Source organism: Brucella intermedia LMG 3301, from assembly GCF_000182645.1.
GTDB classification, from domain to species: Bacteria; Pseudomonadota; Alphaproteobacteria; order Rhizobiales; family Rhizobiaceae; genus Brucella; species Brucella intermedia.
In genome coordinates, this window is the sequence record NZ_ACQA01000001.1 from 1,089,935 (window position 1) to 1,146,864 (window position 56,930).

The following is a 56,930-nucleotide window of genomic DNA, read 5'->3' on the forward strand; positions in this document are numbered from 1 at the left end:
AACGTTAATACCGTTGCTGTGTGGGAGGACATTTATGAGTGTACAGCGCGTGAAAATGGCAGGGATGGTCGCAGCTTTCCTCGGAAGCGCGGTCGCTGCCAATGCGGGCGGCTTCGAGCGCGGCTCGCAGGATTTCGATATTCTTTTTGAACAAGGCAATGCCGTTGAGGCGACCGGCACCTTTGTGGCTCCTCAGCGCAAGTTGAAGAATATTGGCGGCTCTTTGGTCGGCGCCTCGACAGGCGGTATCAATCCGATTACCCGTCGCCCCTACGAGACGGAAGTCGATGAAGCGAAGAGCTATTGGGTTCCAAAAGTTTCGGCCAAGTTCGATCTTACCAATGATCTCGCTTGTGCGGCTCAATATCGCCAGCCTTGGGGTATCGAGACGGATGTCGGCGTCGATACCGTGCGAATGTTCACCGCGATTGAACAGAAAATCTCCTCCAACGATTATGGTGTAAACTGCTCCTATCGGTTTGCAGCTGGAGAGAAGAGCTATTTCCGTATTCTGGGTGGCGTGAGCTATCAGGAGCTCAAGGGCGAACAGACCCGAATGATACCTCCGGGTTCAGCCTTTGGCGGCTCGTTCCGCGTAGCGTCTCTGGATGTTGAAGATCAGTCGGTGGGTTGGCGTCTTGGTGCCGCTTACGAAATCCCAGAATATGCGATGCGCGCAACGCTCGTTTATCAGTCGAAAGTCAAATATAACCTCGAAGGCACCATCGACAATCTGGCGCTCGATCGGTTGACAGGTCGCGGCATACCGATCAACGTTGAAAGCGACGTTTCTACACCTCAGTCGGTGGAATTCAGGTTCCAGACCGGTATCGCTCCAGACTGGCTTGCTTTCGGTTCGGTCAAGTGGACCGACTGGTCGAGCATTACTTCTGTGGACTTTAATTCCGCGGATAGCAGGGTCGTTCGTCAGGGAACCAAAATCACTAGCCTGAACCTTTACTATCAGGATGGTTGGACGGTTAGCGGTGGCGTCGGTCACAAGTTCAACGACCAATGGTCGGCTGCTGCGACCGTTACCTGGGATCGTGGCACCAGCACGGGCCTGACTTCACAGACAGACATCTGGCTCTTCGGTCTCGGCACGAACTACAAGCCAAACGATCAGTTTGAGGTTCGTCTGGCTGGTGCTGCTGGCTGGCTTTCCTCGGGTGAACTGGACGATACCGTTATTGCTGGTACGCGCAATGCCACAGGCTCCAAGGGCGAATTCGGAAATGATTTCGTTGGTGCCCTGTCACTCACTGCGAAGGCCAAGTTCTAAGCTCGACATATAAGACACGAAAAAAGCCCGGCGTTGCCGGGCTTTTTGTTGGAAACCGCTTGGGCTCAGGACCGTTCAAGCCGTGCAAGCAGCGATGACGTATCCCAGCGGTTGCCTCCGATCTTCTGCACTTCCTTGTAAAACTGGTCCACGAGAGCCGTAACCGGCAAAAGCGCGCCATTGCGGTCCGCTTCCTCTAGGCAGATGCCAAGATCCTTGCGCATCCAGTCGACCGCAAAGCCGAAATCGTATTTGCCTTGGTTCATGGTGCCGGAACGGTTCTCCATCTGCCAGGAGCCCGCTGCCCCCTTGGATATTACCGAGATCAGCTTTTCGATATCGAGACCAGCCTTCTTGCCGAAATGGATGCCTTCCGCCAGCCCTTGAACGAGACCGGCAATACAGATCTGGTTGACCATCTTTGCAAGCTGGCCCGAGCCGACCGGACCCATGAGGCCGACCATGCGCGCATAAGCATCTATTACGGGCCTGGCGCGCTCAAAAACAGCTTCCGGCGCTCCAACCATGACCGTCAGTACACCGTTTTCGGCACCTGCCTGCCCGCCGGAGACAGGCGCATCGATGAAGTGAAAGCCGCGCTTTTGCGCTTCGGCGTCCAGTTCGCGGGCAACCTCCGCGGAGGCCGTGGTATTGTCGATGAAGATCGCATCCTTCCTCATGGTCGAGAATGCGCCATCCGGGCCGGTAGTGACGGAGCGAAGATCATCGTCATTGCCGACACAGGCGAAAACAAAATCCGCATCGCGAACGGCTTCGGCGGGCGTGGCAGCAAAGCTGCCGCCGAATTCCCTTGCCCATTTTTCGGCCTTGGCTGTCGTGCGGTTATAAACCGTGACGTCGTGACCGCCCTTGTTCTTGAGATGTCCGGCCATGGGATAGCCCATGACGCCCAAACCCAGAAAGGCGACTTTAGCGGGTGTCGTCATTCGTTCATTCCTCTGGATAGATGTAAGCAATCAGGTGAGAGGCGTCATAACGGCCGCGTGATAGGCCGGACGCTGTTTCAAACGGTCATACCAGTCTTCGAGCCGCGGAAGGGAGGGACGCTCGATGGGAAACTCGAACCACGCATAGGCATAGCAACCGATGGGAATGTCACCAATGCCGAAATTGTCGCCCGAAAACCAGGCGGCATCCTTGAGGCCGTCATTGGCAATCTGCATCGAATGAGCCAGCCCCAGAAGACCGCGTTCCAGAATAGCCGGATCGCGTTCCGCTTCCGGCAACCGGATCAGATGCTTGATGACATCGCTGAAATTGGAGGCCAGGGAGGTGGAGGCCCAATCCATCCACTTTTCAGCCTGCGCGCGCCTGGCGGGGTCCTCGATCCAGAACGTTCCCTTGCCATAGACCGCCGCAAGATAACGGGTGATGGTATTGGATTCCCACAACACAGTGTCGCCGTCTTCCAGCAACGGAATCAGCCCGTTCGGATTACGCGCAAGATAAGTGGGATCTTTCAGGCCACCAAACTGGCCGCCCACGTCGATCTGCTCATAGTCGAGATTAAGTTCCCGCGCTATCCAGAGCGCCTTCTTCACATTTGTGGAATTGATACGACCCCAGATTTTCAGCATGACTCAGCCTGTTGCATTACTGTGGAAAAATGCATTCTAAACAGATCGTCCCCGAAAGTCGCAAGACTTCCGGGGACGATATTTTGCCTTATGCCTATTTAGTGATCTCTAGCGAACAAGATGACGTGTCAGTCGTCGTTCGAGAAAATCCCAAACGTGCCGCAGACATTCGACGATCACCAGATAGATGACCGCTGCCCAGAGATAGGTTTGGAAATCGAAGGTCCGCGAATAGGCGCGGCGCGTTTCGCCCATCAGGTCGAGCACGGTGATGATGGCGACAATGGCCGATCCCTTGATCATCAGGATGATTTCGTTGCCGTAAGGGCGCAGCGCCACGATAAGCGCCTGCGGAAGAATGACCTTCCAGAAGGTCACACGCTTTGAAATGCCAAGAGCCGCGGCGCCTTCCCATTGGCCGAGGGCCACGCTCTGAATGGCGCCGCGCAGGATTTCAGCCTGATAAGCCGCCGTATTGAGCGAAAACGCCAGAATCGCGCAATTCCATGCATCGCGGAAAAACACCCAAAGCCCGATGCTTTCGAGAAACGGACGGAAGGTGCCAAAACCGTAATAGATAAGGAATGTCTGCGCGAGCAGTGGAGTGCCCCGGAAGAAATAGACATAGCCGAAGGCAAGTCCGCGAAGCCATCGATTGTTGGACATGCGCGCGGCCGTGATTGGCAGCGAAATCAGGGCGCCTATGATGATAGAGACAGCGACCAGCTTCAGCGTGATCAGAAGACCGGACCAGTAGCGCGGCCCGTAGGTTTCAAACAGATCGACGCGCCATGCGTTATAGAGATAGATCGCAAGGCCGGCGAAGAGAAGGAACCATAGAGCGACGATGACGTGGCCTGCGACGCGCATTCGCGTCCATTGCTTTACCACTGGCGGCGGGGCCATCACCGGGACTGTCGTGTTGGAAACCGTCTGGCTCATGTCATGCACCTCGCGAACGGTTGGCGCCTGCATCGGCCCAGCGGGCAATGCGGTCGATGAAGTAGGACGAGATGATTGCGAGAACCAGATAGAGCAGACAGGCTATGCCGAAGAACAGAAACGGTTCCTTGGTCACCCGCGCCGCGATGGAGGTCTGCCGCAGGATATCCGACAAGGTGATGACGGAAACCAGCGATGTATCCTTGAGAAGCACCAGCCACAGATTGGCCAGACCGGGCAGGGCGATGCGGATCAGCTGCGGCAGGATGACCTTGCGCATGGTCTGCCAGTGCGACAGGCCGACGGCATAACCGCCTTCATATTGGCCGCGCGGGATGGCGCGGAATGCCGAGAGGAAGACTTCGCTCGAATAGGATGAGAAGACGAAGCCCAGCGCGACCATACCCGCGCCGAACGCATTGATTTCGACATTGGCTTCGACGCCGAACAGGCTCAAGAGCCGCTGCAGTCCCAGCGATGCGCCGAAATAAACGAGAAAGAGGGTCAGAAGCTCAGGCAAACCACGAAAGATCGTCGTGTAGATGTTTGCTGCCAGCCGTATCGAGGGTTCGCTGGATTGTTTGCCGACGGCAACCAGAAATCCAAGTGCGAGACCGACGGGAAGTGTTGCGAGGGCCAGCGAGACGGTAACCAGAAGGCCCCAGGCAATGCTTGCCCCCCAACCGTCCGGGCCGAAACTCAACAAAGTGGCGTAATGTTCCATGCGCCTATTCTTTTTCCTGAAGGCAACTGCCTGTGCTTTTTATCGCCTGCGGGCATCAACCCGGCGAGGCTTGTGCGGCATGCCCGTACAAATGTTTTGCGCCGGTTTGCCAAAACGCAAACCGGCGCATGTCTATCAATTTGGATTAGTTTTCAGCGCCATAAGCATCGAAGTCGAAGTACTTGTCGTTGACTTCCTTGTATTTGCCGTTCGCGCGGATGGCCTTGATGGCTGCGTTGAACTTTTCAACCAGTTCGGGGCGGCCCTTCTTGAAGGCGACGCCAGCGCCCGGACCATGGATTTCGATGACTGGCGGGAACGTACCGACCATCTTGCAGCAAGCCCCATCCGGAGACTTCAGCCACTGGGCAAGCGTCACGCTGTCGTCGTTGACGGCATCGAGACGGCCATTGGCGAGATCGAGGCGATATTCTTCTGCCGTCGGATAGGCCTTGATCGTGCTGTCGGTGAAGGTCTTTTCAGAATAGTTGGAGTGCGTGGTGGAAACCTGCACGCCGATGGTCTTGCCTGCGAGGTCTTCCTTGGTCACACCCTTGATGTCGGTGTCTTTGGGAGCCGCAATGCCGGGAGGCGTGTTGTAATATTTATTGGAGAAGTCGACCTGCTTCTTGCGCTCGTCCGTGATGGACATGGATGCGATGAAGGCGTCGAATTTGCCTGCCTGAAGCGCAGGAATAGCGCCGTCCCATTCCTGGGTAACGAATTCGCACTCGGCTTTCATCTCCTCGCAGAGCGCCTTGGCGATATCGACGTCGAAGCCCGAGAGGGTGCCGTCCGGATTGATGAAGTTGAAGGGCGGATAGGCGCCTTCGGTGCCGATCTTGAGCTTGAGTGGTTCTTCTGCATTGGCAACGCCAGCAGCCATGCTGCCGATTGTGATTGCCAGTGCTGCTACCGATGCTGCAGTGGCGATACGCTTCAATACGCGCATTTTCAGTCCTCTCGTTTGTTTTGGCTGGTTCCCTGATTATTTCTTCTGGTTCAGCCGCTTAAGGGGCACTCACGACCGTGTAACTTTAAATTGCACGTTTGGCAGCGGATTCCCCCTGTCCCTACCAATAGATGGTTGAGCCGATCATGCGCAATATTTTTTCGCGCTTCCATCTCCACCATCAGGTCTGTCGGCGATATTCCCACCATTTTTAGACGATTGGCAAGATGGTCCGTGTAATTAAATTGTGTCTCTTGAGAGTGAATTCGTCTGCATTTTCTGCATGTTTTTGTCTTGTTATAATGGAAATCGCTATTTTGACCATAAAATTTAGGGAGTTGCTCAAAGCGCCATCTCGCCTTCGATAAAATCGGCTATTTTCTCGATATCATTGATGTCGAACACGGGCACTGCTTCGTCGGGTTGGGGCTGGTCGCTGGCGATGGCGAGGATAGTCGGATCGTCGCGGGAAAGCGCGGGCCCGTCATGGCTTCCCTGCCGACGCAGCTCGATTTTCTTGTGTGTTTCGCGCTTATAGCCTTCGACCAGAACAAGATCGCAGGGTGCAAGTTTGGCGGCAATCTCACGCAGGGAAGGCTCTTCTTCGCCCAGGTTCTCATGCATGATCGCGTAGCGCTGCGACGAGACTATGGCAACTTCCGCCGCTCCCGCCTTTCGATGCCGCCAGGAATCAGTTCCTTCATGGTCGATGTCGAAATTGTGATGGGCATGCTTGATCGTGGCGATACGGTACCCGCGGGCGGTAAGGCATGTCACCAGGCGTTCGGTCATTGTTGTCTTGCCGGAGTTTTTCCAGCCGGTAATGCCGAAAAGCTTCTGGTTCATTCCATCGACTCAGCCAGTTTTCGGGCCGCGACAAGATCGTCGGGCCGATTGATGTTGAAGAACGGATCATATGTTTCCGGACTATCGCCGGCGAAGGCAAGCGGAAAATCGACGGTCTCAAAACCTATATGCTCAGCGAACGCAAGGACGCTCGCCCTGTTCGTTTCGGAGAGCCAAGCGGACAGTTCATCCGCCAGCCCCGTTTCCCACAGGCCGAAAATGGGATGCACCCGGTCAAGGGAACTGGCGAGAACGATACGCGCTCCGCTTTCATTTCGACGCGAAAGAAGGCGTCCGGCGAGATCGTGAGGCAGGAACGGCGTATCGGCTGCCGTTGTCAGTAAAAGGGAAGCCCCGCGCGCCTGGATCAACGCCGACAGGATGCCGACAAGTGGACCGCCATGTGTTGAAGGCAGGTCTTTCAGGATCGGTACGCCGAGATTGGTCAGACGGGGATCATCGCTGTTCGCATTGACAACGAGAGTTTCGACCTGCGGGCTGATGCGCGTGATGACATGGGCAATGATAGAGCGGTCGCCGTCGAGTGGCTGAAGGAACTTGTCGCCCGCAACGCCACCTTCCTGCATGCGGCTGGAAAGCCCCCCGGCGATGATGGCCCCTGCAATCATGACGGTTCCACGCCGGTCGGGATCGTCGCGAGCGTGCTCTTGTTGCGTTCGCGCTTCTTCAATACGTTTTCGCGATAGACCATGTAGACGCCGCTTCCGACCACCAGAATAGATCCGATGATCGTATATATGTCAGGCGCTTCGCCGAAGATCAAAGTGCTGAGGCCGATCGCCCAGAGCAGGCTCGAATAGCGGAACGGTGAAACGAACGAAACTTCGCCTTCGCGCATCGCCAGAATGATGAAGTGATAACCAACGAGAAGCAAAACGGCCGCAATGGCCATGGCGCCGACGGCGGTCATCCCGAGTGGCTGCCATCCGCCCATGGGAACTGTCAGCGCGCCGCCCGTCAATGTTATCGCGCCTGCGGTCAAGGTCGACAGAAAGAGGGTTGGCACATGCGCCGGCACCCGGCGTGTCGCAATATCTCGTGTGGCGGCAAAGCACACGCTGGCGAGAAGCACGGCGACAGCGGCCAGGCTCGCCGCGCCATCCGTTCCAGGCCGGATGATGATGAGGACGCCTACCAACCCGACAAGGATACAGCACCAGCGACGCCAGCCCACTTTTTCCTTCAGGAAGAGCGCCGCTCCGAGCGTCACGACAAGCGGCGTTGCCTGAAAGACGGCGGAACAGAATGCCTGCGAGAGATGACCGAGGGAGTAAATATAGGTGATCGTGGCGACGACTTCGCCCACAACACGCAGGATCGTCATCCTCTCCAGCGAAAGATTGCGCAACGCGCCGTGGCGCCAAGCCAGCAAACCGATCAGCGCCGTCGCGAATATGCCGCGGACCAGCATATACTGCCCGCTGTTCATCTCGGTCAGGAGATATTTTGTGATCGTATCGCCGATGGTGAAGGTCCCCATGGCGAGAAGCATGAAAATACTTGCACGAAAATTTGCTGATTGCGGCACGATACAGAATCCGGTTTAGGCCTGAGCCTTGGATTGCATACCGTTTTAAAGTCGATCTCGCGACAACTATTTCAGGTGATTTGTGCTTTTCAAGTATAGGCGGCTCAACCGCCGGTAAGGCTCATGTGGCGCGCAACCGCCGGGCGATTATGATCGCGGTCGATGATAAAATCGTGCCCTTTCGGCTTGCGCGAAATTGCTTCGTCAATCGCCTGGCCGAGCAGCAGGTCGCTTTCGCTTTCCCGCAGCGCCTTGCGCAGATCGGCATCGTCGTTCTGGCCGAGGCACATATAGAGCATCCCCGTGCAGGTCAGCCGGACACGATTGCAGCTTTCGCAGAAATTATGGGTCATCGGCGTGATGAAACCAAGCCGCCCGCCTGTCTCGGCAATCGTCACGTAGCGGGCAGGGCCGCCCGTGCGGTACGGAATGTCCGATAGCGTGAACTGACGCGACAGGTCTTCCCTTACCTGCGACAGCGGCAGATACTGGTCGGTGCGGTCGAACTCGATCTCGCCCATCGGCATTGTTTCGATCAGGGTCATGTCCATGCCTCGGCCATGCGCCCAGCGGATCAGTTCAGGAATTTCATGTTCGTTGAAATCCTTCAGTGCGACCGCGTTTATCTTGACGCGGATACCCGCACGCTGTGCAGCCTCAATCCCCTCAAGAACGCGGGGCAGATCGCCCCAACGGGTGATCTGATGGAATTTTTCAGGGTCGAGCGTATCCAGCGAGACATTGATACGGCGTATCCCGCACTCCGCCAGTTCGTCGGCAAAGCGTGAAAGCTGCGATCCGTTCGTGGTGAGGGTCAGTTCATCCAGCGCACCTGATTTCAGATGGCGCGAAAGCTGCCGGATCAGGTGCATGATGTTCTTGCGCACCAGAGGCTCGCCGCCGGTCAGTCGCAGTTTCCGCACACCCTTGTCGATAAAGGCGGTGCAAAGCCGGTCCAGTTCCTCGAGCGTCAGCAAATCCTTCTTGGGCAGGAACGTCATATGTTCCGCCATGCAGTAGGTGCAGCGGAAATCGCAGCGATCCGTAACCGAAACGCGAAGATAGGTAACGGCGCGCCCGAAAGGATCGATCATGGGTCCAGTCGGGGAAACAAGTGGCTGGGCTTGGTTTGTGTGTATCATAAGCCGTTGTTTCCGCTTGCTGCGGAAGAATGTCCGCATCGTTTCCCTAGAGATAGGACCTGCGGACTTCATTGTCCAGTTTCGCGCGCACGAAGCTCTTTCAATAATGATCGCGCCTATTGCGATATTTTAACGCGGGGCCTATCAAAGCTGGCGAATATCCAAGCTGGAGAATGGTTATGAGCGAAGTCTGGCCGACCGAATTGCGCGTTTCGCACGACCGCAGGCTGCTGACGGTGGCATTCGATGATGGCCAGAAATTCGAGCTGACCGCCGAATTGCTGCGTGTGCTGTCACCTTCGGCAGAAGTGCAGGGCCATTCGCCGGAACAGCGCGTGACGGTTGGCGGCAAGCGCAATGTTGAAATCATGAAGGTCGAGCCGGTCGGCAATTACGCCGTTCGAATAACTTTCGACGACATGCACGACACCGGCCTGTTTTCGTGGACCTATCTCCACAAGCTCGGCTCCGAGAAGGAGACGTTGTGGCAAACCTATCTCGATGAGCTTGCCGGGAAGGGGCTCAAGCGGGACCGCTGACCTATTCTTTCTCCAGCATTTCGCAGATGCGGCGCATCACGTCGCCCATCGCGTTGCATTGCGCGGCTGTCGACTGCGCCATGACGCGGTCGATCAGTTCCGTATAGACCGTCAGCGCGTGTCCCAGCAGCTTTTCGCCCTTGGCGGTCAGGGTCAGGCGCATCACACGCTTGTCAGCAGGATCGCCTTCGCGCACCAGCAAGCCACGCTTTTCCAGCTTTGGCAGCAGCATGGTGATGTTTGAACGCCCGACAAGAATGCGGCGCGCAAGATCGTGCTGGGATTCGCCGGGATGGCGATAGATATTCATCAGTACATCGAGGTCCGCGATCTTCAGATCGAAGGTCGACAGCCCTTGGGCGAGGGCGCGTTCCACCGCCTTGCCGGCGCGCGCGACGGCAATCCAGTTCTTGAAGCGGGGATTATCCCACGGCAGTTTTTGAGTCTCGTCTTGCATTTTGTTCATTCTTGTACAATTATTTGTTCAGGATTGAACATAATTGAGGCCCTGTCATGACATCGTTCTCTTTGCAGGTTACGCGATTCGGCCTGGGTGTGCTCGGACGCATTGATGCCGAGAAGGCGGGCCGCGCGGCATTCAGGATTTTCTGTCGGACGCCAAGCCGCAAGCCGAAGACGAAGGCCTATGCGGCGCGCCTTCAACAAGCGAACACGGAACTCGGCCAGGCAAAGCGGCTCGATCTGATTATCGATCGCGGGTTGATCGCGACTTATCTGTTCGAGCCGAAGGTTCCGGCGGGGAGGACCTCGCTCGTCGTCCATGGATGGGGATCGCGCACTGCCGACATGATGACGATCATTCGCGAGCTTGTCGCACGCGGCGAACGGGTCGTTTCCCTCGACCTGCCGGGACATGGTGCATCCGCGGGCCACACGCTCAACATGATACAGGCAATCGCCGCCGTCGATGTTGCGTGGCGGCAGTACGGCCCGTTCGACGCGATGATAGGCCATTCGTTCGGCGGCGCGGTCATCATCAATGCGGCGGCGGGTTCCGTCGGTTGCTACGGGTCACACCGCCCGGCAAAGCTGGTGACGATTGCCTCTCCGCACTCGATGGCGGGCGTTTTCGACGGTTTCGGCAAAGTGCTCGGGCTTGGCCGCGATGCGCGTAACGCCATGAAGGAGCAGGTCCGCTACATCGCGGCGCGTCCGATCATGGATTTCGATACCGATGTGCTCCTGCGCCGCATGACGATACCGACGCTGGTCGTTCATGCGCATGACGACAAGGAAGTTCCCGCCATTTGCGCGGAAATGGTTGGCAAAGCTGGCTCCCATGTCACGGTGCGCTGGGCCGACGGCCTTGGCCATCGCCGCATCATCGCAAGTGCGGAAGTAGCGTCCATCGTGGCGGATTATCTTGATGATGCTCCGGGGTTAAGGCTCGTCGCCTGATCGTGCTTCGCCGGGAACAAGTTTGTCCCACGCTGCCATGGCGCCCTGCGCCGCTGCTGTAAGGTCTGCTCGCGTTCCACCGTCGCGCGCAAGAATGGACATGCCGTTCTGTACCGTTGCATAAAAGGTTGCCACCGCTTCGCAGTTGACCGACATGGCTATGTCGCCGTCGCGAATGCCGCGTTCGAGCCGCTTTTTCAAGATTTCGATATTGGCGTGGCGACAGTTGCGCAGCACGGTGCAGACCTTGTCGCTTGACTGCGTGCGGTGCAGCGCATCCAGTGCGATCATGCATCCGCGAGGCACCGATTCCTGACAGTAAGCGTCGATAGTGGCGTGGAGAAACTGCTCGAATGCCCGGCGGACCTCCGGCGTCTTATCCAGCGTCGACCATATTTCCACCCCGACTTCGCCGGAATAAAGGGTGAGGGCTTCAAGATAGAGCCCTTCCTTGCTGCCGAAAGCTGCATAAAGGCTGGGAGCATTGATGCCCATGGCGGCTGTCAGGTCGGCCAGCGACGCGCCATCAAAACCTTTTTCCCAGAATTTGAGCATTGCAGCACGCAGCGCTGTCTCGCGGTCGAAGCTGCGGGGGCGTCCTTTGTCTGCCACGCTCCCTCCTTTCTGTATCGATCAATAAATAAATCGCTTGACCGCTCAGCGCAAGCCTGTCAGCAATTATTTATCAATCGATACAGAAAGGAAATGACATGCCTGCAGAAGCTCTGAACGGGAAGGTTGCTTTCGTCACTGGCGGAAGCCGTGGCATCGGAGCCGCCATTGCGCGGCGGCTCGCGAAAGATGGTGCGGCAGTCGTAATCACTTATGTGAATGGTAAGGAAAAGGCCGACACCGTGGTCTCCGGGATATTGGCCGATGGCGGCAAGGCACTGGCGCTGAAGGCCGATAATCGCGATGCCGGCGAGATTGCAGCGGCCATCGAAAATACCGTCAAGGAATTCGGCCGTCTGGATATTTTGGTCAACAGCGCCGGGCATATGGCACGCAGCCCCGCTGGAACAGGTCACGCTTGCCGATTTCGATGACGTAATGGCGGTAAACTTCCGCGCTGTCTTTGCCGCCGTTTCCGCGGCCGCTCCGCATCTCGGTAATGGCGGACGCGTGATCACCATCGGCTCCAATCTCGCCGAAAGCGTGCCTTGGCCGGGCATCAGCCTTTATGCGGCAAGCAAGGCGGCGCTGATCGGTCTGACGAAAGGTTTAGCGCGCGATCTCGGCCCCCAAGGCGTCACGGTCAATGTCGTTCACCCCGGCTCGACCGATACCGACATGAATCCGGCAGCAGGCGACCATGCGGAACAGCAGCGCGAACGCATCGCTACCGGCAGCTTTGGTTCGCCCGACGATATTGCAAGTCTGGTCGCCTGGCTTGCCAGCCCGGAAGGACGCTTCGTGTCGGGAGCCTTGCTCACTGTCGACGGTGGGGCCAACGCCTGAAACGAAAAGGGCGGCTCGCGCCGCCCTTGTTTTCTGTCTCTTGCTTGAACTGCCTAGCCCAGATTGAGCTCCTTGAAGAAATCGTTGCCCTTGTCATCGATGACGATGAAGGCCGGGAAATCTTCCACTTCGATGCGCCAGATCGCTTCCATGCCGAGTTCCGGATATTCGACGACCTCGACCTTCTTGATGCAATCCTGCGCCAGACGGGCAGCCGGGCCACCAATGGAGCCCAGATAGAAGCCGCCGTGCTGGCCGCAGGCTTCACGCACCTGGCGCGAACGGTTGCCTTTGGCGAGCATCACCATCGAACCGCCGAAGGACTGGAACTGGTCCACATAGGAATCCATGCGGCCAGCCGTGGTCGGGCCGAACGAGCCGGAGGCATACCCGGCAGGCGTCTTGGCCGGGCCTGCATAATAGATCGGGTGGTTCTTGAAATAATCCGGCATGGCTTCGCCGTTTTCAAGCCGCTCGCGAATCTTGGCATGCGCCAGATCGCGCGCCACGATGATTGGACCGGAGAGCGACAGGCGCGTCTTGACCGGGTGCTTCGACAATTCCTTGAGAATGTCCTGCATCGGCTGATTGAGGTCGATCTTGACCACATGCGACGACAGTTTTTCCTCGTCAATATCCGGCATGTACTTGGCCGGGTTGGTTTCCAGCTTTTCCAGAAAGATGCCGTCTTTGGTGATCTTGCCCTTGGCCTGACGATCCGCAGAGCAGGAAACGCCAATGCCGATCGGCAGCGAAGCGCCGTGGCGAGGCAGGCGAATGACGCGCACGTCATGGCAGAAATATTTGCCGCCGAACTGTGCGCCGACACCGAGCGACTGCGTGAGCTTGTGGATTTCAGCTTCCATTTCGAGATCACGGAAGGCGTGCCCGGTTTCCGAACCCTTGGTCGGCAGGCTGTCCAGATAGCGCGTCGAGGCGAGCTTGACTGTCTTCAGGTTCATCTCGGCGGAAGTGCCGCCGATGACGATCGCCAGATGGTAAGGCGGGCAGGCGGCTGTGCCGAGGCTCAGGATCTTGTCCTTGAGGAAATCGATCATGCGGTCATGGGTGAGGAGCGATGGCGTTCCCTGATAGAGAAACGTCTTGTTCGCCGAACCGCCGCCCTTGGCGACGAAAAGGAACTTGTAGGCGTCTTCGCCTTCTTCATAGATATCGATCTGCGCGGGCAGGTTGTTCTTGGTGTTCTTTTCCTCGAACATCGACAGGGGTGCCAGCTGCGAATAACGCAGGTTCTTCTTGTTGTAGGCGTCGAGAACGCCTGCGCCCAGCGCATCGGCGTCGCCGCCTTCAGTCCAGACGCGGCGGCCCTTCTTGCCCATGATGATGGCCGTGCCGGTGTCCTGACACATGGGTAGCACGCCGCCAGCGGCGATGTTGGCGTTTTTCAGGAGGTCGTAGGCAACGAACCGGTCGTTATCGGTCGCTTCCGGGTCTTCGAGAATCCTGGCAAGCTGCTGAAGATGGCCGGGGCGCAGCAGATGGTTGATATCGGCAAAAGCCGCTTCCGAAAGCAGGCGAAGCCCTTCCGGGTCAACCGTCAGGATTTCCTGTCCCTTGAACGTATCGACAGAAACATGATCCGAAGTCAGCTTGCGGTAAGGGGTGTCGTCTTCGCCAAGAGGGAAAAGATCGGCGGCGCTTGCTTCTGCCATCGCGGTACCTCGCTTGCTTGCCAGCTGCGCCAGCCGGAAATGGTCACCGTTCCGGCTCGCGCGATAGGTTGATCGAAGCCCCGAAGACAGCTTCGGAACCAAAGTCTGAGGGGCTTTTAGCGCGATGCGGGATGGATGCCACTGCGTCACTTTGTTCATCAGGGCAATCCGGGTCGGTCTCCCAAGATGGTGCCTCAAACAATTGTGATAGGTGTGGAACGCGAAATTGCTTCCCGAAGCATTAGCGTTAAAAGTTTCTATACGAGATTGGTAAATTCTACGTGCGAGATTCGGACGGATTCGCTTGTTCAGCGAACGCATCAATTTGGGCGGTTTGAAATGCAGTTTCCCAGACACTCGCAGACAGATGAGAAGAGCAGCGCTGGGCGCGGACTAACTATCCGTCGCGCAGCGGCGCTGGCTCTGGCAGCTTCGGTGTTTCTCCCCACGGCGCAGGCTGAAGCCGCGAATTCGTTATTGGAGCTTTTTCAGCAGCGCCGCCAGCAGCAGGCGCCACAGATTGCACCCCAGCCGGAGCTTCCAAAAGCTGCGACGCCAAAAGCAGTCGCTGCTCCGCGTCCTTCCACGCCGAACACGGCCGCGCGCAGCCTTCCGCCAGCCCAGCGCGTGACGGTGAAGGGCCCGCAGATTTACGATTACAAGCCCGATGCTCTGGTCAATGTCGATTTCAGCGCGCTCGACATGGGCGTCACGGCGGCCACCGAACCTGCCACGGTCGATCCATTGACATCGGGCATGTCGCCGATCCGCCCGAAGATGCATGAGGAGGCCCCGGGCCAGCGTGCATTCGATGCGGCTGTCGACTATCTGAAGTCCGTCAACGTCAAGGCGGAGAAAGAGATAGCGCAGGCTATCGTCGATTATTATTCCAACAAGCGCAGCTTCATGTGGTCGGCGGATGACAAGGTGCTGGACCGCGCCAAGGACGTCGCTGCTTTCTTTGCCCGTGCCGATGAAGACGGGCTCAATCCCGACGAATATGCGGTCACGATTCCGGCTGATACTTTCGATGCTTCCGCCCAAGCCGAGCGCCAGCAGAAACTTGCAGAATTTGAAATCCGCATGTCTGCACGCGCTCTGCGCTATGCCATCGACGCAGGCGAGGGGCGGGTCATCGCCGACCGCCTCAGCGGTTTCCACGACCTGCCGCGCAATCGCGTCGATCCGAAAGCCGTTCTCGAAAAACTGGCGTCGGAAAGCGATCCGGCTGCCTACCTGCATGGCTTCCAGCCGGACAACGAGCAATATGCGGCCTTGAAGAGCGAACTGGCGAATACCGAGCCGCCCTCTGCCGAACCGATCCGCATCTCGCTGAATGGCGTCATCAAGCCGGGCGATGCCAACCCGCAGCTTGGCAAGGTGGTCGCCCTCATTTCGAGACATGCGCCCGCCAGCTATCTGGCAGAGCACAGGCAGGTGCTGGACGCACATGCCAACGGCGACGTTTACGATCCGGAACTGGTTGCGGCCATCAAGGACTACCAGAAGCTTTCCGGCAGCACGCCGGATGGCGTCATTGGCCGCAATACGCTTTCTGCCCTTCAGGGCGAGCAGTCCTCCATCAAGCGCGACCGTATCCTTTATTCCATGGAGCGCCTGCGCTGGCTGCCGCATGATTTCGGCACGCGCTACGTGATGGTCAATCAGCCGGCTTACCGTGCGGAATATTTCGAGGATGGAAAAGAAAAGCTGGCCATGAATGTGGTCATCGGCTCTCCGAGCCACCAGACCTATTTCTTCTACAACAAGGTGCAGACGGTCGTTTTCAACCCGTCATGGGGCGTTCCGCGCTCCATCATCCTGAACGAGATGCTGCCGAAGGTCATGCGGGACACGAGCTATCTCGACCGCAACGGCTATGAGGTTTATGCCGACGGCAAGAAGGTTTCGGCCAGCGCCGTCAACTGGAGCGCGGTTGCCGCAGGCAAGGCCCATGTCGGCATTCGGCAGAAGCCGAGCCTCGACAATGCGCTGGGCGAACTGAAGATTCTGTTTCCCAATTCGCATGACATCTACATGCACGACACTCCGGCCAAGTCCTATTTCAGCCGCGACATGCGGGCGCTCAGCCACGGCTGCATCCGTCTGGAACGTCCGCGCGACATGGCCGCTGCCGTCATGGGAACAACCGTGCAGGATCTGGACAAGTATTTCGGCAAGAACGAACGCGGCATCAAGGTGAAGGAGCCGGTTCCCGTCTATATCTCCTACTTCACGGCATGGCCGGATGCGAGTGGCCAGATTCGCTATTATGGCGATGTCTATGACCGTGATTCCGGCTTGCAGAAGGCATTCGACAAGACGGCGGATTCGCGTCTGGCAGCGCTCTGAAATCCTTTGCCATTCAAAACAGAACGGCAACCATTGCTGAATGGTTGCCGTTTTCGTTTGTCGCTCGGAACAGACGGGAGAAGATAAAATCTCTTTGGGAAGTGGCATGCGAGACGCTTGACTTATGCAGGCGCAGGCCAGTATATCCGCACCACCTTGATTGAGCACTGCTCATCGGGCGTGTAGCTCAGCGGGAGAGCACTCCCTTCACACGGGAGGGGTCACAGGTTCAATCCCTGTCACGCCCACCATTTCCTTACTCCCACACCGAGTGATCCGGCTCGCCGCGCTTGCCGGGAGCGCGCACGAAAAAAGCCGGAAAGTCCGGCTTGATCGATTGCGAGTTTATCGGAAACCGGCGCGGATGGTCTATCGCGACAGGATGACATCCCATTTGCCGAACTCAACGAGGCCGCAGGTTTTGGCGAGCGCAACTGACGGCAAATTATCCAGCTGGCATCGATACTGCGGTTCAAAGCCCCGCTCGATCGCAAAATGGCTGATCCCACGGAACAATCTGGATGCATATCCTTTGCCTCTTGCATGAGGCAAGGTCAGCACGCCCGTATCCGCGAGTTTCGCGTCATCCCATGGATACATGCTTGCAGCGCTGACAAGCTCGCCGTTCTCGAATGCGCCAGCGACAAGCCAGTGATCAAGTTCCACAGACGCGGCGTCGAGATCATCCTCGGTAGCCTTATCGCAGAATGCGTTGAAGAGCGCGGCGTCTTCTTCCGTAAGCAGACGTATATCGGGAGAAACATCCATTTCGGCGATGTTTTTCAGCTCCGCCTCGGGAAAATAGAACAGGTGGTCGGCCCCGTGGCATCTAATGCCAGCCCTATCAAGGCGGTGGTGAAATTCCGGTGCGCTTGACGGGGTGTCCGAAAGCAACTGCCTGGCCAGCGCTTCGCGCAGAACGACCAGCGTTCTATCCGCCATCTCAAGAATGGCGCCATCGGCTTCGATCTCGAGCGCCGGCGTGGTGGCGATCGAAAAGTGTTTGTCTTCAAACACGACGCCTTCACCACGAAAGGTGTCACGCCAATAATTGTTCACGGTATCAGAAAACACGACAGCACCAATTCTTGCTCAGTTTTCCCGAGCATGATCCTGCGTTTGTGAAGATCGTGTGAATTTTCTGTCGGGCTTACGTCAGTTTTCTGTCGAAAGGCGGCGGCAGCGCGTCAAACTTCATCGGTCTCAGGGACGTTCATATCTCCAAAGCATAATGCACGCTGCAATCACCACCGCAGACGTGAGAACGCCTATGACAATAGAGAATAAGACCATTGCATTATCCCTGTTCCGTTTGTTTTCTTTATCGGAGGGGAGAATGACCGAGGAAAATCACTTCGTCAGGTCCGCAATGACGAATCAACATTTTTGACAGTTGAATTGACGAGTCGCGGTTTTCGCGCATGGGCGCGACAACGGCCATTTTCGGCGTTACGACGTATATTTCTTCATGCTGTTATAAAACCTTCACCGTCGCCGGTTAGGCGAGGGCGGCCGCTTGTTGAGCGGATCGGACGGGCATTAAGGGGCAGACTAACAAAATCGCTGGAATGGTGGATTCGTTGCGTGTTGCGGCGATGAAGAGCATTATTTTGTCTATTTCTGAATAGATGAAGTATATATAATATTATATGAAGTAGTTTTTATATCACATATAAATAATTCACAAAACTTACATCGAATAAACATTGATCAAATTATGGTGAATAAATATAGCGGTGGCGTCTAACTCTTCCACTGGAGACGCATTTTATGACTATCAGAAAAATTCTTCTTGGTTCGGCTGCATCGCTCGTAGCGATTTCCGGCGCGCAGGCAGCCGATGCAATCGTGGCGCCTGAACCCGAAGCAGTCGAATATGTCCGCGTATGCGATGCATACGGCGCTGGCTATTTCTACATTCCGGGAACGGAAACCTGTCTGCGCATTCATGGCTATGTTCGCTATGATGCAAGCGGCGGCGACAACAACTATGCTCGCACCCCGGCACAGCTGGAGCGCGACACCTGGAACAAGCTGGCCCGCGTCAGCCTGCGTTTCTCCACCGCTTCGGAAACGGAACTCGGCACGCTCAAGACCTATAGCGAACTGCGCTATGACTGGAACGGCGACGGAAACGGCAAGGCCGACAACTACAATGGCGGCTCCACCAGCACCTCGCTGCGTTATGCCTATATCCAGCTTGGCGGCCTGCGTGTCGGTCTGGATGAATCGGCATTCGTTACCTTCACCGGCTATCTGGGCAACGTCATCAGCGACGACGTGATCCTCGCCGGCGGTTATCGCACCAACCTCATCAGCTACACCTTCAAGGGCGGAAACGGCTTCTCGGCCATCGTCTCGCTCGAAGAAGGCGGCAATTCCGACTCCAACGTGGACGTCACCATCAAGGACTACATGCCCCATGTGGTTGGCGGTCTCAAATACGAGCAGAGCTGGGGCAAGATCGCAGGCGTCGTAGCCTATGACGCCCGCAATGAGGAATGGGCCGGAAAGGTCCGCGGCGATGTCAACATCACCGATCAGTTCTCGGTCTGGCTGCAGGGCGCCTATAAGTCCAACGACGATCATTACGGCACGTCGGGTGGTTATCGCGTGCGTATCGTCGACTCGTTCTACGGCACGTGGGGCGGTGACTGGGCAGTCTGGGGTGGTGCAGCGTTCAAGGCGACGAGCAAGGCGACCTTCAACGTACAGGCCGCTTACGACGACAGCGAAACCTTCGCCGCAACCGCCAACGTCGCCTACCAGCTGGTTCCTGGCTTCACCATTACGCCTGAAGTTTCCTACACCAAGTGGCAGGACAAGAACACCAGCATGGACGGCAAGGACGCCTGGCAGGGCAAAATCCGTTTCCAGCGCTCGTTCTGACAGGCTGGCTGATAGTGCCGCCAACGGCACAAGCATTGTCGTAGAACTATGATGACCTCCAGTCCATGTTTCTAGCGACAGGGGCGGCGACCTGAGCGGTCGCCGCCTTTTTGTGTTTCAGCCGATGAATTTGCAGAAGAATATAAGAAAACAACAAGTTAGAAGTATATTCGAGATTCTGCTTTAACTAAAAAAAGCCCGGACTGTTCGTTCCGGGCTTTTGGATGCTCATGGCTGGGTTCTTAGTCGAGAATGTAGCAGGCCTTGGCCTTGCCGCGTGCCGGATCGCCGAAGGCGCGATTGTCGCAGCGAACGCCATTCCGGAAGACGCCTTCCGTGAACCGGCCCTCAGCGCCGTAGCGGACGCGCTTGCGCCCGTAAAAATCACAGAAACCGCCTTCCTTCGCGCAACGGCTCCAGTCACGGTCACGGTCGCGATCTTCGTAGCGGTCATACGGGTCATACCGGCCCGGACGATCGCGGCGATCAGGACGGCCCGGACGATCTGGCCTGTCCCAGCGATCCTGAACGACGAAGGAGCAGCTCTTCTTCTGGCCCGGCGCGGGATCGCCGAAAACCCGGTTGGAGCAGTTGACCTGCGGGCGGTCGATGAAGCGCGAGGTATTCCGTCCGCCAGTGCCGTAAACCACTTCGGCCGGGTAGGGCAGCTGGCAAATTCCGTTCTCGCTTGCGCAACGCTGCAGTTGTGCTGCCGATGCCGGCGCAACGAGCGGGGCGAGGACGGTTACCAGGCCGCCAAGGCATATTGAAGCAATGGTCGTCTTGAGTGCAGGTATCATGATGTGTCCCTCTGATATCGGTGAAATATGCTTTAGTTCCGGTATCTTGAACAGAGGATGAATGTGCTGTGTCCAATGGGAATTTTGCCGGGTGGTTAAGAATTCCATGAGGCGGGGTCGACAAACATTTTCCGCTCTGGTTTGCTGCGGCAAGAATGAGGTTCTGAAATGCACCGACTGCCTTTTCGTTTCACATCTATCATCGTCGTTCTGGCGGGCATGATCGCCGTCGGGTTTTATGTCGGCCACAAAACGAAAGAGGCGCACCAGACATCGCTTGTTCAACGTTCCGCGCCATCTGAAGCTGGAATATAGTCCTGCTCTTTTGCTCCGAACGAGCTTCCTTTCCCGCAGGTTTCATGAAATGAGAGTGAAACCTCACCTTCACTCTTCGGAGGCTGCCCGCATGCATGGCGAATATAAAGTCCACGGTGGAAAACTTGTCGTTGTCGATCTGGATGTCCGCGACGGACGCCTGAGCGATGTGCAGGTTGCGGGAGATTTCTTCCTTGAGCCGGACGAGGCACTGCAGGAAATCTGCAATGCCCTCGAGGGCCTTTCAGTCGATGCATCGTCGGAGCAGATCGCAGACGCGGTGAGGGCGGGCCTCCGCCCGGATGCCATGATGCTGGGTTTCAGCCCCGAAGCGGTGGCGATTGCCGTCAGGCGAGCACTGGGCGTTGCGCGCACATGGCGGGATTTCGAGTGGCAGATCGTTGAAATGCCTGCGGTTTCGCCCGCCATGCATCTCGCATTGGATGAAGTCCTGGCACAGGAAGTCGCCGCGGGGCGTCGCGCGCCTACACTCCGCTTCTGGGAATGGGAGCGCCCCGCCATCATCATCGGCGCGTTCCAGTCGCTGCGCAACGAAGTCGATATGGAGGCAACACGCGAATTCGGCGTCGAGACCGTCCGCCGCGTGACCGGCGGCGGGGCCATGTTCGTGGAACCTGGCAGCACCATCACCTATTCGCTTTATGCGCCGGGCGAACTCGTTCGCGATATGAGCTTTGCTGATTCCTATGCATTTCTGGACGATTGGGTGCTGAAAGCGCTCAATTCGCTTGGCATCGACGCTTTCTACAAGCCACTCAACGATATTTCGAGTTCCAAAGGCAAGATCGGCGGCGCGGCGCAGAAGCGCTTTTCCAAGGGAACGGTCCTTCACCATGTAACCATGGCCTACGACATGGACGCCGAGAAAATGGTGAAGGTGCTGCGCATCGGGCGTGAGAAGCTGAGCGACAAGGGCACCGCAAGTGCCGTCAAGCGCGTCGATCCGGTTCGCAGCCAGACGGGCCTGCCGCGCGAGGAAGTCATCAAGCGCATGAAGGAAACCTTCGTGTCGCTCAATGGCGGCGTCAGCAGCACGATAACGCCGGAGGAATACGCGGCTGCGGAAAAGCTCGCGGTCGAGAAATTCTCGACCGAGCAGTGGCTGCACAACATTCCCTGAACATTCTGTCACGCTCACAATCGCGAAGCGGGGTGACTTGCCCGTGCCGTCATGGCATAGGGAGGCCGCAACGCGACCGCCTTACGTTCCACACCCTCTCACAAAGTTCTTCCGTTTCATGATCCGCATCGACAATATCAGCAAGTCCAACAGCCATCGAATTCTCTATATCGAGGCATCCGCCGCTTTGAACCGCGGCGAAAAGATCGGCCTTGTCGGTCCCAACGGGGCGGGAAAGACGACATTGTTCCGGATGATTACGGGTGACGAACAGCCCGACGAAGGACAGGTTTCCGTCGAAAAAGGCGTGACAGTTGGCTATTTCGACCAGAATGTCGGTGAAATGGGCGGACGGTCTGCCGTGGCGGAAGTCATGGAAGGTGCTGGCCCGGTCAGCGTGGTTGCAGCGGAACTCCGCGAGCTTGAAGCTGCGATGGTTGATCCGGACCGCATGGACGAGATGGATGCGATCATCGAGCGCTACGGTGAAGTGCAGGCGCGTTATGAGGAACTGGACGGCTATGGTCTGGACGGCCGCGCGCGCGAGGTTCTGGCGGGCCTGAGCTTCACGCAGGAAATGATGGATGGCGATGTCGGCAAGCTTTCCGGCGGCTGGAAAATGCGCGTTGCGCTGGCGCGCATCCTGCTGATGCGCCCGGACGTGATGCTGCTCGACGAACCGAGCAACCATCTCGATCTCGAAAGCCTCATCTGGCTGGAAGCGTTCCTGAAGAATTACGACGGCGCGCTGCTGATGACCTCGCACGACCGCGAATTCATGAACCGCATCGTCACCAAGATCATTGAAATCGACGGCGGCTCGCTGACCACCTATTCCGGCGACTATGCTTTCTATGAGGGGCAGAGGGCGCTGAACGAAAAGCAGCAGCAAGCCCAGTTCGAGCGTCAGCAGGCGATGCTTGCCAAGGAAATCAAGTTCATCGAGCGCTTCAAGGCGCGTGCTTCCCATGCATCGCAGGTCCAGAGTCGCGTGAAGAAACTGGAGAAGATCGATCGCGTGGAGCCGCCACGCCGTCGCCAGACCGTCGCCTTCGATTTCGCTCCGGCGCCGCGTTCGGGTGAGGACGTGGTGAGCCTCAAGGGTGTGCACAAGACCTATGGAAGCCGCACGATCTATGACGGCTTCGACTTCATGGTTCGCCGCCGCGAACGCTGGTGCATCATGGGCGTCAACGGTGCGGGAAAATCGACGCTGCTGAAACTGGTCGCGGGCGCTGCCGAGCCGGACAAAGGCAATGTCAATATCGGTGCCAGCGTCAAGCTTGGTTATTTCGCGCAGCATGCGATGGACGTGCTCGACGGGGACGCGACCATACTGGAATGGCTGGAAGAGCGCTTTCCGAAGGCTGGGCAGGCTCCGCTTCGTGCACTCGCCGGTTGTTTTGGATTTTCCGGCGACGATATCGAAAAGAAATGCCGCGTGCTTTCAGGTGGTGAAAAGGCCCGCCTGGTCATGGCGGCAATGCTGTTTGATCCGCCGAACTTCCTTGTTCTGGACGAGCCGACCAACCACCTTGATCTCGATACCAAGGAAATGCTCATCAAGGCGCTTGCCGCCTATGAGGGTACGATGCTGTTCGTATCGCACGACCGGCATTTTCTCGGTGCCTTGTCGAACCGCGTTCTGGAACTGACGCCGGACGGCATTCATCAATATGGCGGCGGTTATACGGAATATGTCGAGCGGACGGGGCAGGAGGCCCCGGGCTTGCGTTCGTGATGCATGATTTACGACAAGATTTGCGCCGTTTAATCAAAATAAGCCATTGATGCACATGCGCGGTTCGGTTAGAAACGCGCATGCAAAGGCTTCGAGCCTTTCGGCTATGCACCCGTAGCTCAGCTGGATAGAGTGCTGCCCTCCGAAGGCAGAGGTCACAGGTTCGAATCCTGTCGGGTGCGCCATAAAAATCAATAGTTTACAGGTAGAATTGGCAGCGACTACGGGTCATTTGAATCGGGAAGTTCGGTGCCGATGCTGCTTTGAGCAGATAATCCGGTGAGAATCGGGCGCAAGCCTTGACTGTGTTTGCCGGCAAGCGCGCGCCAGATATTCGGACTCTCATCATTCGTCCGCGCGTACCTGCGCGTGTGAAATTAACCCGAATATGAATGTTCCGCCCACGACGTTCCCCAACAAGGTGGGGAGGCCGAACTTGAAGAGGCTGTCAAATGGGGAAACTTCTCCAATTATCAGCAGAAACAACACCTCGATCGAGCCAACGATGATGTGTGTCAGATCGCCGATCGCAATGAGGTAGGTGACGAGAAATATCAACGCTATGTGACCCTGTTTGGTGCTGTGGAGCATCCAGACCAGCGTCGCGATAAGCCACCCCGACATAATGCCCTTGCTGAACAACTCATTGCTGGTGTTGGCTATGAGGTGCCTTCCCATGCCGATGAAGGTCTTGGTCACCTCGTCTGAAAAAATAGGCATCGAGGCCATAACGTAGGCCGCAATGGCGCCTCCGATCAGGTTGCCGAAAAGGACTATTCCCCAGAGCCTGATCATCTTCAGAAAGTGGGACAAAGTAGGTTCAACCATGAACGGCAGAACCGGAGTGATCGTATTTTCGGTGAATAGTTGCTGATTGGCGATGATGACGATTATGAAACCGACGGTATAACCTGCGGAACTTATCAGGAAGAACAGGTCCCCATCGGGGAGATAGGTCTCCAGAATGCCGCGAGCGATCATCGAAGTGCTCATGGATATACCGCCCGCAATGGCAGACCAGAGCAGCGCCATCGCTTCGCGATTTATCTCCTTTTCTCCGTCGCGCCGGATCAGCTCGTGTATTGCCGCCGATTTCGACGGGAGAACTTCTTTTAGTCCATCCGCAGTCGGTTCTGTCTCTTCCGGATTGGACATGGCGATCCCCTCACTGTTTCGATTTCGGCAGATAGAGCGTCACAGTTGTTTGTCGAGAGACGGAACTTGATCGCCGGAGGCTCGTTTCGTCTCTCGTGAACAGGAGAATTGAATGCGAAAGTCCTTATTGTTTTTTATTCTGGCCGTTGCCGTGATCCTGGGCTTCATTTTCGCAACGCCCTATTACTATGGCGTAAGCCCGCAAAACAGCGGCGAACAAGGCTCGTCTGCCGAGCAGTAGTCCCCAAGCCCCAAAAGGCCGCAACAGGTCGGCATCTCCTTGCTTCCGCGTTGCTCATAGTACCCACCGAAGGCTCAAGCCCTATCAACGGTGAAATTCAATCGTTTCTGTTTGGTGAACAGGCGATTGTGTTCGCGACCTTTGGCAGTCACCGCTGTGCAACGAACCGGCAATCGGCAGCAAACCGGCATTGATAAATCCCAGGGATAGAAAGCGTTCGACCGTTATAGGGCCGGTGCGCCGCAAGCGAAAAGACAGTGTGCAAGCCGCGCCGAACCATCTAATGATAGCGACGGGGGAGAAATTATGACGAGTCGGCAATTTGCATTGCCGGCGTGAATCTTCCCCCTTTGCAAGTGGCCGGACCGGAAGAACAATTCCGGAGCGAGCCGGTACGAAATGGGAGGAACTGGAATGCGCGTTTTAAAGCGTATCACTGTGGCAGCTTCGATGGTGGGGATCGTGGCCACGACAGGTGGTTTTGCAATTGGCGCAGCAAGCGCCGAAGAACCGCTGAAACTGATTATCGGAACGGAAGGCGCGTATCCGCCGTTCAACTTCATCAATCCGGATGGCTCTCTTTCCGGCTTCGATGTCGATATCGCACGGGCGCTTTGCGAGGAGATGAAGGCCGAGTGCACATTCATCACACAGGAATGGGATGGCACTATTCCCGCGCTTCAGGCCGGGAAGTTCGACGCTTATGTTTCCTCCATGTCGATCACGGAAGAGCGCAAGAAACAGGTCGATTTTTCCGATAAATACTACAACACGCCACCCGGCATTGCCGCGCCGAAGGACACCGACATCAAGGGCGTGACCAAGGAAGATCTGGCAGGCAAGACGATCGGCGTTCAGGTGTCCACGACGCATGCGAATTATGCCGAACACGCCTTCACCGAGAGCACCATCAAGGCCTATCCGACAGCGGAAGAATATCGCCTCGACATGGCCAATGGCCGTCTGGATGCCGTCAACGATGACAGCGTAACGCTGAGCGAGTGGCTGAAGACGCCGGATGGCGCCTGCTGCAAGATGGTCGGCACCTATCCGCCCGATGACAACATCCATGGTGTTGGCGTCGGCGTTGCCTTGAAGAAGGGACGCCCGGAACTGGTCGAAAAGTTCAACAAGGCGATCAAGGCCATCCGTGCCAACGGCAAGTACAAGGAAGTCAACGACAAATACTTTGATTTCGACGCCTACGGCCCTGAAAAATAAGTACAAAAGGACGTTGGTCCACCGATAATGGCAATGCCGTCACCGGCGGCATTGCCATTGACAGGCCATGATGGCGGCAAGACTGTGCCTCCATATAATCATGAGGCAGTTGTTGGAGTTGAGAATTCTCGTGCCGGCAAGGACAATGCCTGATCTTGCCGTGCACGGGAGTTCCAGATGTATCGAATACTGTGCCTGATGGTTTCCGGTTTCGCGCTTGCGCATATGTCTTCATACTATCGGCAGGATATGCCGACCGTATCATATGCTGCAACAAAGGGCTGTATCTGTGACAAGAACCGCCAGCCGGTCTCTGCGTGTCTGGATGTTTGCCAGTGGACCAACTGAATTTAATGAGGAATTGAGAACATCCCGGAGAAACAATGCGACCTGAAAATCTCGTCATTCGCGCAGTGGAAGCTGCGGATGCGGAAGGACTCACCCATTTGCAGAACATGCCGGGATTTCGTTTCGGCACCTTGCGCACTCCGTTTCAACGCCTCGAGACGACACGCAAGTGGCTGGAAGCGCTCGGGCCGGAAGCCACGATTCTGGTTGCGACGATCAATGAAGAGATTGTCGGAAACGCTGGCTTGCTCCGGCACGCAGGACGGCGTGGTCATAGCGCGGCAATCATCATGGGCATACATGACGACCATGTCGGGAAGGGCATCGGCACGGCATTCATGGCCGAACTGATCGACATTGCCGACAACTGGCTCGACCTGAAACGGCTTGAACTCACCGTTTACGTCGACAATGCCCCTGCAATCCGCCTCTATGAAAAGTTCGGTTTTGTTTCGGAAGGCATACGCCGGAAAGATGCTTTCCGGGCCGGTGAGTTTGTCGACTCGCTCGCAATGGCCAGGCTCAACTTCTGACGCCGTTCTTTCGCGATTATCGCACCGCTATAACTGCGGCCCAGTCAGTGGAACGTTTATCGTAGGCGCTGCCGGTCCAGCATTCAATTTCGATGCCGGACCATTGACCGTTATCGCTCCAATATTCCCGCAATTCTTCCGGCGATAGATAGTTGTAATAGCGGCCAAGCGCGTCGTGGCCTTCAGCCGTGCCGGTCTTGAAGCTGGCCCACACGATCCCGCCTTTCACCAAGGCACTGTGAACGCGTCTTATGATAGGACCAAGTTCGGTTCTCGGCACATGGGTGAGCGACGCGCAGGCGTAAATCCCGTCATATTCCTCGACTGCGGAAAGCTCATCGAACATCATCGTGCGGACGGGCTGTCCCAGCCGTTTTGCAGCGATTGCCGCCAGTTCGGAGGAGCCATCCGTCGCATCGAGTTGAAATCCGGCGTTGAGAATGGCACTCGCATCGGTGCCCGAACCTGTTCCCAGTTCCAGGATTCGTCCCGCTGGCTTGCAGCGCTTCAGAAAGCTAAACAGTTTCGGGTTGGGCGTTTCGCCGTCGGCTGCATAGTCGATCGCATTGGAATTGTAGAAACCCAGCGTGTTGTCCTGCATGTCGGAGAATCCCTCATCCCGGTTTCGAAGAGCCCGGAAATCCCGGAATAGGCGCGCGCTCTTATGCAGCGAAATCGCACCATATTGAAGTCCTGAAAGTGTCGATGGGCCGACTTTCCGGGTTCGCTTCGGACATGTCAAAGTCCGATCCAGCAGAGCGCACAGAATAACGTTGCATTTTCGCCACAATGCGTTGCATAGATGCAACGCTATTGGGTAACATGGTTAATATGAACACGGCGAATCTGACGGCGAACATGAACGGCGAGGAACAATCATCGCAAAGCGGCGAGGGGCGCAGGCTTCTGGCCCTGCCGGGCATTATCACGGTCATTTCGGCGCTTGTCACCGCCTCGATTTCCTTTGCCATTTTGATCGGCATTACACCGATCACGCCTGATAGGACCGTCACGCTGGCATTGGTCATCATCAATGTCGCGCTGATTCTGTTCCTCATCCTGCTGATCTGCCGCGAAGTTTACCGCATCGTGATGGCCCGGCGGCTCGGGAAGGCGGCTTCGCGCCTGCATGTCCGTATTGTGGCGCTGTTTTCGCTTATCGCGGCGGTGCCCGCCATCGTGGTTGCCATCGTTGCGTCCGTCACGCTCAACCTCGGTCTCGACCGCTGGTTCGATACCAACACCCGCGACATTGTCAGTTCATCGCAGAGCCTGACCACCGCCTATATCCGCGAAACCGCGCTCAACCTGCAAAGCACCTCCTATTCGATGCTGCAGGATCTCGATGCGCAGCGCACCATTTATAGTCTTGACCGTGGCGGCTTCATCCAGCTGATGACATTACAGACGCGTGGCCGCGCTCTGCTCGGTGCGTTTCTTGTGCGTGAGAATGGCGATGTCGTCGTCAAAAGCGATACTGGAGTTGAAGATCGTCTGCCGCCGCCAACCGAAGATGCGTTGAAAACGGCACCGGATGGCAAGCCGGTTATCATCCCGCCGGGCAACAGTAATTTCGTCGGCGCAATCATCAAGATGCGCGAGATACCTGATGTCTATCTCTACACGGTTCGCGCAGTCGATCCTCAGATTCTCGACGCCATGCGCCTGATGGAAGCCAATACCCAGCGCTACCAGGAAATGGACGCGAACCGCATTCCAACGCAGATTGCATTTGCGCTGCTCTATTTCGGCCTGACGCTGATTGTGCTGCTTTCGGCTATCTGGACCGGTATTGCCGTCGCCGACCGGCTGGTGCGTCCGATCCGGCTTTTGATCGGCGCGTCCGACGATGTGGCGGCGGGCAATCTCGACGTGTCGGTTCCGGTGCGCACATCGGATGGCGACGTGGGCGCGTTATCCGGCACTTTCAACAACATGGTGGCGGAGCTGAAAAGCCAGCGCAACGAGCTGCTTTCCGCCAAGGACCAGATCGATGAGCGCCGCCGCTTCTCCGAAGCCGTGCTTTCCGGCGTGACGGCCGGCGTCATCGGGATCGAGACCGATGGCTGCATCTCCATCCTGAACCGTTCGGCGGAACATATGTTCGGCGTCACCTCGGAAGATGCTGTCGGCAAGAACCTCACAAGCATCGCGCCGGAGATCGGGCAGGCTTTTGAGGTCGCCCGCTCGACGGGGCGCGCGGTGCATCGCGAGCAGGTCAGCATGACCCGAGGCGGTGTGGCGCGCACGTTCAACGTGCAGGTAACCGTCGAGGACACGGAATCGGAAGATCATTCCTATGTGGTGACTGTGGATGACATCACTGATCTGGTGCAGGCGCAGCGTTCGTCCGCCTGGGCGGATGTCGCGCGCCGCATCGCGCATGAAATCAAGAACCCGCTCACCCCGATCCAGCTTTCCGCAGAACGCATCCGCCGCCGTTACGGCAAGGTCATCACCGAGGATCGCGAGGTTTTCGATCAGTGCACGGATACGATCATCCGTCAGGTCGGCGACATTGGGCGCATGGTCGATGAATTCTCCGCCTTTGCCCGCATGCCGAAGCCGGAAATGCGGCTTATGGATATGCGCGAGGCATTGCGCGAAGCCTCCTTCCTGGTCGAAGTCAGCCGCAGCGATATTCGTTTCCAGAACGATTTTGGCTCGGAAAAGCTGGTCGGTTCCTTCGATAGCCGCCTGATCGGGCAGGCATTCGGCAATGTGATCAAGAATGCCAGCGAAGCCATTGACGGACTTCCGAAGGAAGATCGCGCCAGGGAAGGCGAGGGCGGGCATATCCTCATCCGTTCCTATCAGGCGGATGGACAATTGTTTGTCGATGTCATCGACAACGGCAAGGGCCTGCCGGGCGACGACCGCCAGAAGCTGCTCGAACCTTATATGACGACGCGCGAGAAGGGCACCGGCCTTGGTCTCGCGATTGTCCGCAAGATCGTCGAGGATCATGGCGGGCATCTGGAATTGCATGATGCGCCTTCGGATTTCCACGGAGGACGGGGCGCAATGATACGTATGGTCTTCCCGCAGGCGCCCACCAATGAAGCTGGCGTAAATGCCGGTTCTGCCGGTGAGATCGAAGCAGATGCGGGAAATGACGAAAAGAACATAGCTGGACAGGTGATTTGATATGGCTGCCGATATTCTTGTGGTTGATGACGAAGCGGATATCCGGGAACTTGTTGCAGGCATTCTGAGCGATGAAGGCCACGAAACCCGCACGGCCTTCGATGCGGACAGCGCGCTCGCAGCAATCAACGATCGCGTTCCCCGGCTGGTCTTTCTGGATATATGGCTGCAGGGCAGCCGTCTGGACGGCCTCGCGCTGCTCGATGAAATCAAGAAGCAGCATCCCGAACTGCCGGTGGTGATGATCTCCGGTCATGGCAATATCGAAACGGCGGTGTCTGCGATCCGTCGCGGCGCCTACGACTTCATCGAAAAGCCTTTCAAGGCGGACCGCCTCATCCTCATCGCGGAACGGGCGCTTGAAACCTCGAAGCTGAAGCGCGAAGTCTCGAACCTGCGCAAGCGCAGCGGCGACCATCTGGAATTGATCGGTGCATCGCTGGCCATGAACCAGTTGCGCCAGACCATCGAGCGCGTCGCGCCGACCAACAGCCGCATCATGATTACCGGACCGTCGGGCGCGGGCAAGGAACTTGCCGCCCGCGCCATCCACGCGCAGTCGGGCCGCGCCAATGGGCCGTTCGTGACCGTCAACGCCGCGACCATCACGCCGGAGCGCATGGAGATCGAGCTTTTCGGCACCGAAATGGACGGCGGCGAACGCAAGGTCGGGGCTCTGGAAGAGGCCCATGGCGGCATTCTCTATCTCGATGAAGTCGCCGACATGCCGCGCGAGACGCAGAACAAGATTTTGCGTGTGCTTGTCGACCAGCAGTTTGAACGCGTGGGCGGCACCAAGCGCGTGAAGGTGGATGTGCGCATCATCTCCTCCACGGCGCAGAACCTCGAAGGCATGATTGCGGAAGGCACGTTCCGCGAAGACCTGTTTCACCGCCTCTCGGTGGTTCCGGTGCAGGTGCCGCCGCTTGCCGCCCGGCGCGAGGACATTCCGTCACTGGTCGAATACTTCATGAAGCAGATCGCCGAACAGGCAGGCATCAAGCCGCGCAAGATCGGCTCCGATGCGATGGCGGTTTTGCAGGCGCATAGCTGGCCGGGCAATCTTCGCCAGCTTCGCAACAATGTCGAGCGCCTGATGATTCTGGCGCGGGGCGATGATCCGGAGGCGCCAGTGACGGCCGACCTCCTGCCGGCTGAAATCGGCGACACGCTGCCGCGTGCACCGACGGAATCCGACCAGCACATCATGGCGCTTCCGTTGCGCGAGGCGCGCGAGCGTTTCGAGAAGGAATATCTGATCGCCCAGATCAACCGGTTCGGCGGCAATATTTCGCGCACGGCGGAGTTTGTCGGCATGGAGCGCTCGGCTCTGCATCGCAAGCTGAAATCTCTCGGCGTATAAATAGTCAAGTGTCTCGGGCGGATGTGTCATGCGGGTAATCGTTTGCGGAGCAGGGCAGGTCGGATACGGCATCGCTGAGCGGCTTGCCGCCGAGGAGAACGATGTTTCCGTCATCGACACCTCGGCCCGTCATATCGAGATCGTGCGCGACACGCTCGATGTCCGTGGTTTTGTCGGGCACGGTTCGCAACCGGACGTGCTTGCCGCCGCTGGCGCCGATGAAGCGGATATGATCATTGCCGTCACCTTGTCCGACGAGGTCAACATGGTGGCCTGTCAGGTGGCGCATTCGGTCTTCAACGTGCCGACCAAGATCGCCCGCATTCGCGCGCAGTCCTATCTCAAGGCTGAATATCAGGATCTTTTCCTGCGCGAAAACCTGCCGATCGACGTGATTATCTCGCCGGAGCTTGAAGTGGGTGAGGTTGTTCTGCGGCGCATCGCCTTGCAGGGCGCAACGGACGTGCTGCGTTTTGCCGACGACAAGATCATCGGCCTCGCCATCGAATGCCTGGAGGAATGCCCGGTCATCAATACGCCGCTGAAGCAGCTGACCGATCTGTTTCCCGATCTTGCGGCCACCGTCGTCGGCGTGGTGCGCAATGACAGCCTTTTCATCCCGCGATCTTCGGACGAGCTGAATGCCGGCGACCTCGCTTATGTCGTGACGACACGCGAGCAGGTGCGCCGTACGCTCTCCTTGTTCGGCCACGAGAAACCGGAAGCCAGCCGCATCGTTATCGCGGGCGGCGGCAATATCGGCTTGTACGTGGCCAAGGCCATCGAGGACCGCAAATGGCATACGCGCGTCAAGATGATCGAAAGCGAGCACGAGCGTGCCTTCGCCATCGCCGACCAGCTCAAACGCACCATGGTGCTGCACGGCAGCGCGCTCGACCAGAACTTGCTTCAGGAAGCTGACATTCAGGACGCGGACCTGATGGTCGCGCTCACCAATCAGGATCAGGTCAATATCCTGTCGAGCATCATGGCAAAGCGGCTGGGCTGCAAGTCCAACATGGCGCTGCTCAATACGGTTGCCTATCAGGACTTCACCCACATGGTTGGGATCGACGCCTATATTAACCCGAAGGCCGTGACGATTTCGAAAATTCTCCAGCATGTCCGGCGAGGCCGCATCCGGGCGGTCTATAGCGTTTATCGCGACATGGCCGAACTGATCGAAGCCGAAGCTCTGGAAACATCCTCGCTGGTTGGCGCGCCGTTGCGCGATCTCGACTTGCCGGAAGGTCTGCGAATCGGTGCGATCTACCGTGACGGACAGGTGATCCGTCCGAACGGCGATGTCCGTATCAAGCCGAAGGACCGCGTCGTCATCTTCGCAACCTCTGACGCCGTAAAGCATGTGGAGCAGATGTTCCGCGTCAGTCTGGAATTTTTCTGATACGCAGGCTCACGCACGGTGCGCGACACCTCTACCGCTTCAAATTCCCGTGAGGCGAAGAGCTTGGTGGCGCATTCGCCGTCGCTGTATTATCGGCCCTGCTGGAATTTGCCACCACGCTAATGAAATTGACGGTTGCACAAAGATTCCCATCCTGTTAACCGAAGCTGAATAGCGAAGCAGTTGTCTTTCCACAGCAATTGCAGTCAGGTACCGGTTTTGCACGCTCCGGTCCTTGATTTATGTGCATGCGCGTGTTCGTTTAACACATCGCGAGCTGGCTGCTGATCGATTAAAGGAATAAAAACAATGGCTGAACGATCGCAAAATCTACAAGACCTTTTTCTGAATTCTGTACGCAAGCAGAAAATTTCGCTGACGATTTTCCTTATCAATGGCGTGAAACTGACCGGCATTGTGACGTCCTTCGATAATTTCTGCGTGCTTCTGCGTCGTGATGGTCATTCGCAGCTTGTCTACAAGCATGCGATTTCGACGATCATGCCGAGCCAGCCTGTGCAGATGTTCGAAGGCGAAGAAGCCTGACGCTTTCCCAATACCATTGGAGCGCACTGGCTTTGGTTGTCGCTCCAAATTTTGTTTCTGCTGATGATAACCGGACACGCATTGCCTGTCCGGTTCGTCATGTTTGAACGATCCGGGGCGTCTTTCATTTGAAACAGCTTTAGCGGTGACTTATCTGCAGCCGTAGATAACACGTTTCCGTGTCCCCGGAGTGAACATTGTCCAAATTCAAGGATAAGAAGCCGTCATCTGCCGATGCAGACAAGGGCTTCGGACTTTCAGAGCCAGAGCCCACACGGGCAGCTGTCATCGTTCCCGTCCTGCCCGAGCGGTATAGTGCAGGCACGACCGCCGAGGAAGGCGCGCGGCCCCAGTTCCAGCGTTCGAACGAAGCGCGGCTTGAGGAAGCAATGGGGCTTGCCCGGGCGATTGCGCTCGATATCGAACATGCCGAAATCGCGATTGTCGCCAATCCGCGTCCGGCGACCCTGCTGGGCGCGGGCAAGGTGGAATCCATTGCCGAAACCGTCCAGGAAAAGGCCATCGGGCTGGTCATCGTCGATCACGCCCTGACGCCGGTGCAGCAGCGCAACCTCGAAAAGGAATGGAACGTCAAGGTCATCGACCGCACGGGACTTATCCTCGAAATTTTCGGCGAGCGCGCGCGCACCAAGGAAGGTGCATTGCAGGTCGAGCTGGCGCATTTGAACTATCAGAAGGGCCGTCTGGTCAGAAGCTGGACTCACCTGGAGCGCCAGCGCGGTGGTGGCGGCTTCCTCGGCGGTCCAGGTGAAACCCAGATCGAAGCCGACCGCCGTTTGCTGCAGGACAAGATCCTGAAGATCAAGCGCGAACTTGAGACCGTGGTACGCACCCGCACGCTGCATCGCCAGAAACGGCGCAAGGTGCCGCATCCGATTGTAGCGCTCGTCGGCTATACCAATGCCGGAAAGTCCACGCTTTTCAATCGCATGACGGGCGCGGAAGTACTGGCCGAAGACATGCTCTTCGCCACGCTCGATCCGACATTGCGCCGCATCCGGCTTCCGCATGGTGAGACAGTCATCCTGTCGGATACGGTGGGTTTCATCTCGAACCTGCCGCACCATCTGGTCGCTGCCTTCCGCGCCACGCTTGAAGAAGTGGTCGAGGCCGACCTGATCCTGCATGTCCGCGACATTTCCGATCCGGACAATGCCGCGCAGGCCGAAGACGTGGAAAGCATCCTTGCCGGGCTGGGCATAGAGCCGCAGGACCGCAAGCGCGTCGTCGAAATCTGGAACAAGATCGACAATCTTGACGAAAGCGGACGTGAGGCCGCCCTGCGTCTTGCCGCTGCTGGCAGCGAGGAGGGGCGTCCCATTCCGCTTTCGGCCATTACCGGTGAAGGCGTTGACAGGTTGCTTTCGCTTATCGAAACGCGGATAGCGGGTTCGCTCGGCGCGGTCGATGTTGTGCTGTCTCCTTTCGAGCTTCATCTGCTCGACTGGATCTACCAGCATGGCAGCAATGTGGAGCGTGAGAACCTGGAAGACGGCTCCGTTCGCATCAAGGCCCGGCTGACCGAAGTGGCCCGCAAAACTTTGGACGAGAAGCGCGGCATCCGTCCTGAAAAGCCGGAGTCCGATTGGGACTGAGGCGGGACGTGCCGCGCCACTTGCGAAACAGGGGCGCAACGCCCTATGTATGAAACACCGACGATTCAAAACTATTCACTTCGCCATAAATATATCCAGAGGCCCATAATGAGAGATCCGATCGAAACCGTCATGAACCTCGTCCCGATGGTGGTTGAGCAGACCAACCGTGGCGAACGGGCCTATGATATTTTCTCGCGCCTTCTGAAGGAGCGCATCATCTTCGTGAACGGACCGGTTGAAGACGGAATGTCGATGCTGGTATGCGCGCAGCTTCTCTTTCTCGAAGCGGAAAATCCGAAGAAAGAGATCAACATGTACATCAATTCGCCCGGCGGCGTGGTGACGTCCGGCATGGCGATCTATGATACGATGCAGTTCATCCGTCCGCCGGTTTCCACGCTTTGCATGGGCCAGGCCGCCTCGATGGGCTCGCTGCTTCTGACGGCAGGCGCCACCGGCCAGCGTTATGCGCTGCCGAACGCGCGCATCATGGTCCACCAGCCATCGGGCGGTTTCCAGGGGCAGGCCTCGGACATCGAGCGCCATGCGCAGGACATCATCAAGATGAAGCGCCGCCTGAACGAAATCTACGTCAAGCATACGGGCCGCGATTACGAGACGATCGAACGCACGCTCGACCGCGACCATTTCATGACCGCGCAGGAAGCGCTCGAATTCGGCCTCATCGACAAGGTGGTCGAAGCGCGCGACGTGAGCGCGGACGAATCGAAGTAAGAGCCGGATTCTCCGGCTCGCACCTGTTTTTAGCGCCCTTTGCCACAAAAGGGGCCCAATTCTTGCACCTACGTGATGGTTAACGCGCCGCGTTAAGCATCTGTTGGGGTTCGGGGCGCTAAACTTGGTCAGATTATGCCGAATCTTTGCCGGGAACATATTTTTCATTTGTTCGGCGGTGCAGCTTCTGCAAAAGTCGCCAGATGGTTCCTTCGGTCGGGGAGCCATACGGTGACGAATCCTGAGACTACTGGCCCTTGATTACAGGTCCAGGACTATAGGCAGCGCGTATCTGCTGCTGTTGTGACCGGCGGGAGGCGCGTTTCTCCTCCAGCACTGGGTCCGAACCGGAAGAAACGATCGATCTGAAGCGCCCAAGGCTCATTTCGATCAACTGAAAGGAAACTGCAATGAGCAAAGTCAGCAACGGCGGCGGCGATTCCAAGAATACGCTCTATTGCTCGTTCTGCGGCAAAAGCCAGCATGAAGTGCGCAAGCTGATTGCAGGCCCGACCGTTTTCATCTGCGACGAGTGCGTCGAACTCTGCATGGACATCATCCGCGAGGAAAACAAATCCTCCATGGTGAAGTCGCGCGAGGGCGTGCCCACGCCGCAGGAAATCATGGCCGTCCTTGACGATTACGTCATCGGCCAGAAGGATGCCAAGCGCGTTCTGTCGGTTGCGGTACACAATCACTACAAGCGTCTCGCCCATCAGTCGAAGAACAGCGACATCGAGCTTGCGAAGTCGAACATTCTGCTCGTGGGCCCCACGGGCTGCGGCAAGACCTATCTTGCCCAGACGCTCGCCCGCATCATCGATGTGCCGTTCACCATGGCCGATGCGACGACGCTGACGGAAGCCGGCTATGTCGGTGAAGATGTCGAGAACATCATCCTGAAACTGCTTCAGGCTGCCGATTACAACGTGGAACGCGCGCAGCGCGGCATCGTCTATATCGACGAAGTCGACAAGATCAGCCGCAAGTCGGATAACCCGTCCATCACGCGCGACGTGTCGGGCGAGGGCGTCCAGCAGGCGCTTCTGAAGATCATGGAAGGCACCGTCGCTTCCGTGCCGCCGCAGGGTGGCCGCAAGCATCCGCAGCAGGAATTCCTGCAGGTGGACACGACGAACATCCTCTTCATCTGCGGCGGCGCATTTGCCGGTCTGGACAAGATCATCTCCGCACGCGGCGAAAAGACCTCCATCGGCTTCGGCGCCACCGTCAAGTCGGTCGATGAACGCCGCATCGGTGACGTCTTCAGGGAACTGGAGCCGGAAGACCTTCTGAAATTCGGCCTCATTCCGGAATTCGTCGGTCGTCTGCCCGTGATCGCGACACTCGAAGACCTCGATGTCGATGCCCTGGTGCAGATCCTGACCGAGCCGAAGAACGCGCTCGTAAAGCAGTATCAGCGCCTGTTCGACATGGAAAATGTCGAGCTGAGCTTCCACGACGACGCCCTGCGGGCGATTGCCAACAAGGCGGTCGAGCGCAAGACGGGTGCACGCGGCCTGCGTTCGATCATGGAAAAGATCCTGCTCGACACGATGTTCGAACTTCCGACGCTGGAAGGCGTGCAGGAAGTGGTTATTTCCGGCGATGTGGTGGATGGCAGCGCCCGTCCGCTCTATATCTATGCCGAGCGGCAGGACGAAAAGGGTAATGTTTCCGCCTGAAGCATTTCCGGCAAAAGTGCGTAGCGGTTTTGCGTCGGATAATGCGCAATATTCGCGGCAGCAATCATTCAAAAGAAGGCCGCGCAAGCGGCCTTTTTCATGTGCTGGGCCACATCCAGCCATGTCACGAAAAAGTGCAGGCCGGTGAGATGACCTGCTTCAGGCTTGCGTGGGGCTTAACCTGTCACTATTGCAGGGCAGCAATCAGGGTACAGGCCAAGCTGGATATTGTACTAATGCGCGGCACAGCGCAGGATAGATGACGATTCTATGAAAGCCGGCCCGATAAAGCCTATTGAATTGCCGGGGTCGGCTCTCCAAGTATGGACCGAAGCACATTCGTGACCTGCCTCATGACGAAAGGGGGCGCGGATGTGGCAGTCAGGTTGAAAGACCTGAGAAAGGACTTGAACTATGACGAGTACTGAACAGAAGACACCGCTGGGTGGCTCTGAAGCGGGCGGTGCAGACGGGCTCTATGCCGTTTTGCCGTTGCGTGACATCGTCGTTTTCCCCCATATGATCGTTCCGCTTTTTGTCGGCCGCGAAAAGTCCATTCGCGCGCTGGAGGAAGTGATGGGCGTGGACAAGCAGATCCTGCTTGCCACCCAGAAGAACGCCGCCGATGACGATCCGGCACCGGATGCGATTTATGAAATCGGCACGATTGCCAATGTGCTGCAGCTTCTCAAGCTGCCGGACGGCACCGTCAAGGTGCTGGTCGAAGGCACGGCGCGCGCCAGGGTTTCCAAGTTTACGGACCGCGAAGACTATCACGAGGCCTATGCTGCGGCTCTGCCGGAGCCTGATGAAGATGCCGTCGAGATCGAGGCGCTCGCCCGCTCGGTGGTTTCCGACTTCGAAAACTACGTCAAGCTGAACAAGAAGATTTCGCCGGAAGTGGTTGGCGCCGCCAGCCAGATCGACGACTATTCGAAGCTTGCCGACACGGTTGCCTCGCATCTCGCGATCAAGATTCCTGAGAAGCAGGAAATGCTTTCGATCCTCTCGGTGCGCGAGCGCCTTGAGAAGGCGCTTTCCTTCATGGAAGCCGAAATTTCGGTTCTCCAGGTTGAGAAGCGTATCCGCAGCCGCGTCAAGCGCCAGATGGAGAAGACGCAGCGCGAATACTATCTCAACGAGCAGATGAAGGCGATCCAGAAGGAGCTTGGCGATGGCGAGGACGGTCGCGATGAAGCGGCAGAACTCGAAGAACGCATCAACAAGACCAAGCTTTCCAAGGAAGCCCGCGAAAAGGCCCAGGCCGAGCTGAAGAAGCTGCGCAGCATGAGCCCGATGTCGGCCGAGGCGACGGTCGTCCGCAACTATCTCGACTGGCTGCTGTCCATTCCGTGGGGCAAGAAGTCGAAGATCAAGCAGGACCTGAACTTCGCCGAAGAAGTGCTCGATGACGAGCATTTCGGCCTCGACAAGGTCAAGGAACGCATCGTCGAATATCTCGCGGTGCAGGCCCGCTCGACCAAGATCAAGGGCCCGATCCTCTGCCTCGTCGGACCTCCCGGCGTCGGCAAGACCTCGCTCGCCCGCTCGATCGCCAAGGCTACCGGCCGTGAATATGTCCGCATGTCGCTCGGCGGCGTGCGTGACGAGGCCGAAATCCGCGGTCACCGCCGCACCTATATCGGCTCGATGCCCGGCAAGGTCATCCAGTCGATGAAGAAGGCGAAGAAGTCCAACCCGCTCTTCCTGCTCGATGAGATCGACAAGATGGGCCAGGATTTCCGCGGCGATCCGTCATCGGCAATGCTCGAGGTGCTGGATCCTGAACAGAACTCGACCTTCATGGATCACTACCTTGAAGTCGAATACGATCTGTCGAACGTCATGTTCGTGACGACGGCCAATACGCTGAACATTCCCGGCCCGCTTCTGGACCGTATGGAAGTCATCCGTATTGCCGGCTACACCGAAGATGAAAAGCTCGAGATCGCCAAACGGCACCTGCTGCCGAAGGCGATCAAGGATCACGCCCTGCAGCCGAAGGAGTTTTCGGTCACGGACGATGCGCTGCGCAATGTTATCCGCCTCTACACGCGGGAAGCAGGTGTGCGTAGCCTCGAACGCGAACTGATGACGCTGGCGCGCAAGGCCGTGACCGACATTCTGAAGTCGAAGAAGAAGTCGGTGAAAGTCACCGAAAAGAACCTCTCCGACTATCTGGGTGTCGAGCGGTACCGCTTCGGCCAGATTGATGGCGAGGATCAGGTTGGCGTCGTGACAGGCCTTGCCTGGACGGAAGTCGGCGGCGAATTGCTGACCATCGAAGGCGTCATGATGCCCGGCAAGGGCCGCATGACCGTCACGGGTAACCTCCGCGACGTGATGAAGGAATCGATCTCGGCGGCGGCATCTTATGTCCGCAGCAGGGCAATCGATTTCGGCATCGAGCCTCCGCTGTTCGACAAGCGCGACATCCACGTGCACGTGCCGGAAGGTGCGACGCCGAAGGACGGTCCGTCCGCAGGCATCGCCATGGTCACGGCGATTGTCTCCGTGCTGACCGGCATTCCGGTTCGCAAGGACATCGCAATGACGGGCGAAGTCACGCTGCGCGGGCGGGTCCTGCCCATCGGTGGCCTCAAGGAAAAGCTCCTCGCGGCACTGCGCGGCGGCATCAAGAAGGTTCTGATCCCGGAAGAAAACGCCAAGGATCTGGCGGATATTCCGGACAATGTGAAGAACAGTCTTGAGATCGTTCCGGTGTCCCGCGTGGGTGAGGTGCTCAAGCACGCTCTGGTTCGCGAGCCCGAGCCGATTGAATGGACGGAGCCCGCAAATGCGACACCGGTCCCTTCAGTCGAGGAAGAAGCTGGCGCTTCGATGGCCCATTAAGGCGTTTCCGGCAAACGTTCGAAAGAGTTTGCTTATTGGCGATGCGCTGAAATGAACTTCCGGCAGGCGATTCTGATTCAGTCGGATAGTCCTGCCGGAAGCTGTCTATCAGGACCAACAATCGAAATGCCGGGCAATTTGCCCGGCATTTCTGTGTTTAACCCCGGTTTTCCGGGGTTTTTTCACGTTGACAGGCTTGGTTTGTGAAACGATTTGAATAAACTCCGACCAATCCGGTCACGTTATCCGTTCCGGTAGATAAAGAAAGGAAATGCCAATGAACAAGAACGAATTGGTTGCCGCAGTTGCGGAAAAGGGCGGTTTGACGAAGGCTGACGCCGGTACTGCTGTTGACGCCGTACTCGCTGCTGTTACCGGCGCCCTGAAGGCTGGTGAAGAAGTCCGTCTGCCTGGCTTCGGCGTTTTCTCCGTTTCGCATCGCGCTGCCTCGACCGGCCGTAACCCGTCGACCGGCAAGGAAGTTGCTATCCCGGCTCGCAACGTGCCGAAGTTCTCGGCTGGCAAGGGCCTGAAGGACGCCGTAAACGGCTAATCATGATCTGGAGAGTGAAAGCTCTTCGAACGGATCGTGACATTAAATTTCCAGCCATCGCGGCATGATCGCGATTGGCTGTCGAGAAGGCCCGGTTTATCCGGGCTTTTTTCGTTTGTGTGGTGAGGGGGTGCTTCAACAAACCCTCGCGATATGGCACCTTGAGAACGGTTATCTCGGGCTGATTTGGAGACGGATATGCTCGCCGTTGGTTTAGTTGGTTTTGCATTAAGCGTGCTGCTGGCGGTGGCCGCCAACAGCAGGTTTGCGGACCTTGAGCGGCTTCCCATGCAGTGGGGGCTGTCAGGCCAGGTTAACTGGACGGCACCGCGCGTTCTGGGTCTGGCCTTTGTCCCTGTGCTTTACGCCGTGCTGGCCGGTATCTTCATTTGGGCCGCGGAGCATGATCCCGAAAAATACACTGCAAAATCGGTGGGCATAGTGCTGATCGCACTGATTGCGGTACAGATTCTCCACTTGTGGATGATCGATCGATATCGGTTAAAGCTGCTCAAATAACGGAAGCCCGAAGCATTTCGCAGCCAAAAGGATAGGGCTCTCTCACCGAGCGTCCTGCTGCGGACATCGCGCCATAATCAAAACCGTGTCTGGAGAGCGAATGAGCAGCATATCGTCATAGGGGCGCGTAATGGTCACAACACCATTACTCCTCTGCAATATCGCGGATATCATTCTCTTCTCCGCCGGAGAAACAGCGTCCCCATCAGCAATTCCCAGCCTGCGCACAAGCGGCTGAACGTCAGTATATGAACCGAACTGGTTTTCAGAGCGGGCCGTATAAATGGTGGATGACGGGTTTTTGCTGGCAGGCGCCGTGGTCGCTTCGAATGAATACGGGTTCAGAACCCGCACAGCTATTCTTCCAAGACTCGAAGGTTTGCAAAACAGATCAAGTTTTGCTGGATCGATTTCGGCTGGCTGCAATGTGCTGATCGCAAACCAGTCTCCATCAAGACCGTCGAAAATCTTCTTGCGATTTGCTTCTGGATTGGTGACGTCGCCCACCAGAGTTTCCATGGTCGCTTTGTAACGATCAAGAATGTCGGCCGCGTCAGCAAAAACCGGCGTAGCAGTGAGCGCCAGTGCTGAACAGACGACCAGTCCAAGAATGCTGTGCCGCATGTCTATCCCCATCGGTCAGATTGTTTGCACCTTATCTCACAAGTGGCGATAAGAAGGCCAGCCAAGCTGGCAAGTGCAAAAAACCGTGGGGATAGGCATCAACAGGGGGAGGCTCTACATAGGCGAAGCCGTTCCTACTCCGCCGCCTCTGAACTGCGCTTGGGGCGGCGTTCCAGCAGTTCCTTGAGGAAGTGGCCGGTATAGGAGCGCTTCTCCTTCACAATGTCTTCCGGACGGCCCACGGCGACAATCTCGCCGCCGCCATCGCCGCCTTCCGGTCCAAGATCGATCACCCAGTCAGCCGTCTTGATGACTTCCAGATTGTGCTCGATCACAACGACCGTATTGCCCTGTTCCACCAGCTCGTGCAGCACTTCCAAAAGTTTTGCCACATCGTGGAAGTGCAGGCCGGTTGTCGGTTCGTCCAGAATATAGAGCGTGCGGCCCGTCGCGCGGCGCGACAGTTCCTTGGCAAGCTTCACGCGCTGTGCCTCACCACCCGAAAGCGTCGTCGCCTGCTGGCCGACCTTGATATAGCCGAGACCGACCTTGACGAGCGTTTCCAGCTTGTCGCGCACTGCGGGCACGGCGGAGAAGAACTCCGCACCTTCCTCGACAGTCATATCCAGCACATCGGCGATGGACTTACCCTTGAACAGGACTTCCAGCGTTTCGCGGTTATAGCGCTTGCCGTGGCAGACATCGCAAGTCACATACACATCCGGCAGGAAGTGCATCTCGATCTTGATGACGCCATCGCCCTGGCAGGCCTCGCAGCGCCCGCCCTTCACGTTGAACGAGAAGCGGCCCGGCTGATAGCCGCGTGCCTTGGCTTCCGGCAGGCCCGCGAACCAGTCGCGGATCGGCGTGAAGGCACCGGTATAGGTTGCCGGGTTAGAGCGCGGCGTGCGGCCAATCGGCGACTGGTCGATATCAATCACCTTGTCTAGGAACTCCAGCCCCTCGATACGGTCATGCTCCGCCGGATGCTCGCGCGAACCCATGATGCGGCGCGAAGCGGCCTTGAACAGCGTTTCGATCAGGAAGGTGGACTTGCCGCCGCCAGAAACGCCGGTAACAGCAGTGAAGGTGCCGAGCGGAATATCCGCCGAGACATTTTTCAGGTTGTTGCCGCGCGCGCCCACTACGCGAATGCGCTTGGACTTGGAAATCTTGCGCCGCTCCGCCGGGACGGCAACTTCCATCGCACCCGACAGATATTTGCCGGTCAGCGAGTTCGCATTGGACATCACGTCCTGCGGCGATCCTTGCGCGATGATCTTGCCGCCATGGACACCAGCCGCCGGGCCGATATCGACCACGTAATCGGCAGTCAGGATCGCATCTTCATCGTGTTCGACCACGATGACCGTATTGCCGAGATCGCGCAGATGGCGCAGCGTGTCGAGAAGGCGGGCATTGTCGCGCTGATGCAGGCCGATGGACGGCTCATCCAGCACGTAGAGCACGCCGGTCAGCCCGGAGCCGATTTGCGAGGCAAGACGGATGCGCTGGCTTTCACCGCCCGACAGCGTGCCGGAATTGCGCGCCAGCGTCAGGTAATCAAGACCCACATCATTGAGGAATTGCAGGCGCTCGCGGATTTCCTTGAGGATGCGGGCGGCAATTTCGCGCTGCTTGTCGTTGAAGCTGCTGTCGATATCACGGAACCAGGCATCGGCCTTGCGGATCGACATTTCGGTGATTTCACCGATGTGCTTCATGCCGACCTTGACCGCCAGCGCCTCCGGCTTCAGGCGGAAACCGTTACAGGCCGGGCAGGGCGTCGAGGCCATGAAGCGCTCGATATCTTCACGCGACCAGGCGGAATCGGTCTCCTTCCAGCGGCGTTCCAGATTGGGGATAACGCCTTCAAAAGCTTTCGTCGTCTGGTAGGAACGCAAGCCATCATCATACTGAAAGGTGATTTCCTTGCCCTTGGTGCCGTAAAGAATGGCCTGTCGGGCTTCTTCCGGAATATCAGCCCATTTTGCGCCGATCTTGAAGCCATAGGCTTTGCCAAGCGCTTCCAGCGTCTGATTGTAGTAGGGCGACGAGGATCGCGCCCACGGGGCAATCGCGCCGTCCTTCAGCACTGCCGTTTCGTCGGGAACGATCAGGTTGGGATCGATGGCCTGCTGCGTGCCGAGGCCGTCGCAGGTCGGGCAGGCGCCGAAGGGATTGTTGAACGAGAACAGGCGCGGCTCGATTTCCGGGATGGTGAAGCCGGAGACCGGGCAGGCGAACTTTTCCGAAAACAGAATGCGTTCATGCGTCTCGTTGGCCGATTTGTTGGCAGCACCGCCTTCCGCCGTTTCTTCAGGCGGCAGCGGCTTGTCGGCAAATTCCGCAACGGCCAGCCCTTCGGCAAGCTTGAGGCAGGTTTCAAGGCTGTCGGCGAGGCGGGTCGAAAGGTCAGGCCGAACCACCACGCGGTCAACCACCACATCGATATCGTGCTTGTATTTCTTGTCGAGTGCCGGAACATCGGCGATTTCATAGAAGGTGCCGTCGACCTTGACGCGCTGGAAGCCCTTCTTCTGAAGCTCCGCCAGTTCCTTCTTGTACTCGCCCTTGCGGCCGCGAACGATGGGCGCGAGGATATAGAGGCGGGTGCCTTCCTCAACCGCCATGACGCGATCGACCATCTGGCTGACCGTCTGGCTTTCGATGGGAAGGCCGGTCGCCGGCGAATAGGGTACACCCACGCGCGCAAAGAGCAGGCGCATATAGTCGTAGATTTCGGTGACGGTGCCGACCGTCGAACGCGGATTGCGGCTCGTCGTCTTCTGCTCGATGGAAATGGCTGGCGACAGGCCGTCGATCTGGTCGACGTCCGGCTTCTGCATCATTTCCAGGAACTGGCGCGCATAGGCCGAAAGGCTTTCGACATAGCGGCGCTGGCCTTCCGCATAGATCGTATCGAAGGCAAGCGAGGATTTGCCCGAACCGGACAAGCCTGTCATCACGATCAGCTTGTCGCGAGGCAGATCGAGATCGACATTTTTCAAGTTGTGTTCGCGCGCGCCACGTATGGAAATGAATTTCTGATCGCTCATTCCGCGTCCTGCCTGCTCATGATGCCATGGATAAACGGGCGCCGAATGGTGAAACCCGTCGCGCCGGTTTCTAATATGGGGTGGAACCCTCCGATAAGAAGGGGTCTCGGGTCATTCATCGGTGCACTCTTATCACTGGAACAAATATCGAACAACCAGCCTTCTGATAGGCGATACGAAATGTGAACGCAAGAGCGTTGACTGTCACTCCTGACAGGAGCAGACTGGTCTTGCTCGCTGATGGCGGAGAGGTGTCGTGGTGGGATGACGCGGCATCGGCAAGAGGTCCGCAGGAGGCGGGAAACCCAGTAGGGAGGTAAGGAGCATGAGTCCACCTGACTACGTTGCCTAGCTTTCACAACGATGAAAGCACAATCCATTTCGGTCGCGGCAGCATCTTTTCGCAAGGAATGATGCCTCGTTGATTGAAACTGCGATTGCCGAAAATCTGAATTTGCGCGGAAGGCAAATGACCGCGCGTCATCGCCGTCCGAAAATATCTGCTGGCGAATTATTGTCTGCACAAGAGCATTGCTCAAAACCCAAGCCCTGCGCGCCAAAGATACAGTGAGCGGCAGGGCTTTTTCTTGGAGCCCGATCCGGTTCACATAGCGCCTGTGGCTATCGCTTCAGGAAGGGTGGAGGGAAGGCCGATTTCAAATTAAGGCAGATGCAGTTTTTGCGCCTGAAATACGCAAAACTGTATTTTCTGCACGGGAAACGGTGCAAAAACCCATGAAAATTTGTGGCGAACGCATGTCTTTTTCGTGTCGAAGGTTGCATTTTGAACAAAACAAGAACATAAACTCTGTGGACATTGACAAATTCACCGCGCCGGACTGAGCGCTCATGGAGCCAGTCCTGTAAGGTGAGCATATGAGTTTCTGGTGATGGCGCATCGCTGCGCCTGAGCTTTCAATTGGAAAGTGCCTCTTGTCCGTGCGAAGCTGTGCGGAAAGGGTGTGCATGCGAGACCCGGAGTAATTTTTCGATGGCTGGTAGCGTCAACAAAGTCATTCTGGTCGGCAACCTTGGTGCCGATCCGGAAATTCGTCGTCTGAACTCGGGCGACGTGGTTGCCAATCTGCGCATTGCAACGTCTGAAAGCTGGCGTGACCGCCAGACCGGCGAACGCAAGGACCGCACCGAATGGCACAGCGTCGTCATTTTCAACGAGAACCTTGCCAAGGTCGCGGAGCAATATCTGAAGAAGGGCGCCAAGGTCTATATCGAGGGTGCGCTCCAGACCCGCAAATGGCAGGACCAGAACGGCAATGACCGTTACTCGACGGAAGTCGTGCTGCAGAAGTTCCGCGGCGAGTTGCAGATGCTCGACAGCCGTGGTGAAGGCGGCGGTGAGGGCCGTTCGTTCGGCGGTGGCGGCAATCGCAACCAGATGTCGGATTATTCCGGTGGCGGCGGCGACTTCGGTTCGTCCGGCCCGTCTTCGGGTGGCGGCAGCGGCGGCGGTTTCTCCCGCGACCTGGATGACGAAATTCCGTTCTGAGAACGCGTATAATCCGATTTATTAGTGAAATTCGATAAGGCGCTGTTTTACAGCGCCTTTCTGTTTTTTGAAATGATGTTCTGGCGTCCAAAACGGCAGAAATACCTGCGCCCGAAATTGGAGCATGATTCCGAAAAGGGGAACGGCCTACGCAGGGAAATCAGTCTATCGGACTGAATTCTGATCCTGTTTCGATCGGATGAAATCACGCCCAAACAATAGCTTGCGGCGGGATGACTAACTACTTGAAGGCATCCCGCTGCCTGTGCGCCAGACTGCCGGAATGTCAGATCGATTGCAGCGAGACCCGCTTTTCAAGCAGGGCAGCAGCTTCCTTCCGTTCGCTGTAACGGTTCGTCAGATGGTCTGAAATACCGCGCGTCAGCAAGGTGAACTTCATCAGTTCTTCCATGACGTCGACGACGCGATCATAGAATGACGAGGGTTTCATGCGGCCGGCATCATCGAATTCCTGCCAGGCCTTGGCGACCGATGACTGGTTGGGAATGGTAATCATCCGCATCCAGCGGCCGAGAATACGCATCTGGTTGACGGCATTGAAGCTTTGCGAACCGCCGGAGACCTGCATTAGGGCCAGTGTTCGCCCTTGCGTTGGGCGGATCGCGCCACCGGGCAGGGGAATCCAGTCGATCTGCGCTTTCATTACGGCACTCATCGCGCCATGGCGTTCAGGACTTGTCCAGACCTGCCCCTCCGACCAGAGCATCGCCTCGCGCAGTTCCTGCACCTTGGGGTGATCCGGCGTCCCATGGTCCGGCAAAGGCAGGCCATCGGCATGGAAAACGCGGGTTTCGGCGCCCATTGCATCAAGCAGTTGCTGCGCTTCCAGCGTCAGGAAACGGCTATAGGAACGTTCGCGCAACGATCCGTAGAGCAGCAGGATACGAGGCTTATGGTCCGGGAAAGGTGCGCGAAGAGCATTCTCATCCGGCAGGAGAAAGGATTTCCGGTCGAGGTTGGGCAAGTCCGCGGCAGTCATTTCCTTTCTCCATAGGTGACCTGCTCGCCATCTTCCTTGGTGAAGGATGCAACCGGGTTTTCCAGAATATCCAGAACCAGCTCGGAAGGACGGCAAAGCCGGGTGCCGCGCGGAGTTTCAACAATCGGCCGGTTGATCAGAATCGGATGGGCCATCATGAAGTCGATCAGTTCCTCATCAGTCCATTTCGGATCGGACAGGCCGAGTTCGGCATAGGGCGTACCTTTCTCGCGCAGCAGTTCGCGCGGCGTCAGATTCATCGCCGCAAGCAGGCCGACCAGACGTTCCCGCGTGGGCGGGTTCTGCACATATTCGACAATCACAGGCTCTTCGCCGCTCGCCCGGATCATAGCCAGCGTATTGCGCGAGGTGCCGCATTTCGGGTTGTGAAAAATAGTGACGGTCATCGGGTGTTTCCTGTTTGTGTTGCAGGCTTCTGATCGGCGCCGCGTTCATACCAGTCTTTGGAGCGGTTCACGATCCAGACGACCGACAGCATGACCGGCACCTCGACGAGAACGCCCACCACTGTTGCGAGCGCCGCGCCGGATGAAAAACCGAAAAGGCTGATTGCAGCGGCTACGGCAAGTTCAAAGAAATTCGACGCGCCGATGAGGGCCGACGGTCCGGCAACGCTGTGCTTTTCGCCGGACAGGCGGTTGAGAAGATAGGCCAGCCCCGAATTGAAATAGACCTGAATGAGGATCGGCACCGCCAGCATGGCGATGATGAGCGGCTGCGCGATGATCTGTTCGCCCTGAAAACCGAAGAGCAGGACGAGAGTGGCGAGCAGCGCCACAAGCGAGAGCGGTTGCAGTGTCTTCAGCAGCCTGTCGAGCGCGCTTTGTCCGCCACCCGCCAGCAGGCTTCGCCGGATGATCTGCGCAAGGATCACCGGAATGACGATATAGAGGACAACGGAAAGAACAAGCGTATCCCATGGAACCGTAATGGCCGAAAGCCCAAGCAGAAGCCCGACGATCGGAGCAAAGGCTATGACCATGATGGCGTCATTCAATGCGACCTGGGACAGGGTGAAGTGCGGCTCTCCTTTGGTCAGGCTGGACCATATGAAGACCATGGCCGTGCAGGGTGCTGCGGCAAGGATGATAAGGCCTGCAATGTAAGAGTCGATCTGGTCGGCAGGCAGATGCGGGCGGAAAAACCAGCCGATGAACAGCCATGCAAGAAGCGCCATCGAGAACGGCTTGACGGCCCAGTTGATGAACAGCGTGACGCCGATGCCCCGCCAGTGCCGACCGACTTGCCGAAGCGCGGCGAAGTCGATTTTCAAAAGCATGGGAATAATCATCAGCCAGATGAGAACGGCGACGGGAATATTGACCTTGGCAATCTCGGCGGAGCCGATAGCGTGGAACAGTGCCGGGAAAAGATGCCCCAGAGCGACGCCCGCAACAATGCAAAGGGCAACCCAGACGGTCAGATACCGTTCAAAGACAGACATCAGCGTTGCTCCACATGCCTACATTTCGGCGTCAGGGTGTTTCTCATGGGCGACTGCCTGCCCGTGCGCGCGCCGGGCGCCAGTTGAAACCGATTTGTCATTTTAACGTCCGTTGAGGTGAACTGGCGTCGCCAGAACGTGGTTATTGAGCGGCGTCAGCCGTCCTGGGTTCGCAGCAAGGTGTCAGGCTTTGGAGCAGAGGCGCGCAGAGTTCGGCGCTGCCGCCGCAACAATCCTTGATCATGAAAAGCGTCAGATCGCGAAACTGATCCAGATCCGCGCGATAGATGATCGAGCGGCTTTGCCGCTCGCTCCTAACGAGACCAGCCCGTGACAGGGTAGCCAGATGGGCGGACATCGTATTTTGCGGAATGTCCAGCATACGGGCCAACTCGCCCGCCCTGATCCCGGCGGGTTCGTGTCGGACCAGCAATCGAAAGGTATCGAGCCTTGTCGATTGGGCGAGAGCGGCAAAAGCCAGGATTGCAGATTCGTTTTCCATATATCCAGAATAATGGATATAATATCCACGTCAAGCTGCGATCTGGAGTGGCCATCCAGCAGTTAAGCCTTATGCCAGTGGGGTGAAGCGAACGCAGCCCGGATAATGCCTAATCGGCCCAGAGGCTTAACCAAAACTGCATGGCGGACACCTCAGCTGTTCTCGTCATTCTCGATGGAGAACTCCATGCGATCCGCCGAAAATCGCGACAGGGAATATTGGATCGGTTTTCCCTCAGTATCGACGTTTACTGCACGCGCTGTCACGACGATGGCACCCGGAGACAGTTTCAAGATTCTCAAGTCTTCCGGACCGGCATGACGGGCCGATATGACAGTCGATTTTCGCAGGTAATCGGCGATCCCCGCAGCCTTGAACGCAGCCGTTATCGAGCCGCTTTCCGCATAATCCTCTGCAAAGGAAGGAAAGCGCGCGGCATCGATCCAGTGAGTCGCAATCGAAATCGGATAACCATCGGCGTTGTGCATCGTTTCAAGCCGGATCACCTCATCGCCCGCATGCAGTTCAAGCGCGTCCGCGATTTCCCGGGTCGCGATTTCCCTGCCTGAGGCCAGCAGAATCCCCTGCATTTCACGCACCTGCGAAGCGAGCGACTGGGAAATGCGGGTGCGGCGTCCGATCTGGTAGGTGAGGCGCCTTGCGTTGGCGACAAAGGTGCCGCGTCCTTGCTCGGCGCGCAGCACGCCTTCCTGCGTCAACGCTGCAATGGCGCTGCGCACCGTATGGCGATTGACCCCGAACCTGTCGGCCAGCTCCATCTCGGCAGGCATGCGCGCGCCGGATTGAAGCTTACCCGCCATGATGTCGCCGCGTATCTCATCGGCAATCTGCCGCCAGATCGCAACGCCGCTGTTTCTCTCAATGTGTCTGGTCTTTGCCATCAACTGTCATCGTCCTGTCATTGGCAGGGTGTATTCATTCTGGTATTGTATAGTTGTCTATATAACTAGACAATTTGAAAGATCGCGTCAACAGGATTTGAAGGCAGGGAAGCTCATGTACGGTACGGAGCATGGTGCGAAGGGAGGCGGAGCCGGTTCCGCCACTGAAAGCAAAAAGGCACCGGATGCAGTGCAGCTCGCACGGCAGGTAAGCATGGCGGTTCTTGCGCGCGCCAGCAGCGAAGAATTGCAGGCCTTCTGGCAGGCATGGTCCGACAAGCCGGAATTTGAGGTTTTGCGCGGGCCGGAAACCGGCCTTGTGATGCTGCGCGGACGCATCGGCGGCGGCGGCGCTCCCTTCAATGTGGGCGAGGCGACCGTGACGCGCGCCACTGTGCGGCTTTCCGATGGTTCGGTCGGTCACTCTTATGCGCTTGGCCGCGATCAGGAAAAGGCGCGCCTTGCCGCTCTCTTCGATGCGCTTTGGCTGGATGAAAGCCGCCGCGACGCGGTGGAAACGCAGGTGCTGGGCGTCCTGCGCAAACGGCATGACGATGCCGACGCCACGCTGCGCGGCGAAGCGGCTGCTACCAAGGTCGATTTCTTCACTATGGTTCGGGGAGACAATTGATGCTTCCTTCTTCTCCAGCATTTGAAGGCGGTCTGGCTAATCCGGTGACGGATGCGCAGTCGGTCTTTCATGCCGTCATGCACGCCATGGCCAATCCCGGCCGCATCTATCCGCTGGCCGCAGCTGCCACGCCGCCGCAGCCGCTGACGCCGGAACTGGGTGTAATCGCTGCAACCCTGCTCGATCATGATGCGACGGTGTGGTGCGATGCGGCGATAGCCGCCAATGAATATGCAACCGCCTGGGTTACTTTCCACACCGGTGCGCCCCGTGTCGAAAATGCCGATGCCGCGCAATTTTTCTCTCGTAAGCGATGTGTCGCTGCTGCCGTCCCTAGCCGATTTTTCGCAAGGCAATGCCGAGTTTCCCGATCGTTCCACAACCATCGTGCTGGCTGTCGCGTCGCTGAAAGGCGGGCAGGGCTTTGTGTTGAAAGGCCCCGGCATTGATGGCGAGCGTTCGCTCCGCGTCGATGGTCTGCCGCAGGATTTCATCCAGCAATGGCGTGAAAACGGTGCGCAATATCCGCTTGGCGTTGACCTTGTTCTGGTCTGCGACGGCGCTGTTGCAGCACTTCCCCGCACAACCAGAATTTCTGCTCTGGAGGGCTGAAAATGTATGTTGCCGTAAAGGGTGGCGAAACGGCCATCCGCAATGCCCACCGTCTTCTCGATGATCGTCGTCGCGGTGACCGTTCGGTTCCAGCGCTTCGCCTCGACCAGATTGCCGAACAGCTGGCGCTGGCGGTTGATCGCGTCATGGCGGAAGGTTCGCTCTATGACCGTGAACTGGCAGCCCTTGCCGTGCGTCAGTCGCGTGGCGATCTGATCGAAGCAATCTTTCTGGTGCGCGCCTATCGCACCACCTTGCCGCGCTTCGGCTATTCCCGTCCGATGGAAACGGCACAAATGCTGATTGAGCGCCGCATTTCGGCGACCTATAAGGATCTGCCGGGTGGCCAGCTTCTGGGGCCGACCTTCGATTATACCCATCGGCTGCTTGATCCCGATTTGGCTGGCGATGTGGCTGTGCCGGAACCGGAACTGCGCCCCGCAGAACCCGAAGAAACGCCGCGTGTAACCGATATTCTCGGCGTCAACGGCATGATCGAGGAAGACGGCTCGCTGCCGGACGGTCACGAACCGGGCGATTTGACCCGCGAACCATGGACATTTCCGATGGAGCGCGACCTGCGCTTGCAGGCATTGGCGCGCGGCGACGAGGGCTTTCTGCTGGCGCTCGGCTATTCCACCCAGCGCGGCTATGGCAACAACCACCCATTCGTTGGCGAAATCCGCATCGGCGAAGTCGAGGTCGAGTTCGATGTGCCGGAGCTTGGCTTTGCCGTCTCGCTGGGTCGCGTACAGCTGACCGAATGCCAGATGGTCAACCAGTTCAAGGGTTCGGCCAAGCAGCCGCCGCAGTTTACACGCGGCTATGGGCTGGTGTTCGGCCAGAGCGAGCGCAAGGCCATGTCCATGTCGCTCTGCGACCGTGCGCTGCGCGTGCGCGAATTCGATACGGATGTGACCGCACCCGCACAGGATGAGGAATTCGTCATTTCCCATTCCGACAATGTGCAGGCCACCGGCTTCGTCGAACATCTGAAACTGCCGCACTACGTGGATTTTCAGGCAGAACTCGAACTCATCCGCCGTATGCGCGCCGAATATGAGCAAGCGAACAACGATACCGAAAGTTTGGCAAAGGAGGCCGCGGAATGAGCGATCTGGCCAATTACAACTTCGCCTATCTGGACGAGCAGACCAAGCGGATGATCCGCCGCGCCATTCTGAAGGCCATTGCCATTCCCGGCTATCAGGTGCCGTTTGCCAGCCGTGAAATGCCGATGCCTTATGGCTGGGGCACGGGCGGCGTGCAGGTGACGGCCTCGATCATCGGGCCGGATGATGTGCTGAAAGTCATCGATCAGGGTGCCGACGACACGACCAACGCCGTCTCCATCCGTGCCTTCTTCCAGAAAACGGCCGATGTTGCCGTCACCACCCATACGGGTGAGGCGACGATCATCCAGACCCGTCACCGCATTCCGGAATATCCGCTGACCGAAGGGCAGGTGATCGTCTATCAGGTGCCGATCCCGGAACCGCTGCGTTTCCTTGAACCGCGCGAAACCGAAACCCGCAAGATGCACGCGCTTGCCGAATATGGCCTCATGCATGTGAAGCTCTACGAAGACATTGCGCGGCACGGCCATATCGCCAAGACCTACGATTATCCGGTGATGATCGAAGGGCGCTATGTGATGGCGCCTTCGCCGACGCCGAAATTCGACAATCCGAAAATGCACATGTCTCCGGCATTGCAGCTGTTCGGTGCCGGGCGCGAAAAGCGCATCTATGCCGTGCCGCCCTATACGGATGTTGTGAGCCTCGATTTCGAGGACCACCCATTTGAGGTGCAGAAGTTCAAGGAACCGTGCGCGCTTTGCGGCGCGAAGGGCGTCTATCTCGATGAAGTCGTGCTGGATGATCGCGGCGGCTCGATGTTCGTCTGCTCCGACACCGATTTTTGCGAAGACCGTCAGGCGAATGGCCATTTCGGCCATCTGGCAGCGAACAAGGAGGCCGCACAATGAGCGAGCAACCTCTACTGAGAGTAAACAGCCTGTCGAAATACTACGGCAACCGCCGTGGCTGCGCGGATATTTCCTTCAATCTGTGGCCGGGCGAAGTGCTGGCCATCGTCGGCGAATCCGGTTCCGGCAAGACGACGCTACTGAACAGTCTGGCAACCCGTCTGGAGCCGACTTCCGGCACGGTTGAATATCGGATGCGCGACGGTGAATTCCGCGATCTCTACAAGATCGGCGAGGCGGAACGCCGCTTCCTGATGCGGACGGACTGGGGGTTCGTGCACCAGAACCCGGCAGACGGATTGCGCATGACGGTTTCGGCCGGCGCCAATGTCGGCGAGCGTCTGATGGCGGTCGGCGAACGCCATTATGGCAATATTCGCAACACGGCAACCGAATGGCTGGGACGGGTCGAAATCGCCTCCGACCGTATCGACGATCAGCCGCGCGCCTTTTCCGGCGGCATGCGCCAGCGCCTGCAGATTGCCCGCAATCTGGTGACGGCGCCGCGTCTCGTCTTCATGGACGAGCCGACCGGTGGTCTTGATGTGTCGGTGCAGGCGCGCCTTCTCGACCTTCTGCGCGGTCTTGTCAGCGATCTCGGCCTTTCGGTGATTATCGTGACGCATGATCTCGCCGTCGCCCGGCTTCTGTCCCATCGCATCATGGTCATGAAAGACGGCCATATTGTCGAGCAGGGACTGACCGACCGCGTGCTGGATGACCCGCAGGCGCCTTATACGCAGCTGCTTGTGTCGTCTATTCTGCAAGTTTAGTAAATTAAAACAGATGTTTATTGCATGTTGTTCCTAAATTAGCCGAACTTCATGCGTGAGGTGAAAAATGCCTATGTTGCAAACATCAGCCCCGCTTGCCGTCACCGGCGTTACCAAGACCTTCGTCATGCATTTGCAGGGCGGCATCGAACTTCCGGTCGTTCGCGGCGTGAATTTCGAACTGAATGCCGGCGAATGCGCCGTGCTTGGCGGGCCTTCGGGCGCGGGCAAAAGCTCGATCCTGAAGATGGTCTATGGCAATTACGCGGTCAATGGCGGCTCGATCATGATCCGCCATGCCGACAGGTTTGTCGATCTTGCCACTGCCGATCCGCGCGAAGTGCTGGCGGTGCGCCGCGATACGATCGGCTATGTCAGCCAGTTTCTGCGCACGCTGCCGCGTGTTGCGGCAATCGACGTGGTTGCCGAACCGCTGGTCGCGCGTGGCGTCGACCGTGAGACAGCGCTCAACCGCGCCCGCGAACTTCTGGCGCAGCTCAATCTTCCGGAAAGGCTGTGGGCCTTGCCGCCTGCGACGTTCTCGGGCGGCGAACAGCAGCGCGTGAATATCGCGCGCGGCTTCATCACAGATCATCCGGTATTGCTGCTTGATGAGCCGACAGCCTCGCTCGATGCGAAGAACCGCGCGGTCGTGGTCGACCTCATCAGGGCCAAGAAGGAGCAGGGCGTCGCCATGCTCGGCATCTTCCACGATGAAGACGTGCGTTCGGTCGTTGCGGACCGGATCATCGACGTGACGGCTTTCTCTCCGCGGGGGCTGGCATGACCAAGCTCTCGGTGGAACCGCTGGTTCACGAAACGGCCATCGTCAGCGGCTGTACGCTCGGGCGCTATACCGAGATTGGCGAGCGCAGCCGCGTTTCGGAAACCGTGCTGGGCGATTATTCCTATCTCGGCGTCGATTGCGAAATCTGGTGTGCGGAGATTGGCAGGTTTTCCAATATTGCCAGCCACGTGCGCATCAACGCTACCAACCATCCGACATGGCGTCCCACACTGCACCATTTCACCTATCGCGCCGGTGATTACTGGCCGGAAGAAAAGGACGAGACGGAGTTTTTCGAGTGGCGTCGCGGCAACGCGGTGAAGATCGGCCACGACACATGGCTCGGCCATGGCTCGACAATCCTGCCGGGCGTGACGGTCGGCAATGGTGCGGTTGTCGGTGCCGGAGCCGTGGTGAGCAGGGACGTCGCGCCCTATACGATCGTGGGCGGCGTGCCCGCACGTCTCATTCGCGAACGCTTCGACGCTGCAACCGGCAATCGCCTTGACCGGCTGGCCTGGTGGGACTGGAGCCATGATCGTCTGCGCCAGGCGCTCGATGATTTCCGCACGCTCGATATCGAAGCCTTCCTCTCGAAATATGAAACAGCCGCCAACACAAATGCGCTGATGAAAGAGCTGTCCAATGGCTAATGAAATCGTTCTGAAAAACGCGCGGATCGTGCTCGCCGATGAGATTGTTTCCGGTTCCATCCTGATCCGGGACGGCAAGATCGCAGCAATCGACCACGGCAACAGCAATGGCGGCGACGACATGGATGGCGATTACGTCATCCCGGGCCTCATCGAGCTGCACACCGACCAGCTGGAAAGCCACTATGCGCCGCGTCCGAAGGTGCGCTGGAATGTCGATGCCGCCGTGCAGGCACACGATGCGCAGGTCGCGGCCTCCGGCATCACCACGGTATTCGACGCGATGCGCGTCGGCTCCGACTATGACCGCGATTTCGTCGGCAAGGATATGCGCATGCTTGCCGACGCGATTGAAAGCGGCGTGCGCGAAAATCGCCTGCGCGCAGATCACTTCCTGCATCTGCGCTGCGAAGTCTCCTCTGCCGATTGCCTCGAAACATTCGAGCTTTTCGCGGATGATGACCGCGTAAAACTCGCATCCTTGATGGATCACGCACCGGGACAGCGGCAATTCGTTGATCTTGAGACCTATCGCACCTATTACATGCGCAAGATGAAGCTCACGGATGAGGAGTTCCGGGTGCATTGTGAAAAGCGTATGGCGGATTCGGACGCCTATTCGGCCAGACACCGCCGCTCCATCGCCGAACTGGCGGCAACGCGTGGCATCGTTCTGGCCAGCCATGACGATGCAACCAGTGCGCATGTCGATGAATCGCTCGACCATGGCGTGCGGATCGCCGAATTCCCGACCACGATGGAAGCCGCCAATGCTTCAAAGGGCGCTGGCCTTTCCATCCTGATGGGCGCGCCGAATATCGTTCGCGGGGGCTCGCATTCCGGCAACATCGCCGCGCGCGATCTGGTGGACAATGGCAGCCTGGATATCCTGTCGTCGGATTATATCCCGTTCAGCCTCATTCAGTCGGCATTCGGTCTGGCTTCCGGCGAACGCCCGATTGCGTTGCCGGATGCGATCCGGCTTGTGACCAAGAATCCTGCCGACGCGATGGCGATGGATGATCGCGGTGAGATTGCCATCGGCAAGCGCGCCGATCTGGTCCGTGTCCGTCCGAAGGGCGCAATCCCGGTTGTCCGCACCGTCTGGCGCGAAGGCGAACGGGTGCTCTGATGCAGATGCAA

At 57.7% G+C, this 56,930-nt stretch carries 54 protein-coding genes, 2 tRNA genes and 4 pseudogenes (1 of these 60 cut by a window edge); 35 read left to right on the forward strand and 25 right to left on the reverse strand.

All coding sequences use genetic code 11. The features are described from left to right. The first annotated feature begins 256 nt into the window (after positions 1-256). The gene (locus OINT_RS05200; protein ID WP_080556942.1) at positions 257-1,282 is read left to right on the forward strand and encodes an OmpP1/FadL family transporter; all 1,026 of its coding nucleotides are present in this window, start codon (positions 257-259) and stop codon (positions 1,280-1,282) included. A gap of 65 nt (positions 1,283-1,347) precedes the next feature. Here OINT_RS05200 and OINT_RS05205 read toward each other — a convergent pair whose 3' ends face one another. From OINT_RS05205 to moaA, 9 genes are all read right to left on the reverse strand, one after another. Continuing rightward, positions 1,348-2,229, reverse strand: coding sequence for an NAD(P)-dependent oxidoreductase (locus OINT_RS05205; protein WP_039852556.1), 882 nt, complete (start codon positions 2,227-2,229; stop codon positions 1,348-1,350). 30 nt (positions 2,230-2,259) lie between these two features. Then, entirely contained in the window at positions 2,260-2,880 is a 621-nt protein-coding gene (locus OINT_RS05210; RefSeq protein ID WP_006466731.1) for a glutathione S-transferase family protein, read from the reverse strand. A gap of 108 nt (positions 2,881-2,988) precedes the next feature. Beyond that, positions 2,989-3,822 carry an ABC transporter permease gene (locus tag OINT_RS05215; RefSeq protein ID WP_039852559.1) on the reverse strand — a complete coding sequence of 278 codons (834 nt, stop codon included), beginning with the start codon at positions 3,820-3,822 and terminating at the stop codon, positions 2,989-2,991. A gap of 1 nt (position 3,823) precedes the next feature. Continuing rightward, on the reverse strand, positions 3,824-4,546 hold the full coding sequence (locus OINT_RS05220; RefSeq protein ID WP_006466733.1) for an ABC transporter permease: 723 nt from the start codon (positions 4,544-4,546) through the stop codon (positions 3,824-3,826). Between the two features lie 145 nt (positions 4,547-4,691). Then, positions 4,692-5,498: an ABC transporter substrate-binding protein gene (locus OINT_RS05225; RefSeq protein WP_006466734.1), complete on the reverse strand. Its 807-nt coding sequence runs from the start codon at positions 5,496-5,498 to the stop codon at positions 4,692-4,694. Between the two features lie 342 nt (positions 5,499-5,840). After that, positions 5,841-6,344, reverse strand: coding sequence for a molybdopterin-guanine dinucleotide biosynthesis protein B (mobB, locus tag OINT_RS05230; RefSeq protein ID WP_006466735.1), 504 nt, complete (start codon positions 6,342-6,344; stop codon positions 5,841-5,843). After that, on the reverse strand, positions 6,341-6,973 hold the full coding sequence (gene mobA, locus OINT_RS05235) for a molybdenum cofactor guanylyltransferase (RefSeq protein ID WP_006466736.1): 633 nt from the start codon (positions 6,971-6,973) through the stop codon (positions 6,341-6,343). Before mobA ends, mobB begins: the two co-directional genes overlap by 4 nt. After that, the gene (locus tag OINT_RS05240; protein WP_031345994.1) at positions 6,970-7,857 is read right to left on the reverse strand and encodes a DMT family transporter; all 888 of its coding nucleotides are present in this window, start codon (positions 7,855-7,857) and stop codon (positions 6,970-6,972) included. Before OINT_RS05240 ends, mobA begins: the two co-directional genes overlap by 4 nt. 140 nt (positions 7,858-7,997) lie before the next feature. Beyond that, the gene (gene moaA / locus OINT_RS05245) at positions 7,998-9,035 is read right to left on the reverse strand and encodes a GTP 3',8-cyclase MoaA (protein ID WP_077684254.1); all 1,038 of its coding nucleotides are present in this window, start codon (positions 9,033-9,035) and stop codon (positions 7,998-8,000) included. Positions 9,036-9,214: 179 nt separating this feature from the next. On the opposite strand from moaA, the gene OINT_RS05250 reads away from it, so the two are divergent. After that, a complete protein-coding gene (locus OINT_RS05250; protein WP_022568836.1) occupies positions 9,215-9,574 on the forward strand; it encodes a gamma-butyrobetaine hydroxylase family protein in 360 nt (119 codons plus the stop codon). A gap of 1 nt (position 9,575) precedes the next feature. On the opposite strand, the gene OINT_RS05255 is transcribed toward OINT_RS05250, so the two are convergent. After that, positions 9,576-10,040, reverse strand: coding sequence for a MarR family winged helix-turn-helix transcriptional regulator (locus OINT_RS05255; RefSeq protein WP_006466740.1), 465 nt, complete (start codon positions 10,038-10,040; stop codon positions 9,576-9,578). A gap of 47 nt (positions 10,041-10,087) precedes the next feature. Here OINT_RS05255 and OINT_RS05260 point away from each other — a divergent pair, with 47 nt between their 5' ends. Continuing rightward, on the forward strand, positions 10,088-10,993 hold the full coding sequence (locus tag OINT_RS05260; protein ID WP_006466741.1) for an alpha/beta fold hydrolase: 906 nt from the start codon (positions 10,088-10,090) through the stop codon (positions 10,991-10,993). Here OINT_RS05260 and OINT_RS05265 read toward each other — a convergent pair. Then, positions 10,976-11,605 (reverse strand): TetR/AcrR family transcriptional regulator, encoded by a 630-nt coding sequence (locus OINT_RS05265; RefSeq protein WP_006466742.1) that lies wholly within the window; start codon positions 11,603-11,605, stop codon positions 10,976-10,978. The genes OINT_RS05260 and OINT_RS05265 overlap by 18 nt on opposite strands. A gap of 98 nt (positions 11,606-11,703) precedes the next feature. On the opposite strand from OINT_RS05265, the pseudogene OINT_RS05270 reads away from it, so the two are divergent. Continuing rightward, positions 11,704-12,451: pseudogene (locus OINT_RS05270) on the forward strand (SDR family NAD(P)-dependent oxidoreductase). Positions 12,452-12,504: 53 nt separating this feature from the next. Here the strand turns inward: OINT_RS05270 and OINT_RS05275 are convergent. Next, positions 12,505-14,124 carry a fumarate hydratase gene (locus tag OINT_RS05275; RefSeq protein WP_025091462.1) on the reverse strand — a complete coding sequence of 540 codons (1,620 nt, stop codon included), beginning with the start codon at positions 14,122-14,124 and terminating at the stop codon, positions 12,505-12,507. Positions 14,125-14,463: 339 nt separating this feature from the next. Between OINT_RS05275 and OINT_RS05280 the strand changes: the two genes are divergently transcribed. Beyond that, on the forward strand, positions 14,464-16,476 hold the full coding sequence (locus OINT_RS05280; RefSeq protein ID WP_006466746.1) for a L,D-transpeptidase family protein: 2,013 nt from the start codon (positions 14,464-14,466) through the stop codon (positions 16,474-16,476). A 176-nt stretch (positions 16,477-16,652) separates the two neighbouring features. Continuing rightward, positions 16,653-16,727: transfer RNA gene (locus OINT_RS05285), tRNA-Val, on the forward strand. A gap of 118 nt (positions 16,728-16,845) precedes the next feature. Here OINT_RS05285 and OINT_RS05290 read toward each other — a convergent pair. Then, positions 16,846-17,550 carry a GNAT family N-acetyltransferase gene (locus OINT_RS05290; protein WP_006466748.1) on the reverse strand — a complete coding sequence of 235 codons (705 nt, stop codon included), beginning with the start codon at positions 17,548-17,550 and terminating at the stop codon, positions 16,846-16,848. A 696-nt stretch (positions 17,551-18,246) separates the two neighbouring features. Here OINT_RS05290 and OINT_RS05295 point away from each other — a divergent pair. Then, complete coding sequence (locus OINT_RS05295) at positions 18,247-19,365, forward strand: porin (protein ID WP_006466749.1); 1,119 nt, start codon at positions 18,247-18,249, stop codon at positions 19,363-19,365. A 242-nt stretch (positions 19,366-19,607) separates the two neighbouring features. Here the strand turns inward: OINT_RS05295 and OINT_RS05300 are convergent, their stop codons facing one another. After that, positions 19,608-20,165 carry a hypothetical protein gene (locus tag OINT_RS05300; protein WP_022568869.1) on the reverse strand — a complete coding sequence of 186 codons (558 nt, stop codon included), beginning with the start codon at positions 20,163-20,165 and terminating at the stop codon, positions 19,608-19,610. A gap of 406 nt (positions 20,166-20,571) precedes the next feature. On the opposite strand from OINT_RS05300, the gene OINT_RS05305 reads away from it, so the two are divergent. From OINT_RS05305 to OINT_RS05315, 3 genes are all read left to right on the forward strand, one after another. Next, complete coding sequence (locus tag OINT_RS05305; RefSeq protein ID WP_039852562.1) at positions 20,572-21,621, forward strand: lipoyl protein ligase domain-containing protein; 1,050 nt, start codon at positions 20,572-20,574, stop codon at positions 21,619-21,621. Between the two features lie 118 nt (positions 21,622-21,739). Then, entirely contained in the window at positions 21,740-23,362 is a 1,623-nt protein-coding gene (locus OINT_RS05310) for an ABC-F family ATP-binding cassette domain-containing protein (protein WP_006472737.1), read from the forward strand. A gap of 108 nt (positions 23,363-23,470) precedes the next feature. Further along, positions 23,471-23,547: transfer RNA gene (locus tag OINT_RS05315), tRNA-Arg, on the forward strand. 160 nt (positions 23,548-23,707) lie between these two features. On the opposite strand, the gene OINT_RS05320 is transcribed toward OINT_RS05315, so the two are convergent. After that, positions 23,708-24,517 (reverse strand): formate/nitrite transporter family protein, encoded by an 810-nt coding sequence (locus tag OINT_RS05320; protein ID WP_006466753.1) that lies wholly within the window; start codon positions 24,515-24,517, stop codon positions 23,708-23,710. A 112-nt stretch (positions 24,518-24,629) separates the two neighbouring features. Here OINT_RS05320 and OINT_RS24285 point away from each other — a divergent pair, with 112 nt between their 5' ends. From OINT_RS24285 to OINT_RS05330, 3 genes are all read left to right on the forward strand, one after another. Further along, positions 24,630-24,758 carry a hypothetical protein gene (locus tag OINT_RS24285; RefSeq protein WP_022568865.1) on the forward strand — a complete coding sequence of 43 codons (129 nt, stop codon included), beginning with the start codon at positions 24,630-24,632 and terminating at the stop codon, positions 24,756-24,758. A 414-nt stretch (positions 24,759-25,172) separates the two neighbouring features. After that, positions 25,173-25,979, forward strand: a complete 807-nt coding sequence (locus tag OINT_RS05325; protein ID WP_404990467.1) for an ABC transporter substrate-binding protein — start codon at positions 25,173-25,175, stop codon at positions 25,977-25,979. A 383-nt stretch (positions 25,980-26,362) separates the two neighbouring features. After that, entirely contained in the window at positions 26,363-26,860 is a 498-nt protein-coding gene (locus OINT_RS05330; RefSeq protein ID WP_006466756.1) for a GNAT family N-acetyltransferase, read from the forward strand. Positions 26,861-26,876: 16 nt separating this feature from the next. On the opposite strand, the gene OINT_RS05335 is transcribed toward OINT_RS05330, so the two are convergent. Then, a complete protein-coding gene (locus OINT_RS05335) occupies positions 26,877-27,461 on the reverse strand; it encodes a class I SAM-dependent methyltransferase (protein ID WP_022568863.1) in 585 nt (194 codons plus the stop codon). 188 nt (positions 27,462-27,649) lie between these two features. Between OINT_RS05335 and OINT_RS05340 the strand changes: the two genes are divergently transcribed. The 11 genes and pseudogenes from OINT_RS05340 to OINT_RS05385 all read left to right on the forward strand — a co-directional run bounded on the left by OINT_RS05340 (position 27,650) and on the right by OINT_RS05385 (position 41,285). Then, the gene (locus OINT_RS05340) at positions 27,650-30,007 is read left to right on the forward strand and encodes a sensor histidine kinase NtrY-like (protein WP_006466758.1); all 2,358 of its coding nucleotides are present in this window, start codon (positions 27,650-27,652) and stop codon (positions 30,005-30,007) included. A 1-nt stretch (position 30,008) separates the two neighbouring features. Beyond that, a complete protein-coding gene (ntrX, locus tag OINT_RS05345; RefSeq protein WP_006466759.1) occupies positions 30,009-31,370 on the forward strand; it encodes a nitrogen assimilation response regulator NtrX in 1,362 nt (453 codons plus the stop codon). A gap of 28 nt (positions 31,371-31,398) precedes the next feature. Further along, a complete protein-coding gene (gene trkA / locus OINT_RS05350; RefSeq protein WP_006466760.1) occupies positions 31,399-32,775 on the forward strand; it encodes a Trk system potassium transporter TrkA in 1,377 nt (458 codons plus the stop codon). 73 nt (positions 32,776-32,848) lie between these two features. Next, a pseudogene (locus tag OINT_RS24055) lies at positions 32,849-33,079 on the forward strand (hypothetical protein). 5 nt (positions 33,080-33,084) lie between these two features. After that, on the forward strand, positions 33,085-33,321 hold the full coding sequence (hfq, locus tag OINT_RS05355; RefSeq protein WP_002964239.1) for an RNA chaperone Hfq: 237 nt from the start codon (positions 33,085-33,087) through the stop codon (positions 33,319-33,321). A gap of 197 nt (positions 33,322-33,518) precedes the next feature. Next, positions 33,519-34,937, forward strand: a complete 1,419-nt coding sequence (gene hflX, locus OINT_RS05360) for a GTPase HflX (protein WP_006466761.1) — start codon at positions 33,519-33,521, stop codon at positions 34,935-34,937. A 108-nt stretch (positions 34,938-35,045) separates the two neighbouring features. Further along, positions 35,046-35,675: an ATP-dependent Clp endopeptidase proteolytic subunit ClpP gene (clpP, locus tag OINT_RS05365; protein ID WP_006470421.1), complete on the forward strand. Its 630-nt coding sequence runs from the start codon at positions 35,046-35,048 to the stop codon at positions 35,673-35,675. 410 nt (positions 35,676-36,085) lie between these two features. Continuing rightward, positions 36,086-37,360: an ATP-dependent Clp protease ATP-binding subunit ClpX gene (clpX, locus tag OINT_RS05370; protein WP_006466764.1), complete on the forward strand. Its 1,275-nt coding sequence runs from the start codon at positions 36,086-36,088 to the stop codon at positions 37,358-37,360. Between the two features lie 414 nt (positions 37,361-37,774). Beyond that, positions 37,775-40,213, forward strand: a complete 2,439-nt coding sequence (gene lon / locus OINT_RS05375; protein ID WP_006466765.1) for an endopeptidase La — start codon at positions 37,775-37,777, stop codon at positions 40,211-40,213. 277 nt (positions 40,214-40,490) lie between these two features. Then, complete coding sequence (locus OINT_RS05380) at positions 40,491-40,766, forward strand: HU family DNA-binding protein (protein WP_006470422.1); 276 nt, start codon at positions 40,491-40,493, stop codon at positions 40,764-40,766. Between the two features lie 198 nt (positions 40,767-40,964). Further along, complete coding sequence (locus OINT_RS05385; RefSeq protein WP_022568860.1) at positions 40,965-41,285, forward strand: hypothetical protein; 321 nt, start codon at positions 40,965-40,967, stop codon at positions 41,283-41,285. A 42-nt stretch (positions 41,286-41,327) separates the two neighbouring features. On the opposite strand, the gene OINT_RS05390 is transcribed toward OINT_RS05385, so the two are convergent. The 4 genes and pseudogenes from OINT_RS05390 to OINT_RS23495 form a co-directional block, all read right to left on the reverse strand. Beyond that, entirely contained in the window at positions 41,328-41,909 is a 582-nt protein-coding gene (locus tag OINT_RS05390; protein ID WP_039852567.1) for a hypothetical protein, read from the reverse strand. A 134-nt stretch (positions 41,910-42,043) separates the two neighbouring features. Then, positions 42,044-44,968, reverse strand: a complete 2,925-nt coding sequence (gene uvrA, locus OINT_RS05395) for an excinuclease ABC subunit UvrA (RefSeq protein ID WP_006466768.1) — start codon at positions 44,966-44,968, stop codon at positions 42,044-42,046. 115 nt (positions 44,969-45,083) lie between these two features. Continuing rightward, positions 45,084-45,295: pseudogene (locus OINT_RS22815) on the reverse strand (hypothetical protein). A gap of 329 nt (positions 45,296-45,624) precedes the next feature. Further along, positions 45,625-45,819, reverse strand: coding sequence for a hypothetical protein (locus OINT_RS23495; RefSeq protein ID WP_172491095.1), 195 nt, complete (start codon positions 45,817-45,819; stop codon positions 45,625-45,627). 140 nt (positions 45,820-45,959) lie between these two features. On the opposite strand from OINT_RS23495, the gene ssb reads away from it, so the two are divergent. Next, positions 45,960-46,475 (forward strand): single-stranded DNA-binding protein, encoded by a 516-nt coding sequence (gene ssb / locus OINT_RS05400; protein ID WP_006470425.1) that lies wholly within the window; start codon positions 45,960-45,962, stop codon positions 46,473-46,475. 286 nt (positions 46,476-46,761) lie between these two features. Here the strand turns inward: ssb and arsH are convergent, their stop codons facing one another. The 5 genes from arsH to phnF form a co-directional block, all read right to left on the reverse strand. Continuing rightward, positions 46,762-47,475, reverse strand: coding sequence for an arsenical resistance protein ArsH (gene arsH / locus OINT_RS05405; protein WP_006466772.1), 714 nt, complete (start codon positions 47,473-47,475; stop codon positions 46,762-46,764). After that, positions 47,472-47,882 (reverse strand): arsenate reductase (glutaredoxin), encoded by a 411-nt coding sequence (gene arsC, locus OINT_RS05410; RefSeq protein ID WP_006466773.1) that lies wholly within the window; start codon positions 47,880-47,882, stop codon positions 47,472-47,474. The genes arsH and arsC overlap by 4 nt, the downstream gene beginning before the upstream one ends. Then, positions 47,879-48,940, reverse strand: coding sequence for an ACR3 family arsenite efflux transporter (gene arsB / locus OINT_RS05415; RefSeq protein WP_006466774.1), 1,062 nt, complete (start codon positions 48,938-48,940; stop codon positions 47,879-47,881). Before arsB ends, arsC begins: the two co-directional genes overlap by 4 nt. A 142-nt stretch (positions 48,941-49,082) precedes the next feature. Further along, positions 49,083-49,442 carry an ArsR/SmtB family transcription factor gene (locus OINT_RS05420; RefSeq protein ID WP_006466775.1) on the reverse strand — a complete coding sequence of 120 codons (360 nt, stop codon included), beginning with the start codon at positions 49,440-49,442 and terminating at the stop codon, positions 49,083-49,085. 152 nt (positions 49,443-49,594) lie between these two features. Beyond that, a complete protein-coding gene (phnF, locus tag OINT_RS05425) occupies positions 49,595-50,347 on the reverse strand; it encodes a phosphonate metabolism transcriptional regulator PhnF (RefSeq protein ID WP_039852571.1) in 753 nt (250 codons plus the stop codon). Positions 50,348-50,459: 112 nt separating this feature from the next. Here phnF and phnG point away from each other — a divergent pair, with 112 nt between their 5' ends. From phnG to phnN, 10 genes and pseudogenes are all read left to right on the forward strand, one after another. Next, positions 50,460-50,975: a phosphonate C-P lyase system protein PhnG gene (gene phnG / locus OINT_RS05430; protein ID WP_022568695.1), complete on the forward strand. Its 516-nt coding sequence runs from the start codon at positions 50,460-50,462 to the stop codon at positions 50,973-50,975. A gap of 86 nt (positions 50,976-51,061) precedes the next feature. Beyond that, positions 51,062-51,205: pseudogene (locus tag OINT_RS24290) on the forward strand (phosphonate C-P lyase system protein PhnH); the annotation flags it as partial. A 1-nt stretch (position 51,206) separates the two neighbouring features. Next, on the forward strand, positions 51,207-51,587 hold the full coding sequence (gene phnH / locus OINT_RS05435; RefSeq protein ID WP_268870290.1) for a phosphonate C-P lyase system protein PhnH: 381 nt from the start codon (positions 51,207-51,209) through the stop codon (positions 51,585-51,587). 2 nt (positions 51,588-51,589) lie between these two features. Continuing rightward, on the forward strand, positions 51,590-52,699 hold the full coding sequence (locus tag OINT_RS05440; RefSeq protein ID WP_006466779.1) for a carbon-phosphorus lyase complex subunit: 1,110 nt from the start codon (positions 51,590-51,592) through the stop codon (positions 52,697-52,699). Beyond that, entirely contained in the window at positions 52,696-53,574 is an 879-nt protein-coding gene (locus OINT_RS05445) for an alpha-D-ribose 1-methylphosphonate 5-phosphate C-P-lyase PhnJ (RefSeq protein WP_006466780.1), read from the forward strand. The genes OINT_RS05440 and OINT_RS05445 overlap by 4 nt, the downstream gene beginning before the upstream one ends. After that, positions 53,571-54,347, forward strand: coding sequence for a phosphonate C-P lyase system protein PhnK (phnK, locus tag OINT_RS05450; protein WP_022568699.1), 777 nt, complete (start codon positions 53,571-53,573; stop codon positions 54,345-54,347). Before OINT_RS05445 ends, phnK begins: the two co-directional genes overlap by 4 nt. A gap of 67 nt (positions 54,348-54,414) precedes the next feature. Continuing rightward, complete coding sequence (phnL, locus tag OINT_RS05455) at positions 54,415-55,134, forward strand: phosphonate C-P lyase system protein PhnL (protein ID WP_006466782.1); 720 nt, start codon at positions 54,415-54,417, stop codon at positions 55,132-55,134. After that, a complete protein-coding gene (locus tag OINT_RS05460; RefSeq protein WP_006466783.1) occupies positions 55,131-55,787 on the forward strand; it encodes a DapH/DapD/GlmU-related protein in 657 nt (218 codons plus the stop codon). Before phnL ends, OINT_RS05460 begins: the two co-directional genes overlap by 4 nt. After that, positions 55,780-56,919 carry an alpha-D-ribose 1-methylphosphonate 5-triphosphate diphosphatase gene (locus tag OINT_RS05465; RefSeq protein WP_006466784.1) on the forward strand — a complete coding sequence of 380 codons (1,140 nt, stop codon included), beginning with the start codon at positions 55,780-55,782 and terminating at the stop codon, positions 56,917-56,919. The genes OINT_RS05460 and OINT_RS05465 overlap by 8 nt, the downstream gene beginning before the upstream one ends. A gap of 5 nt (positions 56,920-56,924) precedes the next feature. Next, on the forward strand, positions 56,925-56,930 hold the beginning of the coding sequence (phnN, locus tag OINT_RS05470) for a phosphonate metabolism protein/1,5-bisphosphokinase (PRPP-forming) PhnN (RefSeq protein ID WP_039852945.1). The gene runs 573 nt beyond the window's last position; 6 of the gene's 579 nt are visible here — the first part of the coding sequence; it begins with the start codon at positions 56,925-56,927; its stop codon lies beyond the right edge, outside the window.

Coding starts and splice junctions, on each gene's coding strand:
- OINT_RS05205 (WP_039852556.1), bottom strand. CDS start 2,229: ATGACGACACCCGCTAAAGTCGCCTTTCTGGGTTTGGGCGTCATGGGC.
- OINT_RS05210 (WP_006466731.1), bottom strand. CDS start 2,880: ATGCTGAAAATCTGGGGTCGTATCAATTCCACAAATGTGAAGAAGGCG.
- OINT_RS05215 (WP_039852559.1), bottom strand. CDS start 3,822: ATGAGCCAGACGGTTTCCAACACGACAGTCCCGGTGATGGCCCCGCCG.
- OINT_RS05220 (WP_006466733.1), bottom strand. CDS start 4,546: ATGGAACATTACGCCACTTTGTTGAGTTTCGGCCCGGACGGTTGGGGG.
- OINT_RS05225 (WP_006466734.1), bottom strand. CDS start 5,498: ATGCGCGTATTGAAGCGTATCGCCACTGCAGCATCGGTAGCAGCACTG.
- mobB (WP_006466735.1), bottom strand. CDS start 6,344: ATGAACCAGAAGCTTTTCGGCATTACCGGCTGGAAAAACTCCGGCAAG.
- mobA (WP_006466736.1), bottom strand. CDS start 6,973: ATGATTGCAGGGGCCATCATCGCCGGGGGGCTTTCCAGCCGCATGCAG.
- OINT_RS05240 (WP_031345994.1), bottom strand. CDS start 7,857: ATGCTTCTCGCCATGGGGACCTTCACCATCGGCGATACGATCACAAAA.
- moaA (WP_077684254.1), bottom strand. CDS start 9,035: ATGATACACACAAACCAAGCCCAGCCACTTGTTTCCCCGACTGGACCC.
- OINT_RS05250 (WP_022568836.1), top strand. CDS start 9,215: ATGAGCGAAGTCTGGCCGACCGAATTGCGCGTTTCGCACGACCGCAGG.
- OINT_RS05255 (WP_006466740.1), bottom strand. CDS start 10,040: ATGAACAAAATGCAAGACGAGACTCAAAAACTGCCGTGGGATAATCCC.
- OINT_RS05260 (WP_006466741.1), top strand. CDS start 10,088: ATGACATCGTTCTCTTTGCAGGTTACGCGATTCGGCCTGGGTGTGCTC.
- OINT_RS05275 (WP_025091462.1), bottom strand. CDS start 14,124: ATGGCAGAAGCAAGCGCCGCCGATCTTTTCCCTCTTGGCGAAGACGAC.
- OINT_RS05280 (WP_006466746.1), top strand. CDS start 14,464: ATGCAGTTTCCCAGACACTCGCAGACAGATGAGAAGAGCAGCGCTGGG.
- OINT_RS05295 (WP_006466749.1), top strand. CDS start 18,247: ATGACTATCAGAAAAATTCTTCTTGGTTCGGCTGCATCGCTCGTAGCG.
- OINT_RS05300 (WP_022568869.1), bottom strand. CDS start 20,165: ATGATACCTGCACTCAAGACGACCATTGCTTCAATATGCCTTGGCGGC.
- OINT_RS05305 (WP_039852562.1), top strand. CDS start 20,572: ATGCATGGCGAATATAAAGTCCACGGTGGAAAACTTGTCGTTGTCGAT.
- OINT_RS05310 (WP_006472737.1), top strand. CDS start 21,740: ATGATCCGCATCGACAATATCAGCAAGTCCAACAGCCATCGAATTCTC.
- OINT_RS05320 (WP_006466753.1), bottom strand. CDS start 24,517: ATGTCCAATCCGGAAGAGACAGAACCGACTGCGGATGGACTAAAAGAA.
- OINT_RS24285 (WP_022568865.1), top strand. CDS start 24,630: ATGCGAAAGTCCTTATTGTTTTTTATTCTGGCCGTTGCCGTGATCCTG.
- OINT_RS05325 (WP_404990467.1), top strand. CDS start 25,173: ATGCGCGTTTTAAAGCGTATCACTGTGGCAGCTTCGATGGTGGGGATC.
- OINT_RS05330 (WP_006466756.1), top strand. CDS start 26,363: ATGCGACCTGAAAATCTCGTCATTCGCGCAGTGGAAGCTGCGGATGCG.
- OINT_RS05335 (WP_022568863.1), bottom strand. CDS start 27,461: ATGCAGGACAACACGCTGGGTTTCTACAATTCCAATGCGATCGACTAT.
- OINT_RS05340 (WP_006466758.1), top strand. CDS start 27,650: ATGCGTTGCATAGATGCAACGCTATTGGGTAACATGGTTAATATGAAC.
- ntrX (WP_006466759.1), top strand. CDS start 30,009: ATGGCTGCCGATATTCTTGTGGTTGATGACGAAGCGGATATCCGGGAA.
- trkA (WP_006466760.1), top strand. CDS start 31,399: ATGCGGGTAATCGTTTGCGGAGCAGGGCAGGTCGGATACGGCATCGCT.
- hfq (WP_002964239.1), top strand. CDS start 33,085: ATGGCTGAACGATCGCAAAATCTACAAGACCTTTTTCTGAATTCTGTA.
- clpP (WP_006470421.1), top strand. CDS start 35,046: ATGAGAGATCCGATCGAAACCGTCATGAACCTCGTCCCGATGGTGGTT.
- clpX (WP_006466764.1), top strand. CDS start 36,086: ATGAGCAAAGTCAGCAACGGCGGCGGCGATTCCAAGAATACGCTCTAT.
- lon (WP_006466765.1), top strand. CDS start 37,775: ATGACGAGTACTGAACAGAAGACACCGCTGGGTGGCTCTGAAGCGGGC.
- OINT_RS05380 (WP_006470422.1), top strand. CDS start 40,491: ATGAACAAGAACGAATTGGTTGCCGCAGTTGCGGAAAAGGGCGGTTTG.
- OINT_RS05385 (WP_022568860.1), top strand. CDS start 40,965: ATGCTCGCCGTTGGTTTAGTTGGTTTTGCATTAAGCGTGCTGCTGGCG.
- OINT_RS05390 (WP_039852567.1), bottom strand. CDS start 41,909: ATGCGGCACAGCATTCTTGGACTGGTCGTCTGTTCAGCACTGGCGCTC.
- uvrA (WP_006466768.1), bottom strand. CDS start 44,968: ATGAGCGATCAGAAATTCATTTCCATACGTGGCGCGCGCGAACACAAC.
- OINT_RS23495 (WP_172491095.1), bottom strand. CDS start 45,819: ATGAGCGCTCAGTCCGGCGCGGTGAATTTGTCAATGTCCACAGAGTTT.
- ssb (WP_006470425.1), top strand. CDS start 45,960: ATGGCTGGTAGCGTCAACAAAGTCATTCTGGTCGGCAACCTTGGTGCC.
- arsH (WP_006466772.1), bottom strand. CDS start 47,475: ATGACTGCCGCGGACTTGCCCAACCTCGACCGGAAATCCTTTCTCCTG.
- arsC (WP_006466773.1), bottom strand. CDS start 47,882: ATGACCGTCACTATTTTTCACAACCCGAAATGCGGCACCTCGCGCAAT.
- arsB (WP_006466774.1), bottom strand. CDS start 48,940: ATGTCTGTCTTTGAACGGTATCTGACCGTCTGGGTTGCCCTTTGCATT.
- OINT_RS05420 (WP_006466775.1), bottom strand. CDS start 49,442: ATGGAAAACGAATCTGCAATCCTGGCTTTTGCCGCTCTCGCCCAATCG.
- phnG (WP_022568695.1), top strand. CDS start 50,460: ATGTACGGTACGGAGCATGGTGCGAAGGGAGGCGGAGCCGGTTCCGCC.
- phnH (WP_268870290.1), top strand. CDS start 51,207: ATGCAACCGCCTGGGTTACTTTCCACACCGGTGCGCCCCGTGTCGAAA.
- OINT_RS05440 (WP_006466779.1), top strand. CDS start 51,590: ATGTATGTTGCCGTAAAGGGTGGCGAAACGGCCATCCGCAATGCCCAC.
- OINT_RS05445 (WP_006466780.1), top strand. CDS start 52,696: ATGAGCGATCTGGCCAATTACAACTTCGCCTATCTGGACGAGCAGACC.
- phnK (WP_022568699.1), top strand. CDS start 53,571: ATGAGCGAGCAACCTCTACTGAGAGTAAACAGCCTGTCGAAATACTAC.
- phnL (WP_006466782.1), top strand. CDS start 54,415: ATGCCTATGTTGCAAACATCAGCCCCGCTTGCCGTCACCGGCGTTACC.
- OINT_RS05460 (WP_006466783.1), top strand. CDS start 55,131: ATGACCAAGCTCTCGGTGGAACCGCTGGTTCACGAAACGGCCATCGTC.
- OINT_RS05465 (WP_006466784.1), top strand. CDS start 55,780: ATGGCTAATGAAATCGTTCTGAAAAACGCGCGGATCGTGCTCGCCGAT.